Source organism: Pseudomonas fluorescens, from assembly GCF_018614775.1.
GTDB classification, from domain to species: domain Bacteria; phylum Pseudomonadota; class Gammaproteobacteria; order Pseudomonadales; family Pseudomonadaceae; genus Aquipseudomonas; species Aquipseudomonas fluorescens_BY.
In genome coordinates this window covers 1-57671 of sequence record NZ_JAGGOF010000007.1, presented here as the reverse complement: position 1 = coordinate 57671, position 57671 = coordinate 1, and the positions used below count along the sequence as shown (strand labels likewise).

Genomic DNA, 57671 nt, shown 5'->3' with positions numbered 1-57671 from the left:
GTGCGCGCAACTACACTCGCTACGCCGCGCCTTTAGTGCGCACTCATCCGTGAAATAGGGATCGCCTCATGTTGCGCAAACTCTCACTGGCCCTTGCCGTGTCTTGTGCGTCCAATGGAATGGCCTGGGCCGGCGAAGCGCCCCTGACCACCAGGACCGATCTGGTGAGCGTGTATCAGGAAGCGGTGGACAACAACGCCGACCTGGCCGCCGCCCGCGCCCAGTACGGCGCCCAGAAGGAAGTGGTGCCCCAGGCGCGTGCCGGGTTGTTGCCCAACCTGTCCGGTGGGGCCGAAGTGGCCAACGTGCGCACTGACATCGACCAGCCGGCCGCCGTCGCCAGCCGCAGCGCCCGCTCCTACCAGGCGACGCTGTCCCAGCCGCTGTTCCGTGCCGATCGCTGGTTCCAGTTCCAGGCCGCCAAATCGGTGAATGAACAGGCCGCGCTGCAACTGTCGGCCACCGAGCAGAACATGATCCTGCAAAGTGCCGAAAGCTATTTCAACGTGCTGCGCAGCCAGGACAACCTGGCCTCGACCAAGGCCGAGGAAGCGGCGTTCAAACGCCAGCTCGACCAGTCCAACGAACGCTTCGACGTGGGCCTGTCGGACAAGACCGACGTCCTGCAATCCCAGGCCAGCTATGACACCGCGCGGGCCAACCGGATCCTCGCCCAGCGCCAGGTCGACGACGCGTTTGAAGCGCTGATCACCCTGACCAACCGCCAGTACAACTCGCTCCAGGGCATCGTCCACACGCTGCCGATCCTGCCGCCGGCCCCGAACGACGCCAAGGCCTGGGTCGACACGGCGGCCAGGCAGAACCTCAACCTGCTTGCCAGCAACTATGCTGTCGACGCCGCCGAAGACACCCTGCGCCAGCGCAAGGCCGGTCACGCGCCGACCCTGGACGCCGTGGCGAAATACGAGAAAGGTGACAACGACGCCTTGGGTTTCAGCAACCCGAATACCATCGGCCGGCCCTATGGCGGCGACGTCGAGCAGCGCACCCTGGCGCTGCAGTTGAGTATCCCGATCTACAGCGGCGGGCTGACCAGTTCCCAGGTGCGCGAGTCCTACTCGCAACTCACCCAGACCGAACAGCAACGCGAAGGCCTGCGCCGGCAGGTGGTGGAGAACACCCGTAACCTGCACCGCGCGGTGAACACCGATGTGGAACAAGTCCAGGCGCGGCGCCAGTCGATCATTTCCAACCAGAGCGCCGTGGAAGCCACCGAGATCGGCTACCAGGTGGGCACCCGCAACATCGTCGATGTACTCGATGCCCAGCGCCAGCTGTACACCTCGGTGCGCAACTACAACAACGCCCGCTACGACTACATCCTCGACAACCTGCGCCTCAAGCAGGCCGCCGGCACGCTGAGCCCGGCCGACTTGCAGGACCTGTCGCGCTACCTCAAGTCCGACTACAACCCGGACAAGGACTTCCTGCCGCCGGACCTGGCGCAGGCGGCGGCGCAGCAGTTGCGGTCAAGGCCGGCGCAGTAAACCACCCACTGCGTGCCTGATCGTTCCCACGCTCTGCGTGGGAATGCCTCCACGGACGCTCCGCGTTCGGCACCTGAGGGACGCAAAGCGTCCCGGGCCGCATTCCCACGCAGAGCGTGGGAACGATCACTGGCTGGACATCAACCGCCCCAACCCCTCCAGCAACCGCTGCAAGGCGCCCTGATTGCTGCGCATCACCTTCAATCCCGCCTCGGCCATGCGCTGGGCATCGCGTGGCAGTTCGAACAGGCGCTGGACCGCCAGGGCCAGGCTTTCGGCATCGTCGACTTCCTGCAACGCTCCGGCACTGCGTAGTTGCGCGGCGATTTCGAGGAAGTTGAACAGGTGGGGGCCGCTGAGCACTGGTTTCGCCAGCGCCGCCGGTTCGAGCAGGTTATGGCCGCCGTTGGGCACCAGGCTGCCGCCAACGAACGCGCTATCGGCCAACGCGTAGAGAAACAGCAGTTCGCCCATGGTGTCGCCCAGCAGCACCGAGACTTGGGCGGTAACGGGCTTTGCGCTGGAGCGCCGCTCCGTGGCGAAGCCCTGGCTTTCGCAGAGCTGGTGGACGGAGTCAAAACGCTCGGGATGACGCGGCACCAGGATCAACAACGCATCGGGGTAGCTGTCGAGCAGTCGCCGGTGGGCGGCCAGTACCACCTCGTCTTCGCCCTCATGGGTGCTCGCGGCGATCCAGACCGGACGATCCGTCGCCTGCCATTGGCTGCGCAGGGCACTGGCGCTTTCGAGCAATTGCGGGTCGATGGTCAAGTCAAACTTGATCGAGCCCGTGACCTCAACGGTGTCCACCCGGGCACCCAACTGGCGGAAGCGTTGGGCCTCGGCTTCGGTCTGCACGGCAAACAGGCTCATCTCGGCGAGCATCGGCCGGGTCAGCTTGGGAAAGCGTGCATAGCCGCGGGCCGAGCGCTCCGACAACCGCGCATTCGCCAGGGCTACCGGAATACCGCGTTTGGCGCATTGGTGAATGTGGTTGGGCCACAGCTCGGTTTCCATGATCACCGCCAGGCACGGACGCACCCGATCGAGAAAACGCTTGGCGGCGCAGGGCAAATCGTACGGCAGATAGCAGTGTTGAATCCGCGGCTCGTTGGCGAACAACGCCTGGACCCGCTCCGATCCCGTCGGCGTCATGCAGGTCACGGTAATCGGCAGCTGTGGATAACGCTGCAGCAAGGCGCGGATCATCGGCGCGGCGGCAATGCTCTCGCCCACCGAGACCGCGTGGACCCAGATACCGCCTGACGCGATGGCCGGCAAGCCCCAGGAAAAGCGCTCGCCGATGCGCCGGGCATACGCCGGCGCCTTGCGCGCCCGTAGCCACAGCCGAATCGCTACCAGTGGCAGCCCCAGGTAAAACAATGCGCTATAGAGAGTTCTGTTCATGGCGGCGGAGTTTATCGGTTTTTCAGCCGATCGCCTGCAACTGCACGGCAAAACGTTCCGCCAGCCAGCGCGCCGCCGGGCCCAGGGGTTCGTCGCGGCGCCAGACCAGCTCCACCACCAGGGCCGGCGGGGTCCATTCGCTGTTGAGCTCGACCATGTCACCCAGGTACGCCGGGTATTGCACCACGTGCCGTGGCAGCCAGGCCCAACCCAGTCCGCTGCGCAGCCATTCGGCCAGCACGTAGAAACTGTCGGCGCGCCAGACTTGCGGGCTGGCTTGCTCACTGCCCGGATAGACGCTGGACTGGGTTGCCATCAATAGCTGCCGGTGCCGGGCCATTTCCCGGCAGGACACATAATCGTGGCTGGCCAGCGGATGCCCCTTGCCACACACCGTGACCATCTCGACGCTGCCCAGCACTCGGCGCTCCAGGGCTTCGGGGATCTGATCGTGGTAGAACAACAACCCCAGGTCGGCGCGGCGCTCCACCAACTTACGCGCCACATCGCCCTGGGCGGCGCTGGCCAGTTGAACCTCAAGGGTGGGGAATTGCTCGGCCAACGCCGCCAGGCTATCGATGACCGGTTGATAGGGCATGGCCTCGTCCTGGGCCAGACGCAGCGACGCTTCCTGTCCGCGCATCAGCGCCAGCACCCGACCGTTGAGGCGCTCGCACTGGCGCAAGACCTCCCTTGCCTCTTCCAGCAACGCCTCGCCGGCTTCGGTGAGCGTCGGCTGGCGGCCACTGCTGCGCTCGAACAGGCTCACGCCCAGGTCGGTTTCCAGCAGGGCAATCGCGCTGCTGATGGCCGATTGAGCCTTGCGCCGGTCCCGCGCCACGGCGGAAAACGAACGCTTATCGGCGACCTCCACGAACAGCCGCAGTTGCTCCAGATTCCACTGAACATTCATGTCGCAACCTATCTCATAGGCAGATAGGTAATGACTTTACCGCATCTGCGCGGATTCCAATAATGTCGCCATCGAAAGACGCACTATTCACCGAGGACTGCCCATGAACGCTTACTACTACCTCGCTATCGCCATCTGCGCCGAAGTGATCGCCACCGTGTCGATGAAAGCGGTGAAAGGCCTGAGCACGCCGTTGCCGCTGGTGTTGGTGATCGTGGGCTACGGCATCGCCTTCTGGATGCTGACTCTGGTGGTGCGCACCGTCCCGGTGGGCGTCGCGTATGCGGTCTGGGCCGGCATGGGCATCGTCATGGTCAGCGTGGCCGCGCTGTTCATCTACGGGCAGAAGCTGGACGTGCCGGCGATGCTGGGGATGGCGTTGATTGTGCTGGGGGTTGTGGTGATCCAGCTTTTTTCCAAGACTGCTGGGCACTGAAGCTGCAAGCTGCAAGCTGCAAGCCAGGGGACAGCCTCTCGCTTGTAACTTGAAGCTTGAAGCTTGAAACTTGCCGCTTCACTTTCTCCGAGGTCGCTGCATGCCATCCGTTATTTCCACCGACGTTCTGATTGTCGGCGCCGGAGTCGCCGGCCTCTGGCTGAATGCACGCCTGCGCCGGCAGGGCTTTTCGACGGTGTTGGTGGAGAGCGCCAGCCTTGGCGGCGGACAGAGCGTCAAATCCCAGGGCATCATCCACGGCGGCGCCAAGTACGCCTTGCACGGCGCCTTGACCGGCGCCTCGGAAGCCATCGCCGACATGCCGCGTCGCTGGCGCGAAGCCCTCAAGGGCGAAGGCGAACTGGACCTGTCCGGCGTGCGCATGCTCTCGGATGCCCACTACCTCTGGTCCCCCGGCACCCTGGCCGGCAACCTCACCAGTTTCTTTGCCAGCAAGGCCGTGCGCGGGCGGGTCGATCAGGTCAAGGGCGACCAATTGCCCCCGGCCCTGCAAGACAAGCGCTTCAAGGGCAAGGTCTATCGCCTGGCCGAACTGGTGGTGGACGTGCCCAGCCTGATCGCACGCCTGGCGGAACTGGCCGGTGACGGCTTGCTGGCCGGGCAGCACATCGAACCGCTGCGTGAAGGCGGCGAACTGGTCGGCCTGAAGGTAGACGACCGCGCGATCCACGCCCAGCGCATTGTCCTCAGCGCCGGCGCCGGCACCGCCGACCTGCTCAGCGCCCTGGGCCTGGACCAACCGGCCATGCAGCGCCGGCCGTTGCACATGGTCCTGGTCAAGGGCCCGAGCCTCAAGCCGCTCTATGCCCATTGCCTGGGGGGCGGACCGAAGCCGCGCGTCACCGTGACCACCCACCCGGCCGCCGACGGCCAATGGGTCTGGTACCTGGGTGGCGATCTTGCCGAAGGTGATGGCGTAGCCCGCGAGCCCGGCGCGCAGATCACCGCGGCCCAGAAAGAACTCGGCCAGTTGCTGCCCTGGGTCGACCTCAGCACTGCGCAATGGGCCACGTTGCGGGTGGATCGCGCCGAGCCGCAGCAATCGGGCCTGACCCGCCCGGACAATGCCTTCCTCGCCGAAAAGGATCGCCTGCTGGTGGGCTGGCCGACCAAACTGGCCCTGGCCCCGGATTTCGCCGATCGGGTGATCAACGCACTGCAACGCGATGGTATCCAGCCAAGCCACCTTACCCCGCTGCCTGACCTGCCGAAACCGCCCATGGGCATTCCTGCCTGGGAGCAACTGCTGCCATGAGCCAAGCGACCCTGCATGATCTGTATCGGCCGCTGGGCCATAACGGCCCGCGGGTCTCGCCCTTGGGCCTGGGTACGGTCAAGCTTGGCCGCGACCAGGGCGTCAAGTACCCCAATGGCTTCCAGATTCCCGGTGACGACGAAGCCCGCCTGTTGCTCAAGTTGGCACGGGACCTGGGCATCAACCTGATCGACACCGCCCCCGCCTATGGCCGCAGCGAAGAACGCCTCGGCCCGCTGTTGCGCGGTCAACGCCAGGACTGGGTGATTGTCAGCAAGGTCGGCGAAGAATTCAGCAACGGCCAGTCGCGCCACGACTTCAGCGCTGCCCATACCCGATTCTCCGTTGAGCGCAGCCTCAAGCGCCTGGAAACGGACTACATCGACCTGGTGCTGGTGCACTCCGACGGCAACGACCTGGCGATCCTCGACGACAGCGAGGTCTACCCGACCCTGGCGACGCTCAAGCGTGAGGGCAAGATCGGCGGCTACGGCTTTTCCGGCAAGACCGTCGACGGTGGTTTGAAAGCGCTGGAGCAAGGCGATTGCGCAATGGTCACCTACAATCTGAACGAACGAAACGAGAAGGCTGTCATTGATTACGCAACAGCGCACGGCAAAGCGATCCTGGTCAAGAAAGCCCTGGCCAGCGGTCACGTCTGCCTGGGTGCCGGCGTGGACCCGGTGCGGGCCAGCTTCGAACTGTTGTTTGAACACCCCGGCGTCGCCAGTGCTATTGTCGGCACCATCAATCCGCTGCACCTCGCCCATAACGTCGCGACCGTAGCCAAGGTCCTGCGTGACAACTGACGCCGCCTGACGCGGCATGAAGAAGGAGCCGACATGCCGCGTACGCTTATCCGCAAGAACCCCAGCAACTTCAAGACCCTGCCCCTGCTTGTCGAAGCGACCCCTGAAGGCCTGGTTTACCAGAGCGTCGGGATGCCGTTGAATTTCGCCCAGACCTTGCAGCGTCGTCGCCCCGTCACCGTGGCTGACGCCGAGCGCTTTTCCCTGGAGCTGGCCAACCTGGGCGTCTCGGTGCGCCTGACCGTGCATTGGCAGAATCGCGATTATTGGGTGCTGGTGCGCCAGCGTCGGCAGGACCGCGGCGATGTGGTGCTCAAGTTGATTTCCGGTTACGTCCCGGCCCATGAACTGAATCTGCCACTGCTCACCGCCATCAGTGAAATCGCCGAGGAATGCCTGCTGGAAACGCCCGAAGGCTGGCTCGGCGGGCGCTTCAACGACACCTGGCTGCCAGCCCCCTATGCCAGCGCCTTGCATTATCGTGAAGCCCTGCCGTTCCGCCTGACGCCTCTGTCGGGCTCCGCGAGGCCGGTGCGCACTGGCAACCTGCAACTGATCGAACGGCCACGGGCGTACGTGCACCTGCCGACGGCATCGTTGCAGTTGATTTACGATTTGCGCCTGGAAGTGCCCAAGGAAGCCAAGTCACTGAGCTTGTTTCATGTGGATGAACGTCTGGAGGGAGACCAGTTGGTGGCACGCCTGGACCGCAAGCGGCCGGATCTGTACCTGATGCCATTGCAGGACGGGCAGCCCTTGCCCGAGCTGTATACATTGAAGAAAGATCAACTGTACCCGGCCAGCACGCGTGGGTTGTACCTCGCAGAGAGCTTCGCCAAACAGGACGGCTGGCTGGTGCGTGACGAGCGGATTCGCTGGAAGGATTGGCTCCGCCAGCAAGGGTTGGCACCACCGGGCAAGGAATCGGGGCTGACCCGATTGAAGGGAAAAGCCCGACAACTGCTCAAGAAGATCGTGCCGCGCAAGGCTGCCCGTTAGAACAATCGGTCTGTTGCGAGAAACCCCGTGAGACGCAAGGCTTGCTCCCACGGTTTACACCTGCGAAGCACACCTCAGTTATTGCGGATCTTCTCGACAATGGCCGTCGTCGAACTGTTTTCTACCAACCCCAGTACCTTCACGGTGCCGCCGTAGGCCGTGACGATGTCCGCGCCCACGACCTGATCGATCCCATAGTCACCGCCCTTGACCAGCACATCCGGCTTGACCTGGCGCAGCAGGTTTTCCGGCGTGCCTTCGCTGAAACTGATCACCCAGTCCACCGCGCCAAGGCCGGCCAGGACCGCCATGCGCCGGTCCACGCTGTTGATCGGACGGCCCGGCCCTTTGAGACGGCTCACGGAAGCATCGTCATTGACCGCCACGATCAGGCGGTCGCCCTGGGCCCTGGCCTGCTCGAGGTAGGTCACGTGGCCCGCGTGAAGAATATCGAAGCAACCGTTGGTGAAGACGATCCGCTCGTTGTGGGCACGGGCGTCGTCAACAGCCAGCAGCAGTTGTTCCAGGCCCAGCACACCCCGCTCGGAACCTTCCTCACGCTGGATGGCGCGACGCAGTTCCGGGGCGCTGATAGCCGCGGTACCCAGCTTGCCGACGACGATGCCGGCCGCCAGGTTCGCCAGAGCCACCGCATGGGGCAACTCCTCGCCAGCCGCAATGGCGGCGGCCAGGGTGGAAATCACGGTGTCGCCAGCGCCCGTCACGTCGAACACTTCACGGGCCCGGGCCGGCAGGTGCAACGCGGGGTGATCGGGGCGCAGCAGGGTCATGCCGTGCTCGCCACGGGTCACCAGCAAGGCGCCGAGATCGAGGTCCTGCATCAACTGGGCGCCTTTGCTCACCAGCTCGTGTTCATCGACGCAGCCGCCGACGATGGTTTCGAACTCGCTGAGGTTCGGTGTGATCAGACTGGCGCCACGGTAGATGGAAAAGTCCTTGCCCTTGGGATCCGCCAGGACCGGGATACCACGGGCACGGGCTGCCTGGATCAGCGCCTGGTGGTTTTTCAACGCACCTTTGCCGTAGTCCGACAACACCAGCACCTTGACCCCCTCAAGCAGGTTTTCGACTTCCCCGCCGAAGGCCAGGGGATCGGTGGCAAATGGTTCCTCGAAGTCGATCCGCAGCAGTTGCTGGTGACGGCTCATGACCCGCAGCTTGACGATGGTCGGTTGGTGCGCGATACGCTGAAAAATCGCCCGCACGCCCGCGCCCTTGAGGCTGTTGGTCAGGCTGTCGGCGGCCTCGTCGTCGCCAGTCACCCCCACCAGGGAGGCCGGCGCGCCGAGGGCGGCGATGTTCAGGGCAACGTTGGCGGCACCGCCTGGGCGATCCTCGATGTTCTCGACCTTGACCACCGGTACCGGGGCCTCCGGGGAAATCCGTGAGGTACCGCCATGCCAGTAGCGGTCGAGCATGACATCGCCGACCACCAATACAGGGGCTTGATCGAATCGCGGCATGGACAACTTCATGGAGCATCCCACATACAAAATGAACAGGGGCGCGATATTAGCACAGGGTTGGCGAAGGCTTGCCCATGGCTGTGTGCCACTGTTTTTTTCGCAAACAGGCTCGCGCCCGCATTGCCAGTGCCTAACGCAGCAATGCCAATATCAGCTCACAGGCCTGGGTCAGCTCAATCTCGCTGGTATCGATCTGGCAGGCCGGCGCCAGGGGCGCTTCGTAAGGGCTGTCGAGCCCGGTGAAGTTCTTGATCCGCCCGGCGCGCGCTTCGCGATACAGCCCCTTGGGGTCACGCTGGGCACAGACTTCCAGAGGTGTGCTGACGTAGACCTCCACGAAGGTCCCCTCGGGAAACAGTTGCCGGGCCGCCTCCCGGTCAGCCCGAAACGGTGAGATGGCCGCAACGATGACGATCAGGCCCGCATCGACCATCAAGCGCGCGACCTCGCCAATGCGCCGGATATTTTCCGTGCGCGACTCGGCATCCATGCCCAGGCCTCGGCACAACCCCTGGCGCAGGTTGTCGCCATCGAGCAAGGCCGTATGCAGGCCTTGCTGGTGGAGCTGCACTTCCAAGGCATTGGCCAGGGTCGACTTGCCGGCCCCCGACAGCCCGGTCAGCCAGATGCAGCGTGGGCGCTGGGCCTTGAGCGCTGCACGATGCACGGGCGTCAGCGCCAGCGTGCAAGGGTCTATCTGCACCTGTTGTTGCGATGCCTTTGACGTCTCATTCATAACCGAGCATTCCCGTAGTCCGGTGGGTACACCCGCCGCACCGGGCGACGGGCCCGCACCGAGCATAGTTCCCTTAAGGGCAACGCAGCGCGTTGCCATTCCCTGCGGAAGCGGGCCCTGAGGTCAGGCAATATTATGGGCGGGGGCGTCCAGGCCCATGGCGTGAAGTCGCGCGTAGTAACCGTTCTGCGCCAGGAGTTCGCCGTGGGTGCCCCGTTCGACGATACGGCCCTGATCCATTACCAGGATCATGTCGGCTTTTTCGATGGTCGACAGCCGGTGGGCAATGACCAGGGTTGTACGGCCCTTCATGACCTGGTCCAACGCGGCCTGGATGTGCCGCTCAGACTCGGTGTCCAGCGCAGAGGTTGCCTCGTCGAGGATCAGCAGTGGAGCGTTCTTCAACAGTGCCCGCGCGATCGCCAGGCGCTGGCGCTGGCCACCGGACAGCAGCACGCCGTTCTCACCCACTTCCGTGTCCAGGCCGTTCGGCAATTGGGCAATGAAGTCCATGGCGTAGGCATCCCGGGCCGCCTTTTCGATGTCTGCCCGTGGCGCACCAGCCAGGTCACCGTAGGCGATGTTGTTGGCTACCGTGTCATTGAACAACGTGACGTGCTGAGTCACCTGGGCGACATGGCGGCGCAGGTTGCGCAAGCGATAGTCTTCGATTTCCACGTCGTCGAGCAGGATCTGGCCGACCTCATGGTGATAGAAGCGCGGAATAAGGCTTGCCAGGGTCGACTTGCCGCTGCCCGACCTGCCTACCAGCGCAATCATCTGCCCGGGCGCCGCCGTGAAGCTGATGTCCTTGAGCACCTCGCGATCGGCTCCCGGGTAGGTGAAGCTCAGGTTACGCACATCCAGGCGACCGCTGACACGCTCCTGCTCGACCGTGCCGGTGTCGACTTCCTGCTCGACATCCAGTTGCTCGAAGATGCTTTCGGCGCCGGCTACACCTTTCTGGATAGTCGAGCTGACTTCCGAGAGCTGGCGAATCGGCTTGGGCAGCAAGCCTGCGGCCGTGATGTATGCCACCAGGTCACCCGCCGTCGCGTCGCCGCGCAGAAACAGCACCAGGAACATCAGGGCGGCCATGGCGGTATAGATCACCAGTTGCAACATCGGCGTGTAGACCGCGCCGGTGCGAGTCATGCGCAACTGTTTATCGGTATTGCCCTGGCTGGCGCGGGCGAAGCGCTCCTGCTCGTAAGCTTCGCCGCCAAAGCTGCGCACCACGCGGTAGCCCTGGATAGTCTCGGAAGCCACGTGAGTCACGTCACCCATGGCCACTTGGATCTTTTTGCTTTGCTTGCGAAATTTCTTGCTGGTGCTACTGACCATGACCGCGATCAGCGGCAGGATTGCCAGCATCACCAGCGTTAACTTCCAGTTCATCCATACCAGGTAGGCGAAGAGGAATACAACGGTGAGGCCTTCGCGGATCACCACTTTAATGGCATCGGTGGCGGCACCGGTGACCATCGTCACGTTGAACGTGATGCGCGAAATCAGGTGCCCGGAGTTGTGGGTATCGAAATAACGGTTAGGCAGCACCAGCAACTTGTTGAACAACTCGATCCGCAGGTCGTGAACCAGCCCCAAGGAAACCCTGGCCAGGTAGTAGTTGCCCAGGAACGAGCCCAGGCCCTGCCAGGCTGCGATCAGAATGATCAGCAGCGGCACTGCCATCAGCAACCTCAAGTCCTTGAGGTACGGCACGGTCGGAAAGAGCACCGCATCGGGGTTGCTCAAGCCGTCGACGAAATATTTGAGAATCCCCGCCAGCATGGGCTGGGTGGAGGCAAATATCACGAAACCCACGATACTCAGCAGGAAAATGCCCGCGTAGGGTTTGACGTATCCCAGCAACCGAAAATAGATCTTCAGGCTGGAATCCTGTTCCGCATGGGGCGGTGCGTCACTCATCGTCGGGCTCACTGGTTAGGAAGAACGCGGAATTTTATCACAGCCACCGGACTTGGCCCGCGACCAGGTCAAAACGCTGGCCAGGCCAATGGGTAACCAACTGATGAACCATTCGGCGCGTGGCGTACCGGTCAGGCTCGCGGCGTCGAACTGCATCGCCAGGAACGAAAACACCCACATACCCAGCACGCCCTGGCCCAACAAGCTTTCCCGGACCCGCCAGGCTTCGCGCAGCACGGCGAACCAGACGATGCACCACAGCAGCAGGCCTGGCAGCCCGAGTTGAATGGCGACATGGCTGAACAGGTTATGGGCATGATCGAAAACGAGTCCCTGGGCAGGCACCCGGTAGTCACTCCCCACCCCGAGCCCCCCCCATGGATGCTCAGCGATCATGTGCAGGCTGGATATGAAAATCTCGGGCCGATAGGACGAGCCGCGGGCCATCACCAAGGGTTCGAGGAGCCAGAAGACTAGCATCGCCAGTACCAGGGCCGTAGCGGCGATGACCCGAGCTCGCCGGGCGCGGCAGTAAATCGGCATGGCCAGGATACTGAGCAATAAGGCCAGCGCCGCACCGCGACTCTGGCTCATCACCACAAACACTCCCAACAGTGCCACGGCCACGGCCCAAAGCACCTGCAGCCCGACATGACGCGGCACCCAGTGCAGCATCCAGATGGCGGCCAAGCCGATAACGTATGCGCCGAGAATGGGATGGGACAACTCTCCCAACCCTTCCAGGCGTGCATCCCATGGATTGTGCTTGAGGCCGTAGAACTGGACGATGGCCATCAGGGAAGTGAGCGCAAGCCCCAGCCCTCCCCATTGCATGAAGCGAACCATCCGCTCGGGCTTGCCGTCGGCAAAAATCGGGAAAAACAACAGAAACACCAAGATATAGAGCAGCCGCTTGACTTCACGAGCCAACTCCGCAGACTCGGCCCAGAGCAGGCTGATCAACATCCAGGCCATCAACGCCAGCAATGCCGCGCAAATCAAGCGCTGTGCACGCCACAGTTCGACAAATCGATGCCGGGCTGGCCAGGCGAAAATCATTGCAGGCAACCAGACAAATGCAACCAGCCCCTGTTGATAGACTTTGTTGGAGGGTGCCAGGGCTATCGCCAGCAAAAACCATAACATGCCAAGGGCCATCCATCCCTGCGCCCAACGTGTTGTCTGCATCTATTGCTCCTAAACGGTCTGCCAGCCAAAGCGGCATGGTTAAAACATGAACTTTTGGGCATCATGGCCCGCCACGGCACCGGTTCTTTCAACAAGGTTTCCCTACCATGCAATCCTCACGGCTTCCCCAAGCCGCTTTGAATCAAATGATTGAAGGCGCCAGCATTCTGGAGGCCGACAGCTACGGCCCAAAAGTCTATCTGCTGCAGGATGGGAATATTCTCAAATTGTTCCGTCGCAAGCGGCTTTTTTCTTCGGCTCTTTTACGGCCGTATTCATCGCGATTCATCGCCAATGCGATCCGCCTGCAGAAACTCGGTGTGCCGACCCTCCAGGTGCTGGCATCCTACACCCTGCCAAAACCAGGTATGACTGCCGTACTTTACCGGCCCCTGCCGGGCAAAACCCTGCGGCAACTATCGACCCAGGAAAACTTCAGTTGGCAGCAGACCCTCCCGGCGCTAGTCGAACTGATCCGCAGGCTGCATGCCAGCGGTATCTATTTCCGCTCGCTGCATCTGGGTAACATCGTCGTTACACCCGAAAACCAATTAGGGTTGATCGATGTGGCGGACATGCGCTTCTTGCGCTCGCCACTGCCACGCTACCTGGCCCGTCGCAACGTGCAGCATTTCGCGCGGTATATTGCCCGGGAGAACCTGAACGGGAGCTTTCCAATGCAGGCATTGGAAAATGCCCTATTGATGGCTGCCTGAAATCAATTGCCGAGCAGCCTGGCTGAAACTCAGCCAGGCTTCATCAGGCGCCAGCGCCTGGTATTGGGCTGCAGCGACCGTGTCGACCCGGACCTGCGCAGCCCGCGTGATCGCTTCGCTCCAGCCCCCTTCATCATTTATCGGCGCGTACCAGCCGGTGTCGCCCAATTGCTCACGAAAGACCGAGAGCTCGCTTGCCAATACCGGCGTTCCAGCCAGTACCGCTTCCTGGAGAGTCAGCCCGAGGCCTTCGTCCAGGGACGGGATCAGAACCCAGTCAAACGCTCTGTAGAGCCTGGCGACATCCTCCAGATGTCCGGTGAGCAACACCTTGCCAGCCAGATCTGGCTGGGCAATCCGCCGCTGTAGGGTTTCGCGTCTCGGCCCCTCGCCAACAATCACCAGGCGCCAGTCAGGGTGGCCGACGGCCGCCCGGCCAAATGCCTCGAGCAAACTGGCAAACCCCTTGTTTTTCACCAACCGCCCTACGGCACCGAAGACCCGTTCCCCAGCGCACGACAACCCCAGCCGGGCGCGCGCCTCTTCACGAGACAGGAGCGCAGATTGGAAGGTCGCTGGGTCGAAGGCGCTACGTAGTGCAGTCACCGGGATGTCCAACTCATCCTGAAGCGTCATTGCCAGGGTCTCGGACACCGCAGCCAGGGTCAGGCGTGAAGCAGGAAACCCCCGCAGCAGCGCACGGACTGCAGCGTGGAGACGTGTCGCACCGTGGAAGATCACCACCACACGGATCCGCGGCATACCCTTGAGAACCGGTAACAAGGCCCGGGCCACGCCAACACCGTCGAGCAACACCACCTGGGCATCGCTGTCGAGCAGCGCCTGACGGAAGCGTTTGTGCATCAAGGGTTTGAACAGGCGCCAGATATGGCGACCCTTGAGCCGCGCGGACGTCAGATTCCACTCACGCGCAGGCCCTACATCGACCTGGCAGGCAGCCGCCGAGCCCTGCAAGAGCCAAGTCTTGACGGGCATCGCCGGCTCCATCCGCGAGAGAATCTGATGATGAACTTTGTGTATCGAGGCAAACGGTGCACCGCCCGCCCACATGACATTGATAATGCTCATCAAGCAGGAAACCTTTTATCGCGGACCGGGATCCGAGCGTCGCGGCATTCAGTCATCGATAAGCCAGCCAATACAGACTCCGAGCAAGGGAATCGGGACAGACTGACTTGCTCGCGACGCCGGCGGCGTGCCTTGCGTTAACGCTCTGCGGGCACTCCATGTGAACCCCGAATCCGGTGTACGAAACAGCATCCCCTTCCGGCATGACCGCCGTCAAGTTCAACTGCTGCACAGTTCCTGTCAAACGCCCAGCCTCAGGCGCAATTTTTCCAGCAGGCTCAGCGGTGCGCAAGGTCGCAGGGTGGGCTCCAGTGCTTCGACAATCTTCTGCCCGATACGTGCAAAGCTGAACTGCGCCAGTGCCAGCGCTTGGCCGTTGCGCGCAACACTGTGCGCCAAGTCGGGGTCTGCGCGCAGCCGGGAAAGTTTTTCCTGAAGTTGCGGGATGTCCCGGTACAACACCACGTTGTGCATGTCCTGCAGCCCCAACGCCCGCGCTTCGTCAACGCCTTGATCGAACGCCAGCAAGACACAACCACAGGCCATGGCTTCGAAGTTCTTGATCATGAATTCGCCCATACCGACATCGGCACTGACAAAAAAGCGGATGCGATTGAGGGTCTCGCAGTACTCTTCACCGGACTTGGTCCGTGTCACGACCAACGGCTCTACGCGCCCCAGCTCATCGAGCAACGCCTTGCGGCCGCTGTAAGCGACGCTGTTGGTGCTGCCGACGAAGGCCAGCTCGATATCCCGCTCGCGCCCCTGATCCTGCAATAGCGCCTGATCGTACCCCTTGGGCACGAACACCGCATCGAAACCTTCGCCGCGCAGGCGCTCGGTCACCATGAAGCCGGAACTGATCACGCGCGCCCAAGGCAGGCGCCGGTAATGCGCGCTGAATTTGCCGGTGTATTTGCAGGGGATGTAGTTCTGATAGGCATCGTGTTCGAGGATCACCAGGTTGGGGATCGTGCGAATGAAGCCAACCTGGCGGATTTCCTGCTTGAAGCGCAGGAAAAATATGATCCGGTCATAACGCGATACGTCCACGTGGCGTCGGAAATATCCCCGCAGGTTGCGTTGTTCCTGGCTATCGAGCCAGCGCAAATCGCACTCGCAATGAGCGGCCACGCCTTCGTAGAGTCGGTCCAGAATGGCCCGTTGTTCCTTCTGCACCAGAAATAGAACTTTCATCGTCTTCCTTGCGACAGCGAACGATTGATGGATTACCGGAGGCTTCTTGTGCCGTAGCGCACAGATACCCCGCCTTGGCCCCCCTACAGCCGCCAGAACAATTCATGGCGACGCACGGCCTTTCGAAAGAACTCGTTTTCGCCATACGCGGAACTCTTGCGCCCGGCCAGCACACGCTGAAGGCCGCGCCGCACACGGCGCTTGAACGGCGCCCGCGGTTGCAGGTCATGCATCATGCCCAACGCCATGGCCTTGTCGCGCTGGCCCGCCAGCGCCAACGGCAGGCTGACGGGATGCATCGGCAGGGCCGGGCCGAAACACGGCGGCAGCGCAATGCCCGCGCCGGCATCGCCCATGGGCCAGCGATCATTGTCGTGCAGATGGTTGGCGTAGCCCAACAACAGGGTGGGTTGCCATTCCAGGCCTTCGAGGGCCTGCATGACGGCGTGATGGGCACAGAGATGATCGGGGTGTGGGTCAAGGGTCGGGTGCGGCAATACAATGACCTCGGGACGCGCCCTGAGCAACAGCTCGCGCAGGTCGGCCAGAAGGTTGTTCCAGGTCGGTGCGCCATCGGCATCGCCGGGCAGGGTAAACGGATTGAGCTGGCGGAACAGCCTGGTATCGCTCAGGTCCGCCTCACGCGACCCCTGGGGCTGGCCGGGCACGGCTCGCATGGCCGCCAGTTGCAGGCAGAAGTACCCCAACTGCACGCAATGGGCTTGTGGTACCCCGGCCCAACGTGGCACCGCGATGCTGTCCCAGGCCCGCAAACGACCCTTGAGCCGCGCGGCCTCGACACGATCCAGCCCCATCTGCTGATAATGTTCGGCTTCAACTTCTCCTGCCGTCAGCGTCACGATCCAGGCTTCGTCAGCCCCGCTGTATAGCCCATAAGCGGCCAGTTCCGCGTCGTCGGCGTGGGGCGCGATAACCATCACGCGCCGATGCTGCACCTCGGGCGGCGTGAAAGACCAGAGTGTCGGCTCGCCCGACAAACGACAGAATCGTCCGCGCAGGTACAGCTCGCCGCGGGACAGCGCAGGGCCCTGCTCGCTGAGGTTCAGGTAGCGCAGACCATTGACGCCCCGTTCGAAGGTTTGCCGATCCGGGCAATCACCGCCCAACAGCTCGACGGCCGGGTCGATGAAACGCCCCAGCCAGGTGCTCCTGACTCGCAAGGCGAGGACCAGCGTCGCGCCGTCGTCCAGGATCACGCCTTCGTCCAGCTGCAGCCGCCCGGCATTCAAATGCACCTTGGGTAGCTGGGTGAACGGCGGGAAGTTGTACTGATAGTCGTCACCGGGCGAATAAAACAGATGATCGGCGAACCACGCTTCATGGGCGACCCAGCCCAGTGCCGCCAGCACCAATGGCAGCCACCAGGCCACCAGCACGCCAAGCAGGACCAGCACCACGAGGGCAAGCAACAATCCAACGCGCTTGTTGCGACGATGGCGCTTGAGCAACTGCTGCTTGCGACTCATCGGTGGGTTCATACGGTAAATACCGGCACGGGGTTGCACCAACGGTCCTTGTATTCCCGGTCCGCTCGACCAAAGGAAAAACGTAGCGGCTTTCCGGCGGCACGGGCATGTTCCCAGGCGCTTTGGGTGTTGAGAAAGCTCAATACACTCCCAGGGCTGAATTCGCGAGTTTGCGGATCGACGCCGCCATTGATGTACTCGACGCTGATCCACTCGGGCGCTTCGACGCGATACACCAGTTGAATGGCGATCGGCGCATCGTTGAGGAAGATCACCGAACCGATCAGCCACTCGCGCAGCAATTCGATCACCTCGCCCATGCGCTCGGCACCAGTGGCCGCAAAGCCCCAGCGACGCTGAAACAGGTCGCAGTAGATCGAGGCCAGTTCCGCACTGGAAAACCCTTCAATCGGCCGCACCACCCCGCCTGCCTCTTCCAGCAAGCGCAGCTCACGGCGCTGGTTGTAGCGAAACTTCTTGGACAGCTCTTCCGGCGTTCGCGCCATGGCCAGCTGTTCCTGCTGCAACTTCAGGCCGCTGAAACGGCCTTCGTTGAGTACGGACAGGTAGCGTGCTCGATGTCGCAGGGGGGCCTGGGCATCCGGCGCCGCCGGTAGAATCAGCTCGGCATTGCCCAGGTCAAACAAGCCTTTTTTGCCGTTGCGCTTGAGCACGTCCTTGGACAGCGCCAAGTCTTGGCCCCAGGTCGCGATAGCAGCCTTGAGGTCACCATTGTGCTCAAAAGCCAGGTAACGCACCGGAATTCCGGCCAGCCCTGCCAGCCGCTCAACCACTTGTGGGTGGGTGGCGACACTACCGCCATAACGCTGCCAGGCCCGGGCATATATAGACGCATCTACAGCTGTCCAGCCGCGCTCGCGCCAGCCTTGAAATCGGTTGAGCATCAGGTCCTCGACGCCAGTTCGGTAACTTGAGGCAAGCGCCAGAATGCGTCGCGTACAGCACGATCAGAGAAACGCTCGCGCAAACGGTCGAGCATCAGTTCGGCACATTGGCGACGCTGCAGATCGTCCATGGCCGCCAGGTGCTGTAAACCCTGGGCCATGTGTTCGGCGTCGCCCAGCGGGAACAGGATACCCACCCCTTCGACCACCTCCTTCGCACCACCGCAGGCCGTGGCCAGCAACGGTACGCCGGCGGCCATGGCTTCGAGCAGGACCATGCCGAACGGCTCATGGTCGGAACTCAGGACGAACACATCGAACGCGCGGAAATAGCGGCGCGCCTCGGCCACCTGGCCCAGAAACAGCACACGGTCGGCGATGCCCAACTCCAGCGCCAGCTCCCGGAGGTCCTGTTCCAGACGACCCTTGCCGAGAATCGCCAGTTGGCTGGTGGCCGGCATGTACGCCAGCGCCGCAGCAAAGCCACGCAGCAGCGTGGCCTGATCTTTGTCCGGGTGCAGGCGACCGACATTGCCGACAATCCACGCATCGGCGCTCAGCCCCAGGGTCCGCCGCGCGTCATCCCGAGAAACCAGGCCCGCCTGGGTCACGTCGAGGTCAATGCGGTTGTAGAGGGTCTGGATCCGGCTGGCCGGCCATTTCGGCAAGCAACGGCGCATGTCATCCCGCACTGCCTCGGAAACCCCGAGCAGGCTCAGGCGCTTGCGAAAGACATGGGCGAACAGCCGACGGGTGCGCCGCTGATAGTCGCCGAAGGCATGGTGCACGCCGATCACCGGCAAGCCGGTGCCGAGCAAGGCGATGTAGATGGGTTTGAAGCGATGGGCAATACAGAAGCTAAAATTGCGCGAAGCGGCGATCTTGCGCAGATCGCCGATGGCGCCCAGCTTCAAGCCACGAATGGCGCTGGAGCTGTACTCCATGAACAGCACCTCGTCCGAGGCACAGCCGGCGGCGATTTCAGCATCCGCCGCGCCTGTCAGGAACACCGTGGTCACGCGGTAGCCAGTGCCGGCGAACAGGCTGGCATATTGACGGGCGCAGTCGAGAAACGGCCCGTCATAACCGTGGCAGAACTGCAGCACATGTCGCTCAGCCGAGCGTGTCATAAGCATCCACACCGTCTTTGACCACCAGAATATCTTCCATGATCAAATACTGCAGGTCGGAACCAAAAAACATGTTCAGTGCATCGGTCGGCGAGCAGATCATCGGTTCGCCACGACGGTTGAGCGAGGTATTCAAGGACACGCCGTTGCCGGTCAGGACTTCCAGCGCCTTCATCATGTCGTAGTAGCGCGGGTTGTATTCGCGCTTGAGCACCTGGGCCCGGGACGTGCCGTCTTCATGGACCACTTCCGGCACGCGGGTCTTCCACTCTTCGGCCACTTCGAAAGTAAAGGTCATGAACGGCGCCGGGTGATCGACCTTGATCATCTGCGGGGCAACGGTGTCGAGCATCGACGGGCAGAAAGGCCTCCAGCGCTCGCGGAACTTGATCTGTTCGTTGATGCGATCGGCGACGCCACTGGCGCTCGGACAACCGATGATCGAACGACCGCCCAGGGCCCGCGGACCGAACTCCATGCGCCCCTGGAACCAGGCCACCGGATTGCCGTCGACCATGATCCTGGCAATGCGCTCGGGGGTGTTGTCGATCTTGCGCCACACCGGTTTGCTCGGATGACGGGCGCACGCGGCGATCACGTCTTCGTTGCTGTAGGCCGGGCCGAGGTAGACGTGCTCCATCTTCTCTACCGGCACGCCACGGGCATGGGACACGTAGGCCGCGGCGCCCACCGCTGTGCCGGCATCGCCGGAGGCCGGTTGCACGAACAGTTCCTTGACGTCGTCACGGGCGATGATCTTCTGGTTCAACTTGACGTTCAAGGCACAGCCGCCGGCGAACGCCAGCTTGCCGGTTTCCTTGAGCACGTCGCCCAGGTAATGGTCGATCATTTGCAGCGCGAGTTTCTCGAACAGCGCCTGCATGCTGGCCGCGTAGTGAATGTACGGCTCGTCGGCGATGTCGCCTTCACGTTTCGGGCCCAGCCATTCGATCAGCTTCGGCGAGAAGTAGAAGCCCTTGCCCTTCTCTTTATAGCGACGCAGGCCGATCACGTTGGCGTAGTCGGTGTTGATCACCAGCTCGCCGTTTTCGAACGAAGCCAGGCGCGAGAAATCGTACTTGGTGGCGTCGCCATAGGGCGCCATGCCCATGACCTTGAACTCGCCGTCGAGCATTTCAAAGCCCAGGAACTCGGTGATCGCGCCATACAAGCCGCCGAGGGAGTCCGGGTCGAAGAATTCCTTGATCTTGTGGATCTTGCCGTTTTCGCCATAGCCGAAGAAGGTCGTGGCGTACTCGCCCTTGCCGTCGATGCCCAGGATCGCGGTTTTTTCCTGGAAACCCGAGCAGTGGTAAGCGCTGGAAGCGTGGGCCAGGTGGTGCTCGACCGGCTCGATCTTGATTTTTTTCGGATCGAAGCCCAACTGCTCCAGGCACCAGACGATCTTGCGGCGATAGCGCTTGTAGCGACGGTTTCCCATGAGGATCGCATCGAGGGCACGGTCCGGGGCGTACCAGTAACGCTTGGCGTAGTGCCAGCGCGCTTCGCCGAACAGGCTGATCGGGGCGAACGGAATCGCCACTACGTCGACGTCGGATGGCTTGATGCCGGCCTGTTCCAGACAGAACTTCGCCGACTCATAAGGCATGCGGTTCTTTGCATGTTTATCGCGTACGAAGCGCTCTTCCTCGGCCGCTGCGATCAGCTTGCCGTCAATGTACAGCGCTGCGGAAGGATCATGGCTAAGGGCGCCGGACAGGCCAAGAATCGTCAATGCCACAGGGTCTAGCCTCTTAAGTCTGCATACGGGCGACAAGCGCCGCGAAAAATGGATGTGCCGTTCGCCAAGGCGCAGGGCAGCTAAAGGGCGGGATTATAACGTAAAAGCCACGGTACGCCTCTAGCGGTGAGTGGCGAGGTTGTAGGAGCTACCCTTGCCTATTCATTGACAGCTGATGGCTACGCACATAGACTTCGCGCAAATGGACTGGGGGATCCCGGTCGGCGTCTAAGCCTCGGTGAGTTTCACCGGGGCTTTTCGCTTTCTGAAGGAGGAAAAATTTTCAGTCCCCAGTTTTCGAAACCCTCTCCAGCTTTATCGCGCCCACCACTGCAATAAAATTTCCGCTTAAGCACATCAAATGCCCGATTTTCCTGTCCGGCACGTAGAACACTCATACCGATGGGCCTCGCAACGAGATCGGCCAGCTGAAGGCCCGTAGAATTAACCTGCTTAGTCGCGAAAACAATATCAAAAGGGAGCTGAATCCCCATACGGTTAGTGCCATCACACATACGACGAAACTCTAACTCAAGCTCGTTATCTTCCTTTTTTCCTCTTCGCTCAACAATCACGTGAGTGAGGGCATGCTGCTGGTTCTTTTCTTTTAGGAATTCATAAAGTGTCTCAAGACAGAAACCCAAGGCAACATGGTACGGATTATCCGCGCCGCCTTGTTTGTCACGCAGCCTCTCTTTGTCTATAACGCAACTGATCAGAATAAAATTGCTGGCCTCGATGATGCTGGTCAGCTCATCAAGAAATGCATGCTTGTGCTGCCTGGATACAAACAAATTGGAGAAGGCCCCTTTCTCTTTGCGAATTTCCAGTTCATGCAACCCAATCAAATCATGCCCCATATGATTGAATTTGAATTTCTGCAACGCAGGGATGACCTTTTCGCAATAGTGACGCTTATGGAAAACGCAAAACGCAAGTACAAACATTGGATAGTTCGGATCCAGCGTCTGCATTCCGTGATCGCCACTTTCATCCACATACACGACAAAGTCGCTGAATTTTCCGCTCAGTGCCGACGGTGGATCCTTCCTGTCGGCATCTTCAGCTTCAGTCTCAAAAAGTGAAAATTGCTGAGAAGCCATGGGGCGATCCGACATAGCGTCATGATTCCTTTTCAAGGCGTACTGAGCGCCAGCCCGAACACCTGCAGTGATCCGTTAATGATATCTCACGCCTCTTTGGGCAGCCGCTGATCAACCACCCGATACAACGCACTGTCCTGCGGCCAGTTGCGCATGAACCGTGCGCGATCCCGGGCGTAGGCCGGGGTGAAGCTGGCCTGGGTGCGGTGCTGGCACAGGGAGTCGAGGTCGATCAGCGCCCAGCGGTCGTGCTGCCAGAACAGGTTATGGCCCTTGAGATCGCCGTGGCTGATGCGCTCGCGTATCAGGTCGGCGAACAATCGGTCCAGCGCCAGCAACTCGGGCTCCGGGGCTTCACCGCTTTCAATGTAGGGGGCGAAACGCTCGATGATGTCAGGCCCCGGCAGATACTCGGTCACCAGGTAGGCGCCACGACGCAGCCACAGGAAACGCTTTTCCAGCAACGCCAGGGGCTTGGGCGTGGCAATGCCGAGGAAGGCCAGGCGATGGCCTTCGCGCCAGGAGTGCCAGGCACGGCTGGGGCGCCAGAAGCGCTTGAGCCAATGAGCGAAGTTCTTGATGTTGTAGCGCTTGATCACCAAGGCGCGACCGTTTACCTCGACCTTGCCGACACTCGCCGCGCCGCCGGTCTTGTACAGGTGGCCCTGGTCCAGCAGGGCATCTGCCTGCTCCAGCACCGGCGCCATCGCCGCTTCTTCATCACGCCGGACCGCCCGCAGGCCGAACGCCCCGCGCTGCACGCTGAACAGGCTGCATTCGCGCCCGACCTTTTCCAGGAAGTCCTTCAACCGCCAGGCCTGAACCTTGTCGATCTGCTTTTGCAGCGCCTCCATGGGCAACGCGTGTTCGGCGTTGCCCAGCAGGTAATGCACCAATAGTTCTTCATTGAACGGTTGAAGCGATTTGGGTAGCTGGGCAAAAAAAACGCCGAGGTTTTCCAGCACTTTCTGCCGCGATAACGGCTGGCCCGGGGTTTCGGCGCGAATGCCGGCACCGTCGATCAGATAGAGCTTGCCGTCGTGGCGCAGCAGATTGTCCAGGTGCAAGTCTTCCTGCCAGAGGCCTTTGCCATGCAGTAGTGCAATGGCGCCCAAGGCTTCGGCCAGTACCACAGCCTGTTCGTCGGCCAGCAGCGGCAACTGTTCAACCTGTTTCCAGGCGTCTCCCAGGCTCTCGGCGCCTTCGAGCAACTCAAACAGCAACCAACCGCCCTCGCCGTCCTTCAAGCCGTCGGCCAGCAACAGCGGCGTGGTCAAGCCTTGTTCAGCCAGCAGGCGCACGCCTTGCCGTTCGCGCTGAAAATGCCGGGCCGCCTTGTTACCCACCAACAACTTGGCCAGCACCGGCCGGCCGCGCCAGACGCCTGCGCCGACGTAACGCTGCCCCGGCAGCACCCGCAACAGCGAAAGCAACTGCAACTGCGCCGGGCCGGCGGCATCGGCCAATTCCAGGCTCAGTGGCAGGCTGGGATTGCGGCCGACGCTCTTCAATTCGGACAACTGCATCAACGGGCTCCTTTGTGGCTGCGCCGAGCGCTCAGGCGGCTCATCCAACGGTCGACCAGTTCAGCATCGGGGGGCTGCTCCAGGTAGGTAGACAGCAGTTGACGTACATCGGCATCACTCCAGACCGATGCGCGACGCAGCAACGGCTCGAGATCCTTGACCCGATCGCGCCAGCCGAACAGCAGCGGCCGGGTTTTTTCCAGGTCGATCAATTGCGCCTGATAACCGCTGGCGGTGGCTTGCAGGAAGATGTGCTTTGGATAGAAGCAGCCGTGTACCTGATGCACCCCGTGCAGGCGCCGCGCCAACTGGCCGCAGGCGTTCAGCAGGGTGGTGCGCTGCGCCGGCGTAAGGCTCGGCCAGCGTTGCAGCAGTGAGTCCAGGTCATCCCAGCCATCCAGGGCACGGGTCAGCAGGATCGCCCGCACTTCGCCCTCGATCTTGCGTTGCCCGTAGAACACCGCTTCCAGGGCGGGAATGCCCAACTGCCGATAACGGCTGATGTTGCGAAACTCCCGGGAAAAACTCGGTTCGCCCAAGGGGTGCGACAGCGTCCGCGTCAGGTAATTGCTCTGGCGCTTGAGGTAATAACCCTGGCCTTCCAGGTCCAGCCGGAACACGCTGCTCCAGCCATCGCCCGAGGTATTGGGCTCGTCCACCGCGTCCAGTTGCCGCGCCCATAGCGCCTCAAAGCTGTCCAGGCCATGACGCTGCAACAGCGCACGGTCTTCAGCGGCCAGAAAATCAGTCATTCACGCCCCTCGAAAAATCTCACCACGTGACGGATGCGCTTCTTATCGCGTGCGTCGAGCCGGTCGCACTGGCGGTATTGCAAGTAAAAGCGCAGCCGCTGTGTCGCCGACAGATGATATTTGGCCACTTTATCCAGGCACGCCAAGTCCTTGGTGATACGGTACTTGAGCCAGAAGCCGCTCCAGAAATCCCCGTTCGGGCAGTCGATCAGAAACAGCCGTGACCGGTCGTCGATCAACAGGTTGCGCCACTTCAGATCATTATGGGTAAAGCGGTGGTCGTGCATGGTTCGCGTGTAACCGGCCAATTGCCGGCTTACGCCATCGACCCAGGCGCGGTCGGTCAACCGCGGATCATGACGATCGGCCAAGGCCGAGAGATCTTCGGTCTCCGGCAGCTCGCGGGTGATCATCGCGCCACGGGCGTAGGCAGCCCCGTTGCGCTCCAGGCCCCAGCCAATGATTTCGGCGGTGGGAATACCCCACTTGGCGAAACGCTTGAGGTTCTGCCATTCGGACTTGACCCGCGGCTTGCCCAGGTAGCGGCGCAAACCCTTGCCGGCCCCGACGTAGCGCTTGACGTAATAATTCACGCCACCGCGCTGCACCCGGATGACCTCCGACAACGGATCACGGGTCAACCGCTCCCCTTGCAGGGCAAATACGGCGTCGAGGCTGCCGAAATCCTGCGCCAACTCGGCGTAGGCCGGTTCCAGCGTCCAACCCGACATCAGAGTGCATCCCCGTAGCGCTGCTTGCGGGCATAGAGCTTGCTGGCCTTGCCTTCGAGCCAGCTCAGCAGCGCCGCTTCTTCAGCGAGGATCTGCCGCAGCGGCTGTTGGAAATAGCCCTTGAGGAAGCGCAGTTTGTCGCGCCGGGTCAGACCAATGTCCAGCGCCGAGAAATACAGCGCGGCCAGGTCCTTGTCGCGCCAGCGACGGGTAATGGCCGGGCGGGTCTGGGCGCGGTGCAGGTCGATGACCGAGAGTCTGAAATCCTCTGGGGTGACCGGTTTGTCGGTGTGCAGCAGGAAATGACAGATGTAGCAGTCGCGATGGTTGACCCCCGCGCGGTGCATCATGCCGGTCATGCGCGCCACTTCGGCAATCAGTGCACGCTTGAGGGCCGGTTGCGGCGGCTGCTTGACCCAGTCGATGCTGAAGTCCTCAAGACTGACCGTCGGCGCCAATTCTTCGGTGACGATGAACGAATGCTGGTCTGCCGGGTTGCTGCCTTTTTCACCGTATGCGACAGCGGTCATGGTCGGCACACCGGCTTCGTGCAAGCGCTGAATCGCCGTCCATTCCTGGCCCGCACCCAGGACCGGCAGCTTGGCGGTAAGCAGGTTCTTGAAGATTTCGCCCCAGCCGATGCCACGGTGGATTTTCACGAAAAAGCCGCGACCGTCCACCTCCGTGCGCAAGGTGCGCCGGGCTTCCAGTTCACGATAGACCTCGCCCTGGAGCGCCTCGACTTCGGCGAACGCATCGCGCCCGGCCCACAGGCGCTTGAACGGTTCGGCCAGCATCAGTTTCATTGTGCGTGCTCCGCCAATATCACGTCGGCCGCGTGCTGCGGCATGCTGTAGAGGTCGGCCGTCTCGGCGAAGGCCAGGCCGTTGCGACGCCAGGTCGCCCGCGCATCGGCATCGCTCAACATACGACCCAGGTACTCGGTGAGTTGCGCCTGTTCGAATGGCTCGTCCAGCACCAGGCCGCTGTCGGCTTCGGCGATGTAGTGGGCGTACCCACACACCGCGCTGACCAGCACCGGTAGCCCGGCCACCAGCGCTTCAAGCAATACCGTGCCGGTGTTTTCGTTGTACGCCGGATGGATCAACAGGTCGGCGCCCAACAGGAAACGCGGGATATCACTGCGCCCCTTGAGGAACCGCACGTTGTCTCCGAGCCCCAGCGCGGCACTCTGTAACTGGAATACCTTGGGGTCGTCCTGGCCGATTACAAACAGCCGGGTACGTTTTCTCAATTCGGCGGGCAGCGCGGCCAGGGCCTTGAGGCTGCGATCCACGCCCTTGGTCTTGAACCCGGAGCCGATCTGCACCAGCAGCAGGTCATCGTCGGCCAACTCGAATTCGGCACGGAACGCGGCGCGGATCGCGTCGGCGTCAGCGGGACGCCGACGGTCCTGGGCGATGCCCGGCGGCAGCAGGTGGAAGCGCTCCAGCGGCGTGCCGTAGTGCTTGATGAACAATGGCTGCTGGACTTCGGAGATCATCAAGACCTCAGTCTTGGCGTCCCTGGCGAACACCGCCCGCTCGTACTCGGCGAAATGCCGGTAGCGGCCCCAGCGTCGGTACAGGGAGTTGCGCAAGTTCTGCGCCTTGTCCTCGAAGCAACCATCGGCGGCGTAATACACGTCCAGTCCGGGCATCTTGTTGAAGCCGATCAACCGGTCCACGGGGCGCCTGGCCAGGTCGGCCTCCATCCACGCGCTGAGTTTTTCATTACGCCGGTGGTTGAACAACGCCTTGACCGGTGCCACCAGCACTTCGAAGCCCGGCGGGATATCACCCTCCCAGATCAGCGTGTAGACGCGGATCTGGTGACCGCGCTGCTGGCATTCCAAGGCGATGCGCATAAAGTCACGCTGCAGGCCTCCGAACGGGAAGTACTTGTACAGGACAAAAGCCAATTGCATCAGCGCGGCTCCTCAGCCAATAACGTGCTCAGTTGGCTGGCAACACGCTCGGGGTTCAGACGCGTGAAGCACAGGGGCTGCTCGCGTTTCAGGTCAAACCGACGGGCATCTTCGGCGGTCGGTGGATAAGTGCAGCGTTTTTGCATGCACGGCGCGCAAGGGAAATCGCTGGCCAGATGAACCTGGCTCTTGCCATAGGCACCGGTCAGGATCGGGTTGGTCGGACCCAGCAGTGAAAGGGTCGGCACGTCCAGGGCCGCGGCCAGATGACCGAGGCCGGTGTCCACCGCCACGCAGGCCTGGGCACCGGCGAGCACCTTGCCCATGCCGCCCAGGTTCAGCTTCGGCAACACTTCGACGTTGCGCAGGCCTTTGGCAATGCGCTCGGCCCGGGCTTTCTCCAGCGGGCTGCCCCATGGCAGCTTCACCACCACGCCGAGCTGCCCCATGCGCTCGGTGAGCTGGCGCCAGTACAACTCGGGCCAGTGCTTGGATTCCCACGTTGTGCCATGCAGGAACACCACATAAGGGTACTTGCGCGGCAATTCAACCAGGCGATCGACATTCAGGCCGTAGCTGCCCAGGGTCCGGGGCAGGTCATACCCCAGTGCCACGGCGAACAACTGCCGCACGCGCTCCACCGCGTGCTGGCCACCGGCTACCGCCAGGCGGCGGGAATAAAAGCGCGCGGCGATGGGCTCGCGGGCCGAATGTTTATCCAGGCCGGCGACCGGGGCCTTGACGTAACGGGTCAGCCAGGCGCTTTTCAGCAGGCCCTGGGCATCGATCACCAGATCATACTTTTCGGCGCGCAGGCTTTGCTTGAAGCGTCGCCACTCGCCGCTCCTGATGGTCTGCCAGAGGTTCTTGCGCCAGCGACGGATCGCCACCGGGATGACCTTGCCCACGGCCGGGTGCCAGGTCGGGATCTCGGCGAAGCCTTCTTCCACCACCCAATCGAATTTGATCCCGGGGATCGCTCGCGCCGCGTCGGTCAGGGCCGGCAGCGTGTGGACCACATCCCCTAGCGAAGAAGTCTTGATCAGCAATACCCGCAAGTTACTGAACCTCCACGGGTGTGCTCTGCAAACGCTCCAGGGCATCGCTCACCGACGGCGGCATGAGTTGGCGCAGGCAGTTGTAATGACCGAAACGGCAGGTGCGATCAAAGCACGGACTGCATTCCAGGCCCAGGCGCACGATCTCGACCTGATCGGCCAATGGCGGCGTAAAGCCTGGCGAGGTGGAGCCGTAGACCGCCACCAACGGGCGATTCAGGGCGGCAGCCACGTGCATCAGGCCGGAGTCGTTGGAGACCACCGAATCAGCGCAGGACAGCAGGTCGATGGCCTCGGCCAGGGACGTGTCGCCACTGAGGTTCACCGACTCTTCCCGCAGCCCCGGGATCAGCCGTGAGCGGATGTCCTCGCCCACCGGGTGATCCTTTTTCGAGCCGAACAGCCAGACTTGCCAACCGTCCCGAATCTTCGCCTCGGCGACCTGGGCGTAGTGCTCGGCCGGCCAGCGCTTGGACTCGCCGAACTCGGCCCCCGGACACAGGGCTAACACCGGACGATCCAGGCTCAGGCCGAATTTGGCCAGCGCTGCAGCGCGGCTCACCGGATCGATGGCAAGGCTTGGGCGCGGGTACGGCGTGGGCAACTCGGCCCCGCGCTCGTAGGCCAGGGCCATGAAGCGCTCGATCATCAGTGGGTAACGTTCCTTGTCCAGCCTGCGCACGTCGTTGAGCAAACCGTAGCGGAACTCGCCGCGCCAGCCGGTGCGCTTGGGGATGCCGGCAAAGAACGGCACCAACGCAGACTTCAGCGAGTTGGGCAACAGGATCGCCTGGTCATATTGACCGGCGAGGGATTTGCCGATGCGTCGACGGGTCGCCAGCTCAAGCGCGCCGTGGCCGAGCGGGAAGCTCAAGGCCTTGCGTACCTGAGGCATGCGCTCCAGGATCGGCCGGCTCCACTCGGGGGCCAGGACGTCGATTTCGCACTGCGGATGGCGCTGTTTCAGGCACTGGAACAGGGTCTGCGCCATCACCATGTCACCGACCCAACTGGGCCCAACGATCAGAATATTCATGTGGCTTCCAAAAACGCTACGGGGAGGCCTACGCCTCCCCGCCTCGAGAATCACTGTGGCTTAGGTTTTGCCTGTTGCCTTCAATCTACAACACACCGTGAATCCATTGTGGGAGCGAGCTTGCTCGCGATGGGGCCGGCACACTCAACATCCATGTCGCCTGCGCCACCGCTTTCGCGAGCAAGCTCGCTCCCACAGGGTTATTCATCCAACCCGAGTGCAACAAACACCCACTCCCACATTCAATACTCAGCTCAGCCCCAGCTCCCGCCAGATCCGTAGCACCTGCCGGCGCTCCTCCACGAACTGGTCGCCTGTAATCACCCCGGCTTCTTTCTGCAAGGCCTGGCGGTGAGCGGCGGCGCGGTAGGCTTTATAAGCCTCGCGCAACAGGGTGGTGTCTTCGGCTGGCATCAGCCCGACGTCCTGCAACCCTTCCAGGATGCGGATGTTGTCGGTGTAGCGCAGCAGTGACGGGTGTTCCTCGGACCACGCCAGGGCCGCGTATTGCACCATAAATTCAATATCGACGATACCTCCGGCGTCCTGCTTGAGGTCGAAGGGCGCCGAGGCCTCGAAGGCATTTGGCGCGGTACCGGCGCCGGTGGCCTTGCTGCCGAGGTTATCGCGCATCTTGGCGCGCATCTCGCTGACCTCCTGGCGCAACGTGGGCAGATCCCGCTTGCGCCCCAACACCTGGGCGCGGACTTTTTCGAATGCGCTGCCCACATCCTGGCTGCCCACCAGCACCCGGGCCCGCACCAGCGCCTGATGCTCCCAGGTCCAGGCTTCATTTTCCTGGTAACGGGCAAACGCCCCGAGGGAGCTGACCAACAACCCCGACGCCCCGGACGGACGCAAGCGCATGTCCACTTCATAAAGCTGTCCGGAATTGGTCTGAGCCGTCAGCAAGTGAATGATCCGCTGGCCAAGCCGGGTGAAGAACTGTGCGCCGTCGATCGGTTTCGGGCCATCGGTTTCCGCCTGGGGATCGCCATCGTGGATGAACACCAGGTCCAGGTCGGAACCATGCCCCAATTCCAGGCCGCCGACTTTCCCATAACCGACAATGATGAAGCCCGGATCGCACAAGCTGCCGTCGGTGCGCAGCGGCACGCCATGCTTGGCCGCCGTCTGGCGCCAGGCCAACGCCAGCACCTGCTCGAGAATCGCCTCGGCCAGCCAGGTCAGGTAATCACTGACTTTCATCAGCGGCAGGCTGCCGGCGATTTCCGACGCCGCCACCCGCAGACGGTGGGCCAGCTTGAAATGCCGCAGCGCCTCCATTTGCTGTTCCAGATCATCCTCGGGGATCCGCGTCAGGCGCTCACGCAATTCCGCCGCCAGCTCCGGCGCCAGTGGCGGCTTGAACAAGCGGCCCTCGTTGAGCAACTCATCGAGCAGCAAAGGAAAGCGGGTGATCTGCTCGGCGATCCACGGACTCGCCGCGCATAGCGTCAGCAAGCGTCGCAAGGCGCCGGGATTTTCCGTCAGCAGCACCAGGTAAGCCGAACGCCGGGCAACCGCCTCCACCAGCGGCAGAACCCGCTCAAGCACCAGATCCGGGTTGGCATGCTCCACCGCCTGGGCCAGCAGCCGGGGGATGAAGGCATCCAAGCGCTCGCGACCCAGGCGCTGCATGGCGCGCAGCTGTGGACTGCCGCGCAGGACGGCGAGCGCCTTGAGGGCCTTGGCCGCATCGGCGAAGCCGCCCTCCTCCAACTGACGGCACGCGGCCTCTTCATCCTGGCTGTCTTCCCACAAAGGCAGCCATTCGCCGCCCACCACCACTTCGCTCTCACCGCCCTCCTCTTCATCCGGGTCAGCAATGACCTGGCCAAAATGCCAGGCCACCCGCTCACGCCAGTGCATCAATCGCTCATGGAACGCCGCCCAATCGGCAAAACCCAGCATGAACGCAATACGCGCCTGATCCTGCGGACTGTCCGGGAGCATCTGGGTCTGGCGGTCGCCGATGGCCTGGATCGCGTGTTCGGTATAACGCAGGAATTCATAGCCCTGACGCAGCTCATCGACCACCTTGGCCGGCAGATAACCCTGGCCTTCCAGAGTGCCCAGCACTTTCAGCAGCGGACGCTGTTGCAGGCTCAGGTCGCGACCGCCATGGATCAGCTGGAACGCCTGGGCAATGAACTCCACCTCACGAATGCCCCCCGAGCCCAGCTTGATGTTGTCGGCCATGCCCTTGCGCCGCACTTCCTGCTGGATCAACTGCTTCATGGTCCGCAGCGCTTCGATGGCGGAGAAGTCCAGGTAACGGCGATAGACGAACGGGCGCAGCATGTCGAGCAGTTGCGCACCGGCGACCTGGTCGCCCGCCACCACCCGCGCCTTGATCATCGCGTAGCGTTCCCAGTCGCGACCCTGGTCCTGGTAATACTGTTCCAGGGCGTTGAAGCTGAGCACCAGCGCACCGGCCGAACCATAGGGGCGCAGGCGCATGTCGACGCGGAAGACAAAACCGTCAACGGTGATCGGGTCCAGGGCCTTGATCAGCCGCTGGCCCACGCGAATGAAGAATTCCTGGTTATCCAGCGGCCGCTTCACGCCGACGGTTTCGCCGCCCTCGGGATAAGCGAAGATGAGGTCGATGTCCGACGACATGTTCAGCTCCACCGCCCCCAGCTTGCCCATGCCAAGGATGACCATCTGCTGCGGCTCGCCGCTACGCCGGCCGGTCGGCGTGCCGAATTGCTGGCTGAGGCGCTGGTACAACCATTGATAGGCTTCGTCGATACAGGTGTCGGCCATGTCCGAGAGGTCGCGACAGGTCTGCACCAGATCGGCCTGGCGGGTCAGGTCACGCCAGATGATCCGCACCTGCTGACGGGTGCGCTGGCGACGCAGGACGCGACCCAGTTCGTCTTCTGTCTCGGCGGCCTTTACCGCGGCGCCGATCTGCCCGCGCATCTCGCCAGCGGCCAGGCTGCGGTCCAGTTCGCCGCTGCGCACCAGCGCCAGCAGCATCGAAGGGTCACGCACACTTTGCTCGATGACAAAGTCACTGGCGGCGGCGATACGATTGAACGCATCCCAGCGCTGCGGCGTCCAGCTCGACAGGCCATGGTCGTCGTCGAGCAAAGCGACCGCCGCACGGAACGACTGCTCGGCCCGACTGACCAATGGCTGGAGAATGACCGGTACCATTTCCGGTATTGGGGCAAGCGAGGGCAGGCTCATGGTCTATCCTTGATCGGCGCGGGAAAGGCTGGATGTAGTGTTTTTTCAAAAACCACTACCTGATCGACTGTCGAACAAAGATGATAAATAGCTGAAAATCTGATTTTATTGGCAGCCGACATCAAGTTTTTACCTGTTCGAGTTGGCTAAAGACCAACAGTAACGATTATTCTCACAACGAAACGAGGGGCCATAAGCCGCTCATGTGTAGTTTTACTACTCGTCTATACATTCGAAAAGCTGAAACGGCCAACGATTTGTAGTAAAACTACACGCCGTCGAATCTACCTTCGGCAATCCAAGAATTTATATCGTCTGCCCACAAGGCCAGTCGCAAACTCAGGCAACCGATTCTGGTAGCCTTTCCGCCCTGGAGCAAGCCATGCAAGACCTCGATCCCGTCGAAACCCAGGAATGGCTGGACGCCCTGGAATCGGTTCTCGACAAAGAAGGCGAAGACCGTGCTCATTATCTGATGACCCGTATGGGCGAACTCGCGACCCGCAGCGGTTCGCAATTGCCCTACGCCATCACCACGCCCTATCGCAACACGATCCCCGTTACCCACGAAGCACGCATGCCTGGCGACCTGTTCATGGAACGCCGCATTCGCTCGCTGGTACGCTGGAACGCGATGGCGATGGTCATGCGCACGAACTTGAAAGATTCTGACCTGGGCGGTCACATCTCCAGCTTCGCCTCCAGCGCCACCCTGTACGACATCGGCTTCAACTACTTCTTCCAGGCCCCGACCGAAGAACACGGCGGCGACCTGATCTACTTCCAGGGTCACACCTCGCCAGGCGTCTATGCCCGTGCGTTCATGGAAGGCCGGATCACCGAAGAACAAATGAACAACTTCCGCCAGGAAGTCGACGGCCAGGGCCTTTCGTCCTATCCGCACCCTTGGCTGATGCCTGATTTCTGGCAGTTCCCGACCGTGTCCATGGGTCTGGGTCCGATCCAGGCGATCTACCAGGCACGTTTCATGAAGTACCTGGAAGCCCGCGGCTTCATCCCGGAAGGCAAGCAGAAAGTCTGGTGCTTCCTGGGCGACGGCGAGTGCGACGAACCGGAATCCCTGGGCGCGATCTCCCTGGCCGGCCGCGAGAAGCTGGACAACCTGATCTTCGTCATCAACTGCAACCTGCAGCGCCTCGACGGCCCGGTTCGCGGCAACGGCAAGATCATCCAGGAGCTCGAAGGCGTGTTCCGCGGTGCCCAGTGGAACGTCACCAAAGTCATCTGGGGCCGTTTCTGGGACCCGCTGCTGGCCAAGGACGTCGACGGCATCCTGCAACGCCGCATGGACGAAGTCATCGACGGCGAGTACCAGAACTACAAGGCCAAGGACGGCGCGTTCGTCCGTGAGCACTTCTTCAACACGCCGGAACTCAAGGCCATGGTTGCCGATCTGTCCGACGACGAGATCTGGAAGCTCAACCGTGGCGGCCACGACCCGTACAAGGTCTACGCGGCGTACCACGAAGCGGTCAACCACAAGGAACACCCGACCGTCATCCTGGCCAAGACCATCAAGGGTTATGGCACCGGTGCCGGCGAAGCGAAGAACACCGCGCACAACACCAAGAAAGTCGATGTCGACAGCCTGAAGTTGTTCCGCGATCGCTTCAGCATCCCGGTCCGGGACGACCAGCTGGAAAACCTGCCGTTCTTCAAGCCCGAAGAAGGCAGCGCCGAAGCCCGTTACCTGAGCGAGCGACGTGCCGCGCTGGGCGGTTTCGTGCCCCAGCGTCGCGCCCAGAGCTTCAGCATCCCGACCCCGCCACTCGATACCCTCAAGGCTATCCTGGACGGCTCGGGCGACCGTGAAATCTCCACCACCATGGCCTTCGTGCGGATCCTCGCGCAACTGGTCAAGGACAAGGAAATCGGCCCGCGCATCGTCCCGATCATCCCGGACGAAGCCCGTACCTTCGGCATGGAAGGCATGTTCCGCCAGCTGGGCATCTACTCGTCCGTCGGCCAGCTCTACGAGCCAGTCGATAAAGACCAGGTGATGTTCTACAAGGAAGACAAGAAGGGCCAGATCCTCGAAGAAGGCATCAACGAAGCGGGCGCCATGAGCTCGTTCATCGCTGCCGGTACTTCGTACTCCAGCCACAACCAGCCGATGCTGCCGTTCTACATCTTCTACTCGATGTTCGGTTTCCAGCGTATCGGCGACCTGGCCTGGGCCGCCGGCGACAGCCGGACCCGTGGTTTCCTGATCGGCGGTACCGCCGGCCGGACCACGCTGAACGGCGAAGGCCTGCAACACGAAGACGGTCACAGCCACATCCTGGCGGCGACCATCCCGAACTGCCGCACCTTTGATCCAACCTACGGCTACGAGCTGGCGGTGATCATCCAGGACGGCATGAAGAAGATGACCGAAGAGCAGCAGGACGTCTTCTACTACATCACCGTGATGAACGAATCCTACCAGCAGCCAGCCATGCCGGCCGGCGCCGAGGAAGGCATCATCAAGGGCATGTACCTGCTCGAGGAAGACACCCGCGAAGCGGCGCACCACGTGCAGCTGATGGGCTCCGGCACCATCCTGCGTGAAGTGCGTGAAGCGGCGAAGATCCTGCGTGAAGAGTTCAACATCGGTGCCGATGTCTGGAGCGTCACCAGCTTCAACGAACTGCGTCGCGACGGCCTGGCCGTAGAGCGCAGCAATCGCCTGCACCCCGGCCAGAAGCCGAAGCTGAGCTACGTCGAAGAATGCCTGAACGGTCGTAAAGGTCCGGTCATTGCTTCTACCGACTACATGAAGCTGTTCGCCGAACAGATCCGCCAGTGGGTTCCGTCCAAGGAATTCAAGGTGCTGGGCACCGACGGTTTCGGCCGTAGCGACAGCCGCAAGAAGCTGCGTCACTTCTTCGAAGTCGACCGTAAGTTCGTTGTGTTGGCAGCCCTGGAAGCCCTGGCTGACCGTGGCGATATCGAACCCAAGGTGGTGGCCGAGGCCATCGTCAAGTTCGGCATCGATCCGGAAAAACGCAACCCACTGGACTGCTGAGGAGAATTTTCGTGAGCGAACTCATTCGCGTACCTGACATCGGCAGCGGTGAAGGTGAAGTAATTGAACTGTTTGTGAAGGTCGGCGACCGTATCGAAGCCGACCAGAGCATCCTGACGCTTGAATCGGACAAGGCCAGCATGGAAGTGCCTGCGCCGAAGGCCGGTGTCATCAAGAGCCTGAAAGTGAAACTGGGCGATCGCCTGAAAGAAGGCGACGAGCTGCTGGAGCTGGAAGTCGAGGGCGCCACTGCGGCGCCTGAAGCGGCCGCGCCTGCCGCAGCCCCGGCGGCGGCTGAAAAGCCTGCTGCCGCACCGGCTGCCGAAGCGGCTCCAGCGCCGGCTGCTGCGCCGGCCGCCGCTTCCGTCCAGGACATCCATGTGCCGGACATCGGTTCGTCGGGCAAGGCCAAGATCATCGAAGTGCTGGTCAAGGTCGGTGACACCGTCGAGGCCGACCAGTCGCTGATCACCCTGGAATCCGACAAGGCCAGCATGGAAATCCCGTCGCCTGCCGCCGGTGTGGTGGAAAGCGTCGAGATCAAGCTGGAAGACGAAGTTGGTACTGGTGACCTGATCCTGAAGCTGAAAGTGGCCGGTGCTTCGGCACCTTCCGCGCCAGCGCCTGCTGCTGCACCGGCTGCCAAGGCCGAAGCGGCTCCGGCTCCGGCTACCGCGCCGGCCGCCAGGGCCGAGGCTGCTCCAGCCCCGACGCCTGCTGCCGCACCTGCGCCCAGCGGTGCCAAGGTGCACGCCGGTCCTGCGGTGCGCCAACTGGCCCGTGAGTTCGGCGTCGAGCTGTCGGCCGTCGGCTCGAGCGGCCCACACGGTCGCGTGCTGAAGGAAGACGTGCAGGCTTACGTCAAGGCCATGATGCAGAAGGCCAAGAACGCACCGGCTGAAGGGGCTTCGGGGGGCGCGGGCATTCCGCCGATCCCGGCAGTGGACTTCAGCCGCTTCGGCGAGACCGAAGAAGTGGCAATGACGCGCCTGATGCAGATCGGCGCGTCGAGCCTGCACCGCAGCTGGCTGAACATCCCGCACGTAACCCAGTTCGACCAGGCCGATATCACCGAGCTGGAAGCTTTCCGCGTCGCGCAGAAAGCCGTGGCTGAAAAAGCCGGCGTGAAGCTGACCGTACTGCCACTGCTGCTCAAGGCCTGCGCACACCTGCTCAAGGAGCTGCCGGACTTCAATGCGTCCCTGGCCCCAAGCGGCAAGGCTGTGATCCGCAAGAAATACGTGCACATCGGCTTTGCCGTCGACACCCCGGAAGGCCTGCTGGTACCGGTCATCCGCAACGTCGATCAGAAAAGCCTGCTGCAACTGGCTGCCGAAGCGGCTGCCCTGGCCGAAAAGGCCCGGAACAAGAAGCTCACCGCAGACGACATGCAGGGTGCCTGCTTCACGATCTCCAGCCTCGGGCACATTGGCGGTACCGGCTTCACGCCGATCGTCAACGCGCCGGAAGTGGCGATCCTCGGTGTGTCCAAGGCCACCATCCAGCCGGTCTGGGACGGCAAGGCGTTCCAGCCGAAGCTGATGCTGCCCCTGTCGCTGTCCTACGATCACCGGGTGATCAACGGCGCCGCCGCTGCACGCTTCACCAAGCGCCTGAGCGACCTGCTGGGCGACATCCGCACCATCCTGCTGTAATCCCGGGCGGCCCTCCCTGCGGAGGGCCATTCGGAGCGCTGTTTTCCGAGCGCCACGCTCGTACCTCAACCCCGCCCATCTGGCGGGGCTTTTTTTGCCCGGAGAAAAGATCAGACACTGCAGAACCTTCCTACCCCTCCCCGCATAAATGACTACATCCCCTATTAGTCATTACCCACAACTTACGTCCCCTTCCCAACCAATATTTATTCAGCACCGGGCTTTAGCATCGGTACACCGCGACAACTTATCGCTCGCGACAAACACTTTGAAAACGCTGCATTTCGAATGGACTCGAATATGTTCAAACCTACTGTCGGCCCTATCGTCGGGCACACCACAACTGATCACGCACGGATATTCCTGCGGGGTGATCACCACAACAAGCGGGTATTCGCCGGTATTCGTCACCGGCGCCAAGGCGATGCAGCATGGTCCAAAGGCCAATTTGTTCAATTGAAGGCCTACCGCGACATGTCCGATGTCATCGTGCTGAATGGTCTTCAAGCCAGCACCGCCTATGAATATCAAGCGGGCTGGTTCAGCCCGCCAAGCCCGCCCCATACGCTGGAAACCGTTCAGGAGCTGCCGCTGCGGTGGCCCAGTGAAACCTACTGCCTGCGCACGCCAGCCAGGGAGGCCGGCGCGCCACGGGCGTATATCGTCGGCTCCTGCCGATACCTGCGAATCACTGGCGGGTTACCCTCGCTGGCCGGGCTCGGGGACCGAACCTTTGCCGGAATCAATCGCGTCGTGGCGCAAGCCAACCCGCCGATCAGCGCGGTGCTGATGATCGGCGACCAGGTGTATCTCGACGACTTGAATGTGGTGGCCCCGGACCGGACCTACAAGCACATTCTCTTCAAATACCGCACGGCTTTTTCCCAACCGCACATCCGGCGATTGATGTCCGAAGTGCCGACTTACATGATCCTCGACGACCATGAAATCGAAGACAACTGGCCCGCCAACAAAACCGTCAACGATGAGGTGCTCTATGCCAATGCCATGAGTGCCTACGCGCTTTATCAGGCCAGCCATGGTCCTGCCCACGAACGTCTGGGCGACGGAACGCTGAATAAGTCGTTGACGCGATACTGGTACCCGTTCGCCCATGGCGATGTCGAATGGTTCGTCACCGACAGCCGCACCCAGCGCAACCTGTCGGCGCAGGATCGACGCATTCTGGATGACGAACAGGAGAGGGCGCTGCTCAACTGGCTGGTCAGCAGCCCTGCCCGGGTCAAATTTGTCGTCACCAGCGTCATGTTCTATCCCGACAGCAAGCGCAATGACGGAGATGCCTGGCAGGCTTTCCCACAGCAGCGCCTGCGCCTGCTGGAAACCATCCGCAGCCACGCTATCAAAAACGTGATCTTCGTCTCGGGCGACGTCCACGGCTCCATGACCAGCCGCCTGCGTCACAGCGGGGATCCTGATTTCGAGGTCAACACCGTGGTGTCGTCGCCGTTCTACAACAGCAAGTTGTTGCCTTATGCCAAGGCCACAGATTTTGTCTTTGACAGGCCCATGGCCCGGACGCAAAGCGGTGAATATGTTTATGAACTGACCAGCAACGTCGTCAGCCAGGACAACTTCGCCCGCCTGGACGTCACGGCCCAGAGCGTTCAAGTCACTTTTCACAACCGTGACGGCATGCCCTTGCAGACCGTCGATATCCCGTTGCGATGACAAGCGGGAGCCGCTTCCGTGCCCTCTGATCGGCTCGTGACTGAAGAAATCCTCTCGTCGGCCGATAAAAGGTTTATAGCACTTGGCCTTCATCTCTCTTGTCAGCCAGTGCCGCAATGATGCAACCTTGCGGCAGTCCGTAAGAACGAGGGCGTCAGCCCGGCGCGATCAGCATTTTCGAAGCGAGTTTCTCCATGAAAAGCCAACCCGATGCCGCCAGCCGTATGGCGGCCGAGGTAGTGACGCAGTTACCGGTGCCCTCGCGGCTCGGTATGCTGCGTTTCGAACGGCTGAATGAAGCAAGCTGGGCGCTGTTGTTCCTCGACCCCAGTTGCGAACGCTACTTCGGCTTGCCGGCGGTGGAGCTCTGCTCGCTGGTCAGCGCACCCTATGCCAGCCTGATGGAACCGCAAGCGCGCTACCAACTGCACGACGCGATCCAGCAGCAGTTGGCCGAGGGCTCGCACTACCAGATCTGCTATACGCTGCACACCGCCAAGGGCCCGATGAACCTGCTGGAAACCGGCGAAGCGTACAAGCAGCACAATCGTCACCTGCTGCGCGGGTACCTGCTGGCGGTGGAAAGTTTGCCGCAAGACGAGCCCTCCCTGCCCGCTCTCGACCTGGAAACCCAGAACTCACGCCTGCAGATGGCCCTGGAGCTCAACCAGCGCGCCCAGCAGGAGCAACTCCAGCATCTGGATCGGGTACGCGCCCAACAGGACCTGATCCTGCTGCTGACCCGGCAACGCTACAGCGCCAACAACTCCTTGCTCGAAGCGGCCGAACTCATTACCCGCAGTGCCTGCGACATCTACCAGATCGACAGCGCCAGCATCTGGAACCTCGAGGATGGCAAGCTGGTGCCGATCTCGGCCTTCAACCGGGCGTCCCAGGCGCACTTCCTGCCGGCGGTGATCAACGCCGACGAGTACCCCGACTACATGGAAGCGTTGCAGACCTGCCGCGCCATTGATGCCCACAACGCCATGCGCGACCCGCGCACCCGGGAAATGGCCGAGAGCCTGCGCGCCCGTGATGTCAACGCCATACTCGACGCCAGTGTGCGCATCGATGGCCAGGTGGTGGGCGTGCTGTGCCTGGAGCAGGTTGGCGCCACTCGCGCCTGGCAGTCGGACGAGATCGCCTTTGCCGGTGAGCTGGCGGACCAGTTCGCCCAGGTCATCAACAACCATAATCGACGAACCGCCACCAACGCCTTGCACCTGTTCCAGCGCGCCGTGGAACAGAGCGCCAATGCATTCCTGCTGGTCAATTGCGATGGCGTGGTGGAATACGTCAACCCGAGCTTCACGGCGATCACCCAGTACTCCACCGAAGAAGTCCATGGCCAGCGCCTGTCCGAGCTGCCCGCCCTGGAAAACCTCAGCGAATTGCTGTTCGACGCGCCGTCGGCGCTGGCCCAGAACAACAGCTGGCAGGGCGAGTTCAAAAGCCGCCGCAAGAATCTGGAACCGTACTGGGGCCAGTTGTCGATTTCCAAGGTCTACGGCGACAACCGCGAACTGACCCATTACATCGGCATCTATGAAGACATCACCCAGACCAAGCTGGCCCAGCAGCGCATCGAGCGCCTGGCCTACACCGACAACCTGACCAACCTGGGCAACCGCCCGGCGTTCATCCGCAACCTCGATGAACGCTTCGCCCGGGACAGCGACTCGCCCATCAGCCTGCTGCTGGTGGACATCGACAACTTCAAGCGCATCAACGACAGCCTCGGCCACCAGACCGGTGACAAACTGCTGATCAGCCTGGCCCGGCGCCTGCGCAACAGCCTGAGCCCCAGCGGCAGCCTGGCACGGTTCGCCAGTAATGAGTTCGCCGTGCTGCTGGACGACACGGACCTGGAAGCCGGGCAGCAAGTCGCCAGCCAGTTGTTGATGACCCTCGACAAACCGATGTTCGTCGATAACCAGTTGATCAGCGTGACCGGCTCCGTGGGCCTGGCCTGTGCGCCGCTGCACGGCCGCGACCCCCAGACGCTGATGCGCAACGCCGGGCTTGCCCTGCACAAGGCCAAGGCCAACGGCAAGCACCAGGTGCAGATATTCACCGAGGCGTTGAATGCCGAGGCCAGCTACAAGCTGTTCGTGGAAAACAACCTGCGCCGCGCGCTGACCCAGAACGAGCTGGACGTGTTCTACCAGCCCAAGTTGTGCCTGCGCAGCGGGCGCCTGCTGGGCATGGAAGCGCTGCTGCGCTGGAACCATCCGGAAAAGGGCATGATCCGCCCCGACCAGTTCATCAGCGTGGCCGAAGAGACCGGGCTGATCATCCCCATCGGCAAATGGATTGCCCGCCAGGCCTGCCGCATGTCCAAGCAATTGACCGCCGCTGGTCTGGGCAACCTGCAAGTGGCGATCAACCTGTCACCCAAGCAGTTCTCCGACCCTGACCTGGTCGCCTCCATCGCCAGCATCCTCAAGGAAGAACAACTGCCGGCCCGGCTGCTGGAACTGGAGCTGACCGAAGGCCTGCTGCTGGAAGCCACAGAAGACACCCACCTGCAGCTCGATCAACTCAAGCGCCTGGGCCTGACCCTGGCGATGGACGACTTCGGCACCGGTTACTCGTCCTTGAGCTACCTGAAGAAATTCCCGATCGACATCATCAAGATCGATCGCAGCTTCATCCACGAAATCCCGGACAACCAGGACGACATGGAAATCACCTCGGCAGTGATCGCCATGGCCCACAACCTGAAGCTCAAGGTCGTGGCCGAAGGCATCGAAACCGCCCAGCAACTGGCGTTCCTGCGGCGCCACCGTTGCGACGTCGGCCAGGGCTACCTGTTCGACCGGCCAATCCCCGGCGCCGAGCTGATCGAGAAGCTCAAGCGCTACCCGCGTGGGCCAATTGACTGACAGCGCTGTAACACTCGGGCACACTGACAGTCTTATTGCGTGAACTCGCTCAACTCAATCTGACTGAGAGGACTGAAGATGGTCTTGCGCTCGGAAATCCTGGTGAACAAAAACGTGCTTCCTACTCAAGAACAGGCGCTGCCTGGCCGCGAAACGCCCATGAGCGTGCCGGAGAAACATTTCGTCCACGACGCGCCCCTGCTGGGGCCGTTTGCCATGGACGTGGAATTCGCGATCTTCGGCCTGGGCTGCTTCTGGGGCGCCGAGCGCAGGTTCTGGCAACGCGAAGGCGTGGTCAGTACAGCCGTGGGCTACGCTGGCGGTTTCACGCCGAATCCGACCTATGAAGAAGTCTGTTCAGGCCTGACCGGCCACAGCGAAGTGGTGCTGGTGGTTTACGAACCGGCGAAGATCAGCTATGAAGCGCTGCTGAAGATGTTCTGGGAACTGCATAACCCGACCCAGGGGATGCGCCAAGGCAACGACATCGGCACCCAATACCGCTCGGTCGTCTATGCCACCAACCCAGATCAACTGGCTGCCGCCAAGCACAGCAAAGACGTGTTCCAGGCGGAGCTGACCAAGGCCGGTAAGGGCACCATCACTACCGAAATCGAAGAAGCCCCGACGTTCTATTTCGCCGAGGCCTATCACCAGCAATACCTGGCGAAAAACCCTGAAGGGTATTGCGGGATCGGCGGTACGGGCGTGACCTGCCCGATATAGCTTGAAAAGCTTCGCGAGCAAGCTCGCTCCCACAGGGGATCTGCGTTCAGACGCTGATGCCGGATTCACACCGGATAACGATGGGAGCCGGGCTTGCCCGCGATGGCGGCGGCACAGTCGACACTGATGCAAGCTGACCCACCGCNNGCCTGCTCGCGATTGCGGCCTGCCAGACGTTGATCAACTCTCGGCAATCAACCAATCCATCTGCCACCCACCCTGGGTCTGTCCAAGCTTTTTCGACAGCCATAGCAGCAGCTCGCGCAATTCCTCTTCCAGCCCCCACGGCGGATTGGCGATCGCCAGGCCGGAGCCGTTCAGGCTGTTGGGCGTGGCGAGCGGGTGCACCAGCAGTTCCACACGCAACAGCTTTGGCGCCCCCGTTCCGGCCAGGTCCTGGTAGAAGCGGCGCAACAGACGCTGATCCTTCACCGGGTACCAGATCGCTGCCACCGTCTGGCGCATCCGGCCGATGGCCTCCTTGAGGGAAGCGGCGCAGCGCTGCATCTCGTCAAGCTGTTCGAAGGGTGGATCGATCAGCATCAAGGCGCGCTTCTCGGCCACCGGCAGCAACGCCCGGGGCACATGCCAGCCTTCACCCAGGTGCACCGCCACGCGACGGTCGCCTTTCATGTTGTCCTTGAGCAGCACACCGTCTTCGGGGTGTTTCTCGTTGAGCAACACGCGATCCTGCGAACGGGTCAGGCGCCGCGCCAGCTCCGGGGAGCCCGGGTAGTAGCGCAACTGGCCGTCCGGGTTCATGTCGTGCAGCACCTTCATGTAGTCGGCTGTCAGCGCTGGCAGGTCATCCTGGTCCCACAAACGCGCGATGCCTTCCAGGTATTCACCGGTGCGGTTGGCCTGGTCGCCCTGCAAGTCGTACAGCCCGATGCCCGCGTGGGTATCGAGGTAGGCGAAGGGCTGCTCCTTGCGCGACATCAGGGCAATGAGGCGGGTCAAGGTCAGGTGTTTGAACACGTCGGCGTGATTGCCGGCGTGGAAGGCGTGACGATAGTTCATGGCGGCTCCTGCGAAGGGCAACGAGTTTACCTTGAAGCGCACCGAACGTCAGGGTTCACAGCCGAGCGGGTGCTCCCGGCCATGAACCTGAAGCATCATCCCAGCTCCTGCGCCAGGTATTCCAGCAACGCCGCCCTTGGCGCCTGAGCCAGCCCTGGGGTGTCGAGAAAATGCGCAATCTTGCGGCGCAGGATGCACTCGGCGACCCGCTCGAACAGCTGCGGATGCTCCGCGTCCAGCCAGTTCAGCAGGTTATCCACCAGGCAATCAGCCGAATCTTTCGCCAGTGACTTCAGTACGCCCTCCGGCACTGCCCACCAGGGAAATGCCCGAGCCTGCCGCTGGGCATTTCCCCCGACGTCAAGCGACTGGCTGTTGATCAGGCAACGGTCGATCGCCGGCAATAACTGTCCGACATCGACTTGCGCCGATTGCAGGATCGGCAACACAAACCGCCCGTCCCAGAAGCGAAAAAATACCGGTTTGCCACTGGGCAACAGGACTTGGGTAAGCCCACGCAGATGTTCCGCCAAGGCTTGCTGGCCGGCGGAGGACACCGCCAGCCAGCCCCAATCGAGCGCATCGGTGGTCGCTATCCAGTCAAGAAACCCACTGTCCGGGCTGACAAGCCCTACATAGGGCATGACCGATTCCCACTCTGCGTAAGGGGTGTCCGCCCAGATCGGACTGGCCGGCGCAGTCATCGAGTGTTTCCAGGCAGATGCCGCCCCCCCGTCGCTGGCGCTGCTGAAGATGGCGAAGAGTTGCTCGCTGGCCTGCAAGGGCTGGTCCTGAAGCCAGGCACGGGGCGTCATGGGCGCACCTGCGTTTCAACAGACGGGTGAGAGACCAATGGCACTGCGCAGGCACCCCCTCTGCAACGCTCACACTCCTCGCAAAACGCCGCCTGGCCTTGCAGGCTCAGGATTTGTGCAAGGGCAAGCCGAGGGGCCGCAGCGGCGACCGGGTCTTCGGGATTGCGAGGCGAGCCTGGTGCTGACGCCATGACGGCCATCGGCGCACCGCCCACTTCGATGGGCACGCTGCTGAAGATCCCTGCGGCGCCGATATTGATCCAGTGCCCACCGGCCTGAATCGTCGCGCTGACGCCAGCCTCCAGCACCACCTGCTGGCCGGCGCCGACGTGAAACTGTCGACTGGCGCTGAGCACCTGGCTGGTCACGCGAATATGCCGCTCACCGAGCACCCGCAGGTGATCGTCCTGTCGGACCTCAGCCTGGCGGCGGCCATGGGTCACGCGCAGTTCATCAGCCTTGTGTTCGTGCCGCGCCGTCCCCGTGACGACAACGCTGCGCTCATGATCGACCTGCACCCGCTGATCATGCAGCACATGCTGCGTCCAGTTCCGTTGGGCCCGCAGGTAGATTTCCTCGGCGCCCTTGCGGTCCTCGATGCGCAATTCGTTGTAGCCGCCCCCGCCGGGGCTGCTCTGGCTGCGCAATAGGCTGCGGGTCTTCTCGGCTGGCAGGTCCAGCGGCACCGGGTTGGCACCATTGGGCAGGCAACCCACCACCAGCGGCTTGTCCACGTCGCCATCAATGAACCCTACCAGGACCTCCATGCCAACCCGGGGAATCATCACCCCGCCGTAGCGATCATGGGCCCAACCGGAGGCGACCCGTAGCCAGCAACTGGAATGCTCATCGCGTTTGCCGTCGCGGTCCCAGACCAGTTGCACCTTGACTCGCCCGAACTCGTCACAATGGATCTCGCTGTCAGCGGGCCCGGTTACCACCGCTGACTGGTAACCATGAGCGCGTGGCTTTTCAAGAGGCAGGGGCGGACGGTAGGACACCTCCCAAGGCGTGGCCTGAAATGTATTGCGGTAGCCCTGGAATCCATCCGGACGCTCATCGGCCATCTCTTCCAGTACCTGGGGCTGACGGCCATGGTGGGTGATTGCCGTAAGCAACCAGAGGTCATTCCACTGCGCCCGAGGATGCCCCTGGATGTGCAGGAAATGCCCGCTGACGAGCGCGCGTTGATCACTGCGCCCCTCGGCCAGCCGGTAGTCGGCGCCATGGCGTTCGAGCGCACGCTGGGTCAGGTGCCGGCCATGCTCGCGGTCGGAAAAATGCCCAGGGTAGCGATAATCCTCCAGCGCCGGTTGCTGCTGAGTGTCGAGGCTGGTTTGCAACAACAACCCGGGCTTGCGAAAGTCGTAGTCGCGCAGCGTCACTGCCGTGGTCCGGGCCTGGAGCCGCACCGCCAGGCAACCGATCGCCGGCTCGCTGGCAGCCAGGCCACTGCCCGGCTGATAGATCGTCGGCTCGGGCAACCGGGGGAACACGGTCTGGTCGTCACCAAACACCAGCAGATGGCCGCCAGGACTGTGCCGGAAGTGGTAATGAATACCGACCTCTGCACAGATCCGCTCGATAAAGGCCAGGTCGCTCTCGGCGTACTGCACACAATACTCACGTTCGGGGTATTGCCCGCCGAGGCTGAACTGGAATGCATCGCCCTGGATGCCATGGTCACCCAGCACCCGGGTAACGATCGCCGGCACGCTCAGGTGCTGGAAAATCCGCTGGTTGATGCGGTGACGCAAATAAGCCAGGCGTGGCACCAGGGTGATCTGGTATCGGGTCAGGCGCTGGCCCGAATCGCCTTGGGCCACGCTGTAGAGCTGGCCGTGGATGCCGCGCCGCCGATCATCGAAACCCAGGTAGGCCTGGCGATGCAGCAGTGCTTCCAGTGCCAGGTCGGACCGTTCGCTGACCAACTCCAGATCAACGTGATAAGGCTGGCTGATGGCTTCCCTGGCCTTGAATTCAAGCACCTTGAATTCACTGGGTTCGCCATCGAGCGTCAGCGTGAACCGGGATGGATGGGCAGGTGCGAACATCCGATGTGCCTCTGCTGAATGAAGGCCGGCGATTTTGCACGAGCCGCACAGAGAGTTGATGGGACGTCATGAAAAACAGATTTGCCTTACAAGCGGGGAGATAAAAGCCGCAACGCGCGCTGTATTTTCCGATAGACACTTTCTGCATAGCAGTCAACCGTCGCACGAATGAATCAGCGGTTTCTTACGCCATAACGGCGTTTGGTACTTCCAGGGGCGTGATAACGTCCGAGCGTCTTGTCATCCGAGACGCATATACCTGAACCAGACAGGGCCCGATAAGGCGAGAGTGGTCTCCGCGATGCGATGCAAAATACCCAAGCCTTGCTCATCGTCCTCATGAAAGCCGACAAATACCGTACGCCCTCCCACGGCAGGAATAAGCAATTCCACTTCGGTGGCAGTCGAGTTACTGGTGTAGCCCATTACCAGCCTGATCTTTTGCCCTTCGCGGGGGGGATGAGGTAACTCAAGGCTTCCAGGCTTCCCATGCAGGTCTTCGCCAAGAGGCCAGAGTTTTCTGGTGTTATTGATGAAGAATTTTGGGCGTTCCAGCAGTACCCCCAGTAGTGTGGCAAGCCTGTCCTGCACCGGTACTCTGAATGTGCAATCTACTAAGCGGATATCGCAGATATGTCCAGCAGTGACCAAGTCTTGGTCATCGTCGGCATCAACGATAACTGTGCCGTACGCTTGGAGCAGGACAGGCGCAATTGGAGGTTGGGGAGCGGAGCAGCTGATTCTTGAGACGCAACCGCCTGTTATGGTGTATTCACCTGGCGCTTGTGGCTTTAAGGCGATTCCGTCTTCCTGACCAAAGCCACGACAGCTTCTTATGGATGCAATTACTCGGAAATTAGCGTTATTACCCTGTGTAGCAATGGTTTCGCCAACGATGTTTTCCAAGTCGAGTTTGAGCGCGAACATGGACTCTTTTGAAGGGAGCCTGTCATCGAGATTTACATCCACGTTCAGGCCGGAGCCATGAGCATTATGGATGTTGAGTTCCTCGCATACTGCGATTGAAGCGTCGGCGAATTGGATTCGACCGGGCCTGACCCAGAGCCGTTGCGGCACATCCAATTGGGATCGATATTCGAGACCATCGACAATGATCCTGCGCCAGAACCGATACTTGATTGGGGTCCCCGCAGGTTTTGCTGTACCAGGGCTTTGCGTATGCAGGAGAAGCTCCAGATCGCCGACGCCTCTATTGCTGATGATCGTGATGTTACGCATCAGGAGATCGCCATCGCAGAACCCACCCGTATCGCCTCTTCCTTTCACGAATCCGTCGCTGCGACTCGCCATATTACGAGCGTGGAACGTAACCGTATCGAGGTCTAAATTGCCGAGCGCCGTAACAAGAATCCCGCTATGTCCTACCACCATGTTGCGCAATCGTAACCACTCCATGAATGGCTCATGGAAATCCACACGACTCAGTACGCCGTCTCGGAGGGTAACTCGCTGGCAAAGATTATTACCGGTGGCACCCCACCCCTCACCCTCGGCATGTGGCGTTATTTCAATGTCGTAGCAGGTATTGAGTTGAAAGTTATAGGCATAGTTGAAATTTTCGTTCCGAATGGCCCATTGCATCTCCGTGCGAGCCCTGACCTGACAACATTCAGAAAAATAAATATAGGTTGGATTCCGTGGCGTATAAATATTTTCATCCTGGATGAAGCGCACATCCAGATCGAGCAAACTGGTGCTTACACGCACATATTCATTTGATTCAGCGTTGTCACGGATATCCAGCGTCAACCCCTTGACTGTGCGTCGCCGCTCTTCCATTCGAAACACTTTGACAGAGGACACATTTATGCCCGCCAGGGAATACCTTAATGGCGATGACACAACACCGTCTTTATAGACTCTGTTTAATTCAATCCGCTTTCTTGCGGCTGAGCGATAGGTATAAAAATCCTGTTCGGTGTAGATGATGACAAAGCTGTCACTGACTTCTGGACGGCCGAACCAACCCGAAAATCGTGACGAGCCTACGTCAAGATCCTGAGAGCTCATCAAAAGCCTGACGACGGGGGAGTCTGGCCCGAAGGTCTCCGCGCTGTTTTTTCTTCCGAAGACGAAGCGCCCGGACCATGACGAACAATCGAATATGGCGCCAGAGAAATCGCAATCGGTGGTGAGTTCAACGAGGCCGTTATTGAGAAGCTTGAACCGGCCCCTTGCTACCAGCATTGCTTGCGCCTCGTTGGCTGCGCTTGCTGCTTTCTGCAAAGCAGGCAAGCAATCCTCGTTGCCTAAAGGGTCTGCACCGAATGCCGCCAACGATATACGCTCCGATGCGTCGGGGAGCACACGAAGTTTCAGCCCCCCTCCAGTCACGAGATGAGGTGCGGCCGTTTCTACCAAGACTTCATATCGGAAGCCTTGCGCCAGGAGGATGTCTCCTACCGACAGAGACGAATAGTTCAAATCGACATCTTCCAACATTTCGGAGACGGAACAGAACAAGGCGCCTATGCGTGCAGACAGGCGGCGTGTGAGTTTGGCTTCGGTAATTGAATTGTCAGGCAGTTCCTGAAGGTGAGAGTTCATAGTTCTATTTCCCAGTTATGCGCTGTGGTACTGCTTATGATTGAAATTAAGCGCGGAGTTTCACCAAATTCCATGCTGTCAGCTTCATAGCAGACGAATCGATAATGAATAACTGTGTAGTAGCCTGTGCGATGTTCAAATTTGAACTGTTAGATATGACAGAAGCGACAAACGGTCGACTGGCGGCGGTCCAGGTGGATGGAAGTCACGGACACCCGATTCAGCGTGATGCTCGGGTATCATCTTCCCGGAGAACACCGCCCATTATCGCTTCATCACCGAGCCATGGACGTGTCTTGGAGCTACTGACGGGGCATCCCCAGCGAAGCTGATCACGGCGGGGTTTCTGGGATATGGTGCGTTGAAACTGTAGCGAATAAGCACTGCTTGGGTGATGCAGATCTTTCTCAACCAATCCGATGCCAATACAAACTGAGGCCCCATAAAAAACGGCCCGTCTCCATTGGCGACGGGCCGTTTCCTTATACAACCTTCAGCGAGCTATCAGGGCCTCGCTGAACCCACTTACTGGTTCAAGCGGAAATCCTTCTCGGCCGCCTCGAAGCGCTGCATCATACCGGCGGTAGGCGAGCCCATCTTGCTGACGAAATAGATGGCCAGGCTGGCGAAGATGAAGCCCGGGATGATTTCGTACAGGCCCAGCAGCTCGAAGTGCTTCCAGACGATCACGGTAATCGCACCGACCAGGATGCCTGCCAATGCGCCGTTACGGGTCATGTTCTTCCAGATCACGGAGATCAGGACAACAGGGCCGAACGCGGCACCGAAGCCGGCCCAGGCATAGCTCACCAGGCCCAGTACACGGTTATTCGGGTTGGCCGCCAGGGCAATGGCGATCAACGCCACCAGCAACACCATGGCACGACCGACCCAGACCAGTTCCAGCTGGGAAGCGTTCTTGCGCAGGAAGGTCTTGTAGAAGTCCTCGGTCAGGGCACTGGAGCACACCAGCAACTGGCAGCTCAGGGTGCTCATCACCGCCGCCAGGATGGCCGACAGCAGTACACCGGCAATCCATGGGTTGAACAGGATTTTCGCCAGCTCGATGAACACGCGCTCATGGTTCTCGGTCACTGGGCCCGCCACTTCAGGGTGAGCCGAGAAGTAGGCGATACCGAAGAAACCGACGGCCACGGTGCCGCCCAGGCACAGGATCATCCAGGTCATGGAGATGCGACGGGCCTTGGCGATCGACTTGACCGAATCGGCGGCCATGAAGCGCGCCAGAATGTGCGGCTGGCCGAAGTAACCCAGGCCCCAGCCCATCAGCGAGATCACGCCGATGAAGGTGGTGTTCTTGAGCATGTCGAAGGACGTAGGGTCTTTCGCTTCGATCGCCAGGAACGTGGTGTCCACGCCACCGGTGGCCAACAGCACGATGATCGGCGTCAGGATCAGCGCGAAGATCATCAGGGTGGCTTGTACGGTGTCGGTCCAGCTGACGGCCAGGAAGCCGCCGACGAAGGTGTAGGCAATGGTCGCGGCAGCACCGGCCCACAGCGCCGTCTCGTAGGACATGCCGAAGGTGCTTTCGAACAGACGGGCGCCGGCCACGATGCCGGATGCGCAGTAGATGGTGAAGAACACCAGGATCACCACGGCGGAGATGATCCGCAGCACGCCACTCTTGTCTTCGAAACGGCTGGCGAAGTAGTCCGGCAGCGTCAGCGCGTCACCGTTGTGCTCGGTCTGTACCCGCAGACGACCGGCCACGAACAGCCAGTTCAGGTAGGCACCGATGATCAGGCCGATGGCGATCCAGCTTTCCGACAGGCCGGACATGTAGATGGCGCCCGGCAGGCCCATCAACAACCAGCCACTCATGTCGGAGGCACCGGCAGAGAGCGCGGTGACCACACTGCCCAGGCTGCGACCGCCCAGGATGTAGTCGGAAAGGTTGTTGGTGGAGCGGTAAGCCATCAGGCCGATCAGGACCATGGCTGCGATATAGATCACGAAGGTGATCAAGGTGGGATTACTAACACTCATGAGTTACGCCCTGGCTTTGTTTTTATGGTGCGGTGGCAGTTGCAAACGTCGGCCACACCGAGGGTGTAGCGACGCTTGTAGACCCGCGAATTTATGACCGATGTTTCCCCAGGAAAGCCATCGGCCGATGCCCCTCGGCTCAGAACCGGTTGCACCTTGGCGGCGAATGCTATGCAAGAACCGAAATTAGGTGCAACCAGTTTCGCTCGAATAAGTTGCACCTTATCGGTTTTATCGCAAAAGCCCGGCTTTTTGCTCCTTTTTAGTGCAGCTGCATGGCTACCGCTAGAACCCCTGGCACTAAGACGAGGCAAGGGAGTGCGGCCGAGAATGTTTTCCTGATGAGCAGCCTGTTATTTCATCAAAAAAAGGGTTGCACCCGGTTGCACCTCATTCAGCGCACAGCTAATCTTGCCGCCAGCTGATGCCACGCGATACGTGGTAAACATGAGGATAAAAATATGGCTACCACCACCCTCGGGGTCAAACTCGATGACCCGACCCGCGAGCGCCTCAAGGCCGCCGCGACCTCGATTGATCGCACGCCTCACTGGCTGATCAAGCAGGCGATTTTCAATTACCTGGAAAAACTCGAGGGTGGTGCAACCCTGACTGAGCTGAACGGTTCGCCCCGTGCCGACAGCGACGATGCCGGCGAGGTCCAGGCCGACCACGCCCACCAGTGCTTCCTCGAATTTGCCGAGAGCATCTTGCCGCAATCGGTGCTACGCGCCTCCATTACCGCCGCCTATCGTCGCCCCGAGCCGGAAGTGGTGCCGATGCTGATGGAGCAGGCGCGTCTACCGGCACAGATGGCCGAAGCCACCAACAAGCTGGCAGCTTCGATTGCGGAAAAACTGCGTAACCAGAAAAGTGCTGGCGGCCGTGCAGGGATTGTCCAGGGACTGCTGCAGGAGTTTTCCCTGTCGTCCCAGGAAGGCGTGGCACTGATGTGCCTGGCCGAAGCACTGCTGCGCATCCCCGACAAAGGCACTCGCGACGCGCTGATCCGCGACAAGATCAGCACCGGCAACTGGCAGCCGCACCTGGGCAACAGCCCGTCGCTGTTCGTCAATGCCGCCACCTGGGGCCTGTTGCTGACCGGCAAACTGGTCGCTACCCATAATGAAGCGGGCCTGACCTCCTCCCTGAGCCGCATCATCGGCAAAAGCGGCGAGCCGATGATCCGCAAGGGCGTCGACATGGCCATGCGCCTGATGGGCGAGCAGTTCGTCACCGGTGAGACCATCGCCGAAGCGCTGGCCAACGCCAATAAATTCGAGTCCAAGGGCTTCCGCTATTCCTACGACATGCTGGGGGAAGCCGCGCTCACCGAGCATGACGCCCAGAAGTACCTGGCTTCGTACGAACAAGCCATCCATTCGATCGGCAAAGCCTCCCACGGTCGTGGGATCTATGAAGGCCCGGGCATCTCGATCAAGCTCTCGGCCCTGCACCCACGCTACAGCCGCGCCCAGTACGAGCGCGTCATGGAAGAGCTGTACCCGCGCCTGTTGTCGCTGACCCTGCTGGCCAAGCAATACGACATCGGCCTGAACATCGACGCCGAGGAAGCCGACCGCCTCGAGCTGTCCCTGGACCTGCTCGAACGCCTGTGCTTCGAGCCGCAGCTGACCGGCTGGAACGGCATCGGCTTCGTCATCCAGGCCTACCAGAAGCGCTGCCCGTACGTGATCGACTACGTCATCGACCTGGCCCGCCGCAGCCGTCATCGTCTGATGATCCGCCTGGTGAAAGGCGCCTACTGGGACAGCGAAATCAAGCGCGCCCAGGTCGAAGGCCTGGAAGGCTATCCGGTGTATACCCGCAAGGTGTACACCGACGTTTCCTACATCGCCTGCGCCCGCAAGCTGCTGTCGGTACCGGAAGCCATCTACCCGCAATTCGCCACGCACAACGCCCATACCCTGTCGGCCATCTATCACATCGCCGGTCAGAACTATTACCCGGGCCAGTATGAATTCCAGTGCCTGCACGGCATGGGTGAACCGCTGTACGAACAAGTTGTAGGGAAAGTTTCCGAAGGCAAGCTGAACCGTCCGTGCCGCGTGTACGCTCCAGTCGGCACCCACGAAACACTGTTGGCCTACCTGGTTCGTCGCCTGCTGGAAAACGGCGCCAACACCTCGTTCGTCAACCGCATCGCCGACCAGTCCATTTCGATTCAGGAACTGGTGGCGGACCCGGTCGCCAGCATCGAGCAGATGGCGTCCCTGGAAGGTGGCTTCGGCCTGCCGCACCCGCGCATTCCTTTGCCGCGCGACCTGTACGGCAGCGAACGCGCCAACTCCAGCGGCATCGACATGGCCAATGAACATCGCCTGGCGTCGCTGTCCTGTGCGTTGCTGGCCACTGCCCATAACGACTGGAAAGCCGTGCCGATGCTTGGTTGCGCCGCCAGTGAAGAAACGCCGGCGCCGGTTTTGAACCCGTCCGATCATCGCGACGTGGTCGGCCACGTGCAGGAAGCCACGGTCGCTGACGTCGACAATGCCATCCAGTGCGCCCTCAACGCCGCGCCGATCTGGCAGGCCACGCCACCGGCCGAACGCGCCGCGATCCTCGAGCGCGCCGCCGACCTGATGGAGGGCGAGATCCAGCCGCTGATGGGCCTGCTGGCCCGCGAAGCCGGCAAGACCTTCGCCAACGCCATCGCCGAAGTGCGTGAAGCCGTGGACTTCCTGCGTTACTACGCGGTGCAGGCGCGCAACGATTTCACCAACGATGCCCACCGCCCGTTGGGCCCGGTGGTCTGCATCAGTCCGTGGAACTTCCCCCTGGCGATTTTCAGCGGCCAGGTGGCGGCAGCATTGGCCGCCGGTAACCCGGTACTGGCCAAGCCCGCCGAGCAAACCCCGTTGGTGGCCGCACAAGCCGTGCGTCTGATGCTCGAAGCCGGCATCCCCGAAGGCGTCCTGCAACTGCTGCCGGGCCGCGGCGAAACCGTCGGCGCCCGCCTGGTGGGTGACGAGCGCGTCAAAGGCGTGATGTTCACCGGTTCCACCGAAGTCGCTCGCCTGCTGCAACGCAACATCGCCGGTCGCCTGGACAACCAGGGCCGGCCGATTCCACTGATCGCCGAAACCGGCGGCCAGAACGCAATGATCGTCGACTCCTCGGCCCTGACCGAACAAGTGGTCCTCGACGTGGTGTCCTCGGCCTTCGACAGCGCCGGTCAACGTTGCTCGGCCCTGCGGGTGCTGTGCTTGCAGGAAGATTCCGCCGACCGTGTCATCGAAATGCTCAAGGGCGCCATGGCTGAATCGCGCCTCGGCAACCCGGAGCGCCTGTCCGTGGACATCGGCCCGGTGATCGACGCCGAAGCCAAGGCCGGCATCGAGAAACACATCCAGGCCATGCGCGACAAAGGCCGCACCGTCTACCAGATGGCAATCGCCGACAGTGGCGAGTGCAAGCGCGGCACCTTTGTGATGCCGACCCTGATCGAGCTGGAAAGCTTCGACGAACTGCAGCGCGAGATCTTCGGTCCGGTGCTGCACGTGGTGCGCTACAAGCGCAAGGAGCTGGATCAGCTGATCAACCAGATCAACGCTTCCGGCTATGGCTTGACCCTGGGCGTGCACACCCGCATCGACGAGACCATCGCCAAGGTGATCGACAACGTCCATGCCGGTAACGTCTACGTGAACCGCAACATTGTCGGTGCCGTGGTCGGTGTGCAGCCGTTCGGCGGCGAAGGCCTGTCGGGCACCGGTCCCAAGGCTGGCGGTCCGCTGTACCTGTACCGCCTGCTGTCGACCCGTCCTACCGACGCGATTCAGCAGTCTTTCGTCCGCGGCGACGCCCTCAGCGCGCCAGACCTGCGCTTGCGCGATGCCATGAGCAAACCGCTGACCGCCCTGCAAGCCTGGGCCGACAGCCAGAAGCTCGCCGAACTGAGCGCCCTGTGCGTGCAGTTCGCGGCCCAGTCGCAAAGCGGTATCACCCGCCAACTGACCGGCCCGACCGGCGAACGCAACAGCTACGCGATCCTGCCGCGCGAGCATGTGCTGTGCCTGGCCGATGTGGAAGGCGATCTGCTGACGCAACTGGCGGCTGTATTAGCCGTCGGCGGCTCGGCCGTGTGGCCGGAAACTGACACGAGCAAGGCCTTGTTCGCACGCTTGCCGCAGGATATTCAGGCGCGCATCCAGCGGGTTTCCGACTGGGCCAAGGACGAGATAGTGTTCGACGCGGTCCTGCACCACGGCGACTCGGACCAACTGCGCAGCGTTTGCCAGCAAGTGGCCAAGCGTGCCGGCGCCATCGTCGGGGTCCACGGCTTGTCCCAGGGCGAAACCGGCGTCGCGCTGGAACGCCTGGTCATCGAGCGGGCGTTGAGCGTCAACACCGCGGCGGCGGGCGGTAATGCCAGCCTGATGACGATCGGTTAAACCACTGCAAGCCAGGCACTCGCAATGGGTGCCTGGGTAACCGCAATCCCTGTGGGAGCGAGCCTGCTCGCGATGGCGGTGGTTCAGTCAGAAATGATGTCGACTGACACACCGCCATCGCGAGCAGGCTCGCTCCCACAATTGATCAAGGCCTGATCAGATCCCTGCGTTCTGGCCTTCCATCACCCAAATCAATCATCCTGTTCAACCTCTATTACCGCACCTAGACTCGGCCCATTCCAAACAAGGTAGGCCGCCATGTCCGAGACGCTGCTCAGTTCCCGTAATCTGGCTTTCGAGCTGTATGAAGTCCTTGATGCCGAAGGCCTGACCCAGCGCGAGCGGTTCGCCGAGCACAATCGCGAAACCTTCGACGCCGCCCTGGGGACTGCCCGCAGCATCGCCGAGAAATATTTCGCGCCGCACAACCGCAAGAACGATGAGAACGAACCGCGCTACGAGAACGGCCAGGCCATCCTGATTCCCGAGGTGAAGCCGGCGGTGGATGCCTTCCTTGAGGCGGGTTTCCTCAACGCCGCGCGCAGCTTCGACGCCGGCGGCATGCAACTGCCGACGTTGCTGTCACAGGCCTGCTTCGCGCATTTCCAATCGGCCAACGCCGCCTCCACCTCATATCCGTTCCTGACCATGGGCGCGGCGAACCTGATCGAGAGCTTTGGCAGCGAGGAGCAGAAACAACGCTTCCTGCAACCGATGATCGACGGGCGCTTCTTCGGCACCATGGCCCTGACCGAGCCCCACGCAGGCTCTTCGCTGTCGGATATTCGTACACGGGCAGAGCCAGCAGCCGACGGCAGTTATCGACTCAAAGGCAACAAGATCTTCATTTCCGGAGGCGATCATCCGCTGTCGGAAAACATCGTGCACATGGTCCTGGCGAAACTGCCGGACGCGCCGCCAGGCGTGAAGGGCATCTCCCTGTTCATCGTGCCCAAGTTCCTGGTCAACGACGACGGCAGCCTTGGCCCGCGCAACGATGTGCTGCTGGCCGGGTTGTTCCACAAGATGGGCTGGCGCGGCACCACCTCCACGGCGCTGAACTTCGGTGACAACGGCGAATGCGTCGGCTACCTCGTGGGAAAACCGCACCACGGCCTGAGCTACATGTTCCAGATGATGAACGAGGCGCGGATCGGCGTCGGCATGGGCGCGGTGATGCTCGGTTACGCCGGCTACCTGTATTCCCTTGAGTACGCCCGCGAACGCCCCCAGGGCCGGGTGCCCGACAGCAAGGACCCGACCACCACGCCCGTGGCAATCATCCAGCACGCCGACGTGCGGCGCATGCTGCTGACCCAGAAGGCCTACGTCGAAGGGTCGTTCGACCTGGGCCTGTACGCGGCGCGCCTGTTCGACGACACCACCACCCTGGAGAACGAAGCCGAGCGCCGGCACGCCCACGAGTTGCTGGACCTGCTGACACCCATCGTCAAATCCTGGCCGTCGGAGTTCTGCCTGAAAGCCAACGAACTGGCGATCCAGATCCTCGGCGGCCACGGCTACACCCGCGAATACCCGGTGGAGCAGTATTACCGCGACAACCGCCTGAACCCGATTCACGAAGGCACCCACGGCATCCAGTCCCTGGACCTGCTGGGGCGCAAACTGGCGCAAAACGGCGGCGCCGGGCTCAAGCAACTGATCCGCTTGGTGGCCGACACCACTGAACGCGCCCAGGCACACGACTCACTGACGCCGTTGCGCCAGCCATTGGAAGCCCTCGTGGCGCGCCTGCAAACCGTCACCCTCGGCCTGTTGACCGACCTGGCCCAGGGCAAGGTGAACAGCAGCCTTGCCAACTCGGCGCTGTACCTCAAGGTGTTTGGTCATATGGTGATTGGCTGGCGCTGGCTGGAACAGGCGATTCGTGCCGAGGAAGGCCTTGCCAGGGGGGAAGCTGCCGATAGCGACTTCTATAAAGGCAAGTTGCAGGCGGCGCGGTACTTCCTCACTTGGGAAGTGCCGGGGTGTCACCATGAGCTGGCGTTGCTGGAGGCGCGGGATGATACGTGCCTGGCGATGCGGGATGAGTGGTTCTGAGCCGGGAATGGCCTATCTCTTCCGGCTGTACGCAGCCCCCCTGTGGGAGCGGGCTTGCTCGCGAAGGCGGGCTAACAGCCGACCTGACTTTTCTGGTTGCACCCCCGTCAGCTCTGTGGCGCTGAGTTCTGGAAGCTGAGCGGTGGGCAACCTGTGGGAGCAAAGCTTGCTCGCGAGGCGGCCTAAGAGCCGACCTATCTCTCCCGGCTGTACCCGATCCAACTGTGGGAGCGAGCCTGCTCGCGATAGCGGTCTGACAGACGACCTACCTCTGTGGGAATGATCAGACAACCGATCGGATTTTTCCGACAATCTCTGGCGGTTGCCGGGTGGGAAGGGTTGTCGCTAACCTTTTTCCGTCGCTGCAACCCAGCGACCGGGCTTGGAAACCCGATCAGTAAACGGCGTAACCGAAACCGATATGGAGCGCCAACATGTCTGAACAGATATCT

39 protein-coding genes are annotated in these 57671 nt (G+C 61.6%); 13 read left to right on the top strand and 26 right to left on the bottom strand.

Going from position 1 to position 57671, the window contains the following annotated elements; all coding sequences use genetic code 11:
• Positions 1–68: 68 nt before the first annotated feature.
• Positions 69–1508, top strand: a complete 1440-nt coding sequence (locus tag J7E36_RS01860) for a TolC family outer membrane protein (protein WP_214999329.1) — start codon at positions 69–71, stop codon at positions 1506–1508.
• A 126-nt stretch (positions 1509–1634) separates the two neighbouring features.
• Here the strand turns inward: J7E36_RS01860 and waaA are convergent, their stop codons facing one another.
• Together waaA and J7E36_RS01850 are read right to left on the bottom strand one after the other, a co-directional pair.
• On the bottom strand, positions 1635–2915 hold the full coding sequence (gene waaA, locus J7E36_RS01855; RefSeq protein ID WP_214999327.1) for a lipid IV(A) 3-deoxy-D-manno-octulosonic acid transferase: 1281 nt from the start codon (positions 2913–2915) through the stop codon (positions 1635–1637).
• A 22-nt stretch (positions 2916–2937) separates the two neighbouring features.
• Positions 2938–3828, bottom strand: coding sequence for a LysR family transcriptional regulator (locus tag J7E36_RS01850; protein ID WP_214999325.1), 891 nt, complete (start codon positions 3826–3828; stop codon positions 2938–2940).
• A 103-nt stretch (positions 3829–3931) separates the two neighbouring features.
• On the opposite strand from J7E36_RS01850, the gene J7E36_RS01845 reads away from it, so the two are divergent.
• The 4 genes from J7E36_RS01845 to J7E36_RS01830 all read left to right on the top strand — a co-directional run bounded on the left by J7E36_RS01845 (position 3932) and on the right by J7E36_RS01830 (position 7348).
• Positions 3932–4264, top strand: coding sequence for a DMT family transporter (locus tag J7E36_RS01845; protein WP_214999323.1), 333 nt, complete (start codon positions 3932–3934; stop codon positions 4262–4264).
• A gap of 100 nt (positions 4265–4364) precedes the next feature.
• Positions 4365–5540, top strand: a complete 1176-nt coding sequence (locus J7E36_RS01840) for an NAD(P)/FAD-dependent oxidoreductase (protein WP_214999321.1) — start codon at positions 4365–4367, stop codon at positions 5538–5540.
• A complete protein-coding gene (locus J7E36_RS01835) occupies positions 5537–6349 on the top strand; it encodes an aldo/keto reductase (protein ID WP_214999319.1) in 813 nt (270 codons plus the stop codon). The genes J7E36_RS01840 and J7E36_RS01835 overlap by 4 nt, the downstream gene beginning before the upstream one ends.
• A 33-nt stretch (positions 6350–6382) precedes the next feature.
• Positions 6383–7348, top strand: a complete 966-nt coding sequence (locus J7E36_RS01830) for a metal ABC transporter ATPase (protein WP_214999317.1) — start codon at positions 6383–6385, stop codon at positions 7346–7348.
• Between the two features lie 74 nt (positions 7349–7422).
• Here the strand turns inward: J7E36_RS01830 and hldE are convergent, their stop codons facing one another.
• The 4 genes from hldE to J7E36_RS01810 all read right to left on the bottom strand — a co-directional run bounded on the left by hldE (position 7423) and on the right by J7E36_RS01810 (position 12688).
• Entirely contained in the window at positions 7423–8844 is a 1422-nt protein-coding gene (gene hldE, locus J7E36_RS01825) for a bifunctional D-glycero-beta-D-manno-heptose-7-phosphate kinase/D-glycero-beta-D-manno-heptose 1-phosphate adenylyltransferase HldE (RefSeq protein WP_214999315.1), read from the bottom strand.
• A 121-nt stretch (positions 8845–8965) separates the two neighbouring features.
• Positions 8966–9571, bottom strand: a complete 606-nt coding sequence (gene cysC / locus J7E36_RS01820) for an adenylyl-sulfate kinase (RefSeq protein WP_214999313.1) — start codon at positions 9569–9571, stop codon at positions 8966–8968.
• A 123-nt stretch (positions 9572–9694) separates the two neighbouring features.
• Complete coding sequence (gene msbA, locus J7E36_RS01815) at positions 9695–11500, bottom strand: lipid A export permease/ATP-binding protein MsbA (RefSeq protein ID WP_214999311.1); 1806 nt, start codon at positions 11498–11500, stop codon at positions 9695–9697.
• A 15-nt stretch (positions 11501–11515) separates the two neighbouring features.
• On the bottom strand, positions 11516–12688 hold the full coding sequence (locus J7E36_RS01810) for an O-antigen ligase family protein (RefSeq protein ID WP_214999309.1): 1173 nt from the start codon (positions 12686–12688) through the stop codon (positions 11516–11518).
• A 107-nt stretch (positions 12689–12795) separates the two neighbouring features.
• Here J7E36_RS01810 and J7E36_RS01805 point away from each other — a divergent pair, with 107 nt between their 5' ends.
• Complete coding sequence (locus J7E36_RS01805) at positions 12796–13404, top strand: toluene tolerance protein (protein ID WP_214999307.1); 609 nt, start codon at positions 12796–12798, stop codon at positions 13402–13404.
• On the opposite strand, the gene J7E36_RS01800 is transcribed toward J7E36_RS01805, so the two are convergent.
• From J7E36_RS01800 to glnE, 15 genes are all read right to left on the bottom strand, one after another.
• Positions 13387–14493 carry a glycosyltransferase gene (locus J7E36_RS01800; RefSeq protein ID WP_214999305.1) on the bottom strand — a complete coding sequence of 369 codons (1107 nt, stop codon included), beginning with the start codon at positions 14491–14493 and terminating at the stop codon, positions 13387–13389. The two genes, J7E36_RS01805 and J7E36_RS01800, sit on opposite strands and share 18 nt — an antisense overlap.
• 240 nt (positions 14494–14733) lie before the next feature.
• The gene (locus J7E36_RS01795) at positions 14734–15690 is read right to left on the bottom strand and encodes a glycosyltransferase family protein (RefSeq protein ID WP_214999303.1); all 957 of its coding nucleotides are present in this window, start codon (positions 15688–15690) and stop codon (positions 14734–14736) included.
• 83 nt (positions 15691–15773) lie between these two features.
• On the bottom strand, positions 15774–17177 hold the full coding sequence (locus J7E36_RS01790; RefSeq protein ID WP_214999301.1) for a PIG-L deacetylase family protein: 1404 nt from the start codon (positions 17175–17177) through the stop codon (positions 15774–15776).
• An 8-nt stretch (positions 17178–17185) separates the two neighbouring features.
• Positions 17186–18082 (bottom strand): antimicrobial resistance protein Mig-14, encoded by an 897-nt coding sequence (locus J7E36_RS01785; protein ID WP_214999299.1) that lies wholly within the window; start codon positions 18080–18082, stop codon positions 17186–17188.
• A complete protein-coding gene (locus J7E36_RS01780; RefSeq protein ID WP_214999297.1) occupies positions 18082–19212 on the bottom strand; it encodes a glycosyltransferase in 1131 nt (376 codons plus the stop codon). The genes J7E36_RS01785 and J7E36_RS01780 overlap by 1 nt, the downstream gene beginning before the upstream one ends.
• On the bottom strand, positions 19196–20953 hold the full coding sequence (locus J7E36_RS01775) for a carbamoyltransferase family protein (protein ID WP_214999295.1): 1758 nt from the start codon (positions 20951–20953) through the stop codon (positions 19196–19198). The genes J7E36_RS01780 and J7E36_RS01775 overlap by 17 nt, the downstream gene beginning before the upstream one ends.
• A gap of 245 nt (positions 20954–21198) precedes the next feature.
• Positions 21199–22071: a DUF3800 domain-containing protein gene (locus J7E36_RS01770; RefSeq protein ID WP_214999293.1), complete on the bottom strand. Its 873-nt coding sequence runs from the start codon at positions 22069–22071 to the stop codon at positions 21199–21201.
• Positions 22072–22142: 71 nt separating this feature from the next.
• A complete protein-coding gene (locus J7E36_RS01765; RefSeq protein ID WP_214999291.1) occupies positions 22143–23582 on the bottom strand; it encodes a lipopolysaccharide kinase InaA family protein in 1440 nt (479 codons plus the stop codon).
• Positions 23582–24334 carry a lipopolysaccharide kinase InaA family protein gene (locus J7E36_RS01760; protein ID WP_214999289.1) on the bottom strand — a complete coding sequence of 251 codons (753 nt, stop codon included), beginning with the start codon at positions 24332–24334 and terminating at the stop codon, positions 23582–23584. Before J7E36_RS01760 ends, J7E36_RS01765 begins: the two co-directional genes overlap by 1 nt.
• Positions 24331–25065: a lipopolysaccharide kinase InaA family protein gene (locus J7E36_RS01755; RefSeq protein WP_214999288.1), complete on the bottom strand. Its 735-nt coding sequence runs from the start codon at positions 25063–25065 to the stop codon at positions 24331–24333. The genes J7E36_RS01760 and J7E36_RS01755 overlap by 4 nt, the downstream gene beginning before the upstream one ends.
• Entirely contained in the window at positions 25065–25871 is an 807-nt protein-coding gene (gene rfaP, locus J7E36_RS01750; protein WP_214999286.1) for a lipopolysaccharide core heptose(I) kinase RfaP, read from the bottom strand. Before rfaP ends, J7E36_RS01755 begins: the two co-directional genes overlap by 1 nt.
• Positions 25868–26992 carry a glycosyltransferase family 4 protein gene (locus J7E36_RS01745; RefSeq protein WP_214999284.1) on the bottom strand — a complete coding sequence of 375 codons (1125 nt, stop codon included), beginning with the start codon at positions 26990–26992 and terminating at the stop codon, positions 25868–25870. Before J7E36_RS01745 ends, rfaP begins: the two co-directional genes overlap by 4 nt.
• The gene (gene waaC / locus J7E36_RS01740) at positions 26992–28050 is read right to left on the bottom strand and encodes a lipopolysaccharide heptosyltransferase I (RefSeq protein WP_214999282.1); all 1059 of its coding nucleotides are present in this window, start codon (positions 28048–28050) and stop codon (positions 26992–26994) included. Before waaC ends, J7E36_RS01745 begins: the two co-directional genes overlap by 1 nt.
• 1 nt (position 28051) lies before the next feature.
• Complete coding sequence (waaF, locus tag J7E36_RS01735) at positions 28052–29086, bottom strand: lipopolysaccharide heptosyltransferase II (protein ID WP_214999279.1); 1035 nt, start codon at positions 29084–29086, stop codon at positions 28052–28054.
• A 249-nt stretch (positions 29087–29335) separates the two neighbouring features.
• Complete coding sequence (glnE, locus tag J7E36_RS01730) at positions 29336–32287, bottom strand: bifunctional [glutamate--ammonia ligase]-adenylyl-L-tyrosine phosphorylase/[glutamate--ammonia-ligase] adenylyltransferase (protein ID WP_214999277.1); 2952 nt, start codon at positions 32285–32287, stop codon at positions 29336–29338.
• A 382-nt stretch (positions 32288–32669) separates the two neighbouring features.
• Between glnE and aceE the strand changes: the two genes are divergently transcribed.
• From aceE to msrA, 5 genes are all read left to right on the top strand, one after another.
• The gene (gene aceE, locus J7E36_RS01725; protein WP_214999275.1) at positions 32670–35315 is read left to right on the top strand and encodes a pyruvate dehydrogenase (acetyl-transferring), homodimeric type; all 2646 of its coding nucleotides are present in this window, start codon (positions 32670–32672) and stop codon (positions 35313–35315) included.
• Positions 35316–35326: 11 nt separating this feature from the next.
• Complete coding sequence (gene aceF / locus J7E36_RS01720; RefSeq protein ID WP_214999273.1) at positions 35327–36970, top strand: dihydrolipoyllysine-residue acetyltransferase; 1644 nt, start codon at positions 35327–35329, stop codon at positions 36968–36970.
• A gap of 300 nt (positions 36971–37270) precedes the next feature.
• Entirely contained in the window at positions 37271–38662 is a 1392-nt protein-coding gene (locus J7E36_RS01715; protein WP_214999271.1) for an alkaline phosphatase D family protein, read from the top strand.
• Between the two features lie 194 nt (positions 38663–38856).
• Complete coding sequence (locus J7E36_RS01710) at positions 38857–41550, top strand: putative bifunctional diguanylate cyclase/phosphodiesterase (RefSeq protein ID WP_214999269.1); 2694 nt, start codon at positions 38857–38859, stop codon at positions 41548–41550.
• Between the two features lie 78 nt (positions 41551–41628).
• Positions 41629–42276: a peptide-methionine (S)-S-oxide reductase MsrA gene (gene msrA, locus J7E36_RS01705; protein ID WP_214999267.1), complete on the top strand. Its 648-nt coding sequence runs from the start codon at positions 41629–41631 to the stop codon at positions 42274–42276.
• Between the two features lie 180 nt (positions 42277–42456).
• Here msrA and J7E36_RS01700 read toward each other — a convergent pair whose 3' ends face one another.
• The 5 genes from J7E36_RS01700 to putP all read right to left on the bottom strand — a co-directional run bounded on the left by J7E36_RS01700 (position 42457) and on the right by putP (position 50743).
• Positions 42457–43296, bottom strand: coding sequence for a 23S rRNA (adenine(2030)-N(6))-methyltransferase RlmJ (locus tag J7E36_RS01700; RefSeq protein WP_214999265.1), 840 nt, complete (start codon positions 43294–43296; stop codon positions 42457–42459).
• Positions 43297–43391: 95 nt separating this feature from the next.
• Positions 43392–44111 (bottom strand): DUF4123 domain-containing protein, encoded by a 720-nt coding sequence (locus J7E36_RS01695; RefSeq protein ID WP_214999263.1) that lies wholly within the window; start codon positions 44109–44111, stop codon positions 43392–43394.
• On the bottom strand, positions 44108–46165 hold the full coding sequence (locus J7E36_RS01690) for a type VI secretion system tip protein VgrG (RefSeq protein ID WP_214999261.1): 2058 nt from the start codon (positions 46163–46165) through the stop codon (positions 44108–44110). Before J7E36_RS01690 ends, J7E36_RS01695 begins: the two co-directional genes overlap by 4 nt.
• A gap of 240 nt (positions 46166–46405) precedes the next feature.
• On the bottom strand, positions 46406–48733 hold the full coding sequence (locus J7E36_RS01685) for a hypothetical protein (RefSeq protein ID WP_214999259.1): 2328 nt from the start codon (positions 48731–48733) through the stop codon (positions 46406–46408).
• A gap of 525 nt (positions 48734–49258) precedes the next feature.
• Positions 49259–50743, bottom strand: a complete 1485-nt coding sequence (putP, locus tag J7E36_RS01680; RefSeq protein WP_214999257.1) for a sodium/proline symporter PutP — start codon at positions 50741–50743, stop codon at positions 49259–49261.
• Positions 50744–51204: 461 nt separating this feature from the next.
• On the opposite strand from putP, the gene putA reads away from it, so the two are divergent.
• Positions 51205–55158, top strand: a complete 3954-nt coding sequence (gene putA, locus J7E36_RS01675; protein ID WP_214999255.1) for a trifunctional transcriptional regulator/proline dehydrogenase/L-glutamate gamma-semialdehyde dehydrogenase — start codon at positions 51205–51207, stop codon at positions 55156–55158.
• A gap of 258 nt (positions 55159–55416) precedes the next feature.
• Entirely contained in the window at positions 55417–57219 is a 1803-nt protein-coding gene (locus J7E36_RS01670; RefSeq protein WP_214999253.1) for an acyl-CoA dehydrogenase, read from the top strand.
• Positions 57220–57671 lie beyond the last annotated feature (452 nt).

Excerpts from the sequence above, each read along its gene's own strand:
- J7E36_RS01860 (WP_214999329.1), top strand. The coding sequence starts at position 69 with ATGTTGCGCAAACTCTCACTGGCCCTTGCCGTGTCTTGTGCGTCCAAT.
- waaA (WP_214999327.1), bottom strand. The coding sequence starts at position 2,915 with ATGAACAGAACTCTCTATAGCGCATTGTTTTACCTGGGGCTGCCACTG.
- J7E36_RS01850 (WP_214999325.1), bottom strand. The coding sequence starts at position 3,828 with ATGAATGTTCAGTGGAATCTGGAGCAACTGCGGCTGTTCGTGGAGGTC.
- J7E36_RS01845 (WP_214999323.1), top strand. The coding sequence starts at position 3,932 with ATGAACGCTTACTACTACCTCGCTATCGCCATCTGCGCCGAAGTGATC.
- J7E36_RS01840 (WP_214999321.1), top strand. The coding sequence starts at position 4,365 with ATGCCATCCGTTATTTCCACCGACGTTCTGATTGTCGGCGCCGGAGTC.
- J7E36_RS01835 (WP_214999319.1), top strand. The coding sequence starts at position 5,537 with ATGAGCCAAGCGACCCTGCATGATCTGTATCGGCCGCTGGGCCATAAC.
- J7E36_RS01830 (WP_214999317.1), top strand. The coding sequence starts at position 6,383 with ATGCCGCGTACGCTTATCCGCAAGAACCCCAGCAACTTCAAGACCCTG.
- hldE (WP_214999315.1), bottom strand. The coding sequence starts at position 8,844 with ATGAAGTTGTCCATGCCGCGATTCGATCAAGCCCCTGTATTGGTGGTC.
- cysC (WP_214999313.1), bottom strand. The coding sequence starts at position 9,571 with ATGAATGAGACGTCAAAGGCATCGCAACAACAGGTGCAGATAGACCCT.
- msbA (WP_214999311.1), bottom strand. The coding sequence starts at position 11,500 with ATGAGTGACGCACCGCCCCATGCGGAACAGGATTCCAGCCTGAAGATC.
- J7E36_RS01810 (WP_214999309.1), bottom strand. The coding sequence starts at position 12,688 with ATGCAGACAACACGTTGGGCGCAGGGATGGATGGCCCTTGGCATGTTA.
- J7E36_RS01805 (WP_214999307.1), top strand. The coding sequence starts at position 12,796 with ATGCAATCCTCACGGCTTCCCCAAGCCGCTTTGAATCAAATGATTGAA.
- J7E36_RS01800 (WP_214999305.1), bottom strand. The coding sequence starts at position 14,493 with ATGAGCATTATCAATGTCATGTGGGCGGGCGGTGCACCGTTTGCCTCG.
- J7E36_RS01795 (WP_214999303.1), bottom strand. The coding sequence starts at position 15,690 with ATGAAAGTTCTATTTCTGGTGCAGAAGGAACAACGGGCCATTCTGGAC.
- J7E36_RS01790 (WP_214999301.1), bottom strand. The coding sequence starts at position 17,177 with ATGAGTCGCAAGCAGCAGTTGCTCAAGCGCCATCGTCGCAACAAGCGC.
- J7E36_RS01785 (WP_214999299.1), bottom strand. The coding sequence starts at position 18,082 with ATGCTCAACCGATTTCAAGGCTGGCGCGAGCGCGGCTGGACAGCTGTA.
- J7E36_RS01780 (WP_214999297.1), bottom strand. The coding sequence starts at position 19,212 with ATGACACGCTCGGCTGAGCGACATGTGCTGCAGTTCTGCCACGGTTAT.
- J7E36_RS01770 (WP_214999293.1), bottom strand. The coding sequence starts at position 22,071 with ATGTCGGATCGCCCCATGGCTTCTCAGCAATTTTCACTTTTTGAGACT.
- J7E36_RS01765 (WP_214999291.1), bottom strand. The coding sequence starts at position 23,582 with ATGCAGTTGTCCGAATTGAAGAGCGTCGGCCGCAATCCCAGCCTGCCA.
- J7E36_RS01760 (WP_214999289.1), bottom strand. The coding sequence starts at position 24,334 with ATGACTGATTTTCTGGCCGCTGAAGACCGTGCGCTGTTGCAGCGTCAT.
- J7E36_RS01755 (WP_214999288.1), bottom strand. The coding sequence starts at position 25,065 with ATGTCGGGTTGGACGCTGGAACCGGCCTACGCCGAGTTGGCGCAGGAT.
- rfaP (WP_214999286.1), bottom strand. The coding sequence starts at position 25,871 with ATGAAACTGATGCTGGCCGAACCGTTCAAGCGCCTGTGGGCCGGGCGC.
- J7E36_RS01745 (WP_214999284.1), bottom strand. The coding sequence starts at position 26,992 with ATGCAATTGGCTTTTGTCCTGTACAAGTACTTCCCGTTCGGAGGCCTG.
- waaF (WP_214999279.1), bottom strand. The coding sequence starts at position 29,086 with ATGAATATTCTGATCGTTGGGCCCAGTTGGGTCGGTGACATGGTGATG.
- glnE (WP_214999277.1), bottom strand. The coding sequence starts at position 32,287 with ATGAGCCTGCCCTCGCTTGCCCCAATACCGGAAATGGTACCGGTCATT.
- aceE (WP_214999275.1), top strand. The coding sequence starts at position 32,670 with ATGCAAGACCTCGATCCCGTCGAAACCCAGGAATGGCTGGACGCCCTG.
- J7E36_RS01715 (WP_214999271.1), top strand. The coding sequence starts at position 37,271 with ATGTTCAAACCTACTGTCGGCCCTATCGTCGGGCACACCACAACTGAT.
- J7E36_RS01710 (WP_214999269.1), top strand. The coding sequence starts at position 38,857 with ATGAAAAGCCAACCCGATGCCGCCAGCCGTATGGCGGCCGAGGTAGTG.
- msrA (WP_214999267.1), top strand. The coding sequence starts at position 41,629 with ATGGTCTTGCGCTCGGAAATCCTGGTGAACAAAAACGTGCTTCCTACT.
- J7E36_RS01700 (WP_214999265.1), bottom strand. The coding sequence starts at position 43,296 with ATGAACTATCGTCACGCCTTCCACGCCGGCAATCACGCCGACGTGTTC.
- J7E36_RS01695 (WP_214999263.1), bottom strand. The coding sequence starts at position 44,111 with ATGACGCCCCGTGCCTGGCTTCAGGACCAGCCCTTGCAGGCCAGCGAG.
- J7E36_RS01690 (WP_214999261.1), bottom strand. The coding sequence starts at position 46,165 with ATGTTCGCACCTGCCCATCCATCCCGGTTCACGCTGACGCTCGATGGC.
- J7E36_RS01685 (WP_214999259.1), bottom strand. The coding sequence starts at position 48,733 with ATGAACTCTCACCTTCAGGAACTGCCTGACAATTCAATTACCGAAGCC.
- putP (WP_214999257.1), bottom strand. The coding sequence starts at position 50,743 with ATGAGTGTTAGTAATCCCACCTTGATCACCTTCGTGATCTATATCGCA.
- putA (WP_214999255.1), top strand. The coding sequence starts at position 51,205 with ATGGCTACCACCACCCTCGGGGTCAAACTCGATGACCCGACCCGCGAG.
- J7E36_RS01670 (WP_214999253.1), top strand. The coding sequence starts at position 55,417 with ATGTCCGAGACGCTGCTCAGTTCCCGTAATCTGGCTTTCGAGCTGTAT.